Source organism: Roseibium sp. MMSF_3247 (genome assembly GCF_030733765.1).
In the GTDB taxonomy this organism is placed as follows: domain Bacteria; phylum Pseudomonadota; class Alphaproteobacteria; order Rhizobiales; family Stappiaceae; genus Roseibium.
Genome location: NZ_JASHII010000005.1, coordinates 169,788 through 225,497 on the forward strand (window position 1 = coordinate 169,788; position 55,710 = coordinate 225,497).

At 57.1% G+C, this 55,710-nt stretch carries 60 protein-coding genes (2 of these 60 running past the window's edge); 25 read left to right on the forward strand and 35 right to left on the reverse strand.

What is annotated here, in order from left to right; all coding sequences use genetic code 11:
* The 6 genes in view from RBB44_RS17480 to RBB44_RS17505 are tightly spaced (at most 52 nt apart) and all read right to left on the reverse strand, a layout consistent with a single transcriptional unit that may run on beyond the window.
* Positions 1-377: the 5' portion of a phage virion morphogenesis protein gene (locus tag RBB44_RS17480; protein WP_306148908.1), read on the reverse strand. Its footprint begins 223 nt before the window's first position; 377 of the gene's 600 nt are visible here — the first part of the coding sequence; the start codon lies at positions 375-377; its stop codon lies beyond the left edge, outside the window.
* A gap of 3 nt (positions 378-380) precedes the next feature.
* The gene (locus RBB44_RS17485) at positions 381-812 is read right to left on the reverse strand and encodes a gp436 family protein (RefSeq protein WP_306148909.1); all 432 of its coding nucleotides are present in this window, start codon (positions 810-812) and stop codon (positions 381-383) included.
* A gap of 21 nt (positions 813-833) precedes the next feature.
* Complete coding sequence (locus tag RBB44_RS17490) at positions 834-1,181, reverse strand: hypothetical protein (protein WP_306148910.1); 348 nt, start codon at positions 1,179-1,181, stop codon at positions 834-836.
* A gap of 4 nt (positions 1,182-1,185) precedes the next feature.
* Entirely contained in the window at positions 1,186-2,166 is a 981-nt protein-coding gene (locus tag RBB44_RS17495) for a capsid protein (RefSeq protein ID WP_306148911.1), read from the reverse strand.
* Positions 2,167-2,218: 52 nt separating this feature from the next.
* The gene (locus RBB44_RS17500; RefSeq protein WP_306148912.1) at positions 2,219-2,602 is read right to left on the reverse strand and encodes a hypothetical protein; all 384 of its coding nucleotides are present in this window, start codon (positions 2,600-2,602) and stop codon (positions 2,219-2,221) included.
* Entirely contained in the window at positions 2,599-3,696 is a 1,098-nt protein-coding gene (locus RBB44_RS17505) for a phage protease (protein ID WP_306148913.1), read from the reverse strand. Before RBB44_RS17505 ends, RBB44_RS17500 begins: the two co-directional genes overlap by 4 nt.
* Before the next feature lie 120 nt (positions 3,697-3,816).
* On the opposite strand from RBB44_RS17505, the gene RBB44_RS17510 reads away from it, so the two are divergent.
* Positions 3,817-4,413 (forward strand): hypothetical protein, encoded by a 597-nt coding sequence (locus RBB44_RS17510; protein ID WP_306148914.1) that lies wholly within the window; start codon positions 3,817-3,819, stop codon positions 4,411-4,413.
* Positions 4,403-5,437 carry a DUF262 domain-containing protein gene (locus RBB44_RS17515; RefSeq protein WP_306148915.1) on the forward strand — a complete coding sequence of 345 codons (1,035 nt, stop codon included), beginning with the start codon at positions 4,403-4,405 and terminating at the stop codon, positions 5,435-5,437. Before RBB44_RS17510 ends, RBB44_RS17515 begins: the two co-directional genes overlap by 11 nt.
* Positions 5,438-5,496: 59 nt before the next feature.
* On the opposite strand, the gene RBB44_RS17520 is transcribed toward RBB44_RS17515, so the two are convergent.
* The 23 genes from RBB44_RS17520 to RBB44_RS17630 all read right to left on the reverse strand — a co-directional run bounded on the left by RBB44_RS17520 (position 5,497) and on the right by RBB44_RS17630 (position 22,317).
* The gene (locus RBB44_RS17520; protein WP_371932279.1) at positions 5,497-5,910 is read right to left on the reverse strand and encodes a very short patch repair endonuclease; all 414 of its coding nucleotides are present in this window, start codon (positions 5,908-5,910) and stop codon (positions 5,497-5,499) included.
* Positions 5,895-6,797 (reverse strand): NaeI family type II restriction endonuclease, encoded by a 903-nt coding sequence (locus RBB44_RS17525; protein ID WP_306148916.1) that lies wholly within the window; start codon positions 6,795-6,797, stop codon positions 5,895-5,897. Before RBB44_RS17525 ends, RBB44_RS17520 begins: the two co-directional genes overlap by 16 nt.
* A 67-nt stretch (positions 6,798-6,864) precedes the next feature.
* Positions 6,865-7,824, reverse strand: coding sequence for a DNA cytosine methyltransferase (locus RBB44_RS17530; RefSeq protein WP_306148917.1), 960 nt, complete (start codon positions 7,822-7,824; stop codon positions 6,865-6,867).
* A 276-nt stretch (positions 7,825-8,100) separates the two neighbouring features.
* Complete coding sequence (locus RBB44_RS17535) at positions 8,101-8,886, reverse strand: phage minor head protein (RefSeq protein ID WP_306148918.1); 786 nt, start codon at positions 8,884-8,886, stop codon at positions 8,101-8,103.
* A 2-nt stretch (positions 8,887-8,888) separates the two neighbouring features.
* Positions 8,889-10,457, reverse strand: a complete 1,569-nt coding sequence (locus RBB44_RS17540; protein ID WP_306148919.1) for a DUF935 domain-containing protein — start codon at positions 10,455-10,457, stop codon at positions 8,889-8,891.
* Positions 10,457-11,827: a terminase large subunit domain-containing protein gene (locus RBB44_RS17545; protein ID WP_306148920.1), complete on the reverse strand. Its 1,371-nt coding sequence runs from the start codon at positions 11,825-11,827 to the stop codon at positions 10,457-10,459. The genes RBB44_RS17540 and RBB44_RS17545 overlap by 1 nt, the downstream gene beginning before the upstream one ends.
* The gene (locus RBB44_RS17550; RefSeq protein WP_306148921.1) at positions 11,824-12,441 is read right to left on the reverse strand and encodes a DUF3486 family protein; all 618 of its coding nucleotides are present in this window, start codon (positions 12,439-12,441) and stop codon (positions 11,824-11,826) included. Before RBB44_RS17550 ends, RBB44_RS17545 begins: the two co-directional genes overlap by 4 nt.
* Before the next feature lie 11 nt (positions 12,442-12,452).
* Positions 12,453-12,752, reverse strand: coding sequence for a hypothetical protein (locus RBB44_RS17555; RefSeq protein WP_306148922.1), 300 nt, complete (start codon positions 12,750-12,752; stop codon positions 12,453-12,455).
* On the reverse strand, positions 12,749-13,078 hold the full coding sequence (locus RBB44_RS17560; protein ID WP_306148923.1) for a DUF2730 family protein: 330 nt from the start codon (positions 13,076-13,078) through the stop codon (positions 12,749-12,751). The genes RBB44_RS17555 and RBB44_RS17560 overlap by 4 nt, the downstream gene beginning before the upstream one ends.
* Complete coding sequence (locus RBB44_RS17565; protein WP_306148924.1) at positions 13,078-13,287, reverse strand: hypothetical protein; 210 nt, start codon at positions 13,285-13,287, stop codon at positions 13,078-13,080. Before RBB44_RS17565 ends, RBB44_RS17560 begins: the two co-directional genes overlap by 1 nt.
* A gap of 8 nt (positions 13,288-13,295) precedes the next feature.
* Complete coding sequence (locus RBB44_RS17570) at positions 13,296-14,033, reverse strand: TIGR02594 family protein (protein WP_306148925.1); 738 nt, start codon at positions 14,031-14,033, stop codon at positions 13,296-13,298.
* An 84-nt stretch (positions 14,034-14,117) separates the two neighbouring features.
* On the reverse strand, positions 14,118-14,480 hold the full coding sequence (locus RBB44_RS17575; protein WP_306148926.1) for a hypothetical protein: 363 nt from the start codon (positions 14,478-14,480) through the stop codon (positions 14,118-14,120).
* Positions 14,477-15,091 carry a regulatory protein GemA gene (locus tag RBB44_RS17580; RefSeq protein WP_306148927.1) on the reverse strand — a complete coding sequence of 205 codons (615 nt, stop codon included), beginning with the start codon at positions 15,089-15,091 and terminating at the stop codon, positions 14,477-14,479. Before RBB44_RS17580 ends, RBB44_RS17575 begins: the two co-directional genes overlap by 4 nt.
* Before the next feature lie 5 nt (positions 15,092-15,096).
* Positions 15,097-15,453, reverse strand: coding sequence for a hypothetical protein (locus RBB44_RS17585; RefSeq protein WP_306148928.1), 357 nt, complete (start codon positions 15,451-15,453; stop codon positions 15,097-15,099).
* A gap of 11 nt (positions 15,454-15,464) precedes the next feature.
* Positions 15,465-16,127, reverse strand: coding sequence for a DUF3164 family protein (locus tag RBB44_RS17590; RefSeq protein ID WP_306148929.1), 663 nt, complete (start codon positions 16,125-16,127; stop codon positions 15,465-15,467).
* On the reverse strand, positions 16,102-16,494 hold the full coding sequence (locus RBB44_RS17595) for a hypothetical protein (RefSeq protein ID WP_306148930.1): 393 nt from the start codon (positions 16,492-16,494) through the stop codon (positions 16,102-16,104). The genes RBB44_RS17590 and RBB44_RS17595 overlap by 26 nt, the downstream gene beginning before the upstream one ends.
* The gene (locus RBB44_RS17600) at positions 16,491-16,823 is read right to left on the reverse strand and encodes a hypothetical protein (protein ID WP_306148931.1); all 333 of its coding nucleotides are present in this window, start codon (positions 16,821-16,823) and stop codon (positions 16,491-16,493) included. The genes RBB44_RS17595 and RBB44_RS17600 overlap by 4 nt, the downstream gene beginning before the upstream one ends.
* The gene (locus RBB44_RS17605) at positions 16,820-17,878 is read right to left on the reverse strand and encodes an AAA family ATPase (protein WP_306148932.1); all 1,059 of its coding nucleotides are present in this window, start codon (positions 17,876-17,878) and stop codon (positions 16,820-16,822) included. The genes RBB44_RS17600 and RBB44_RS17605 overlap by 4 nt, the downstream gene beginning before the upstream one ends.
* A gap of 36 nt (positions 17,879-17,914) precedes the next feature.
* The gene (locus RBB44_RS17610; RefSeq protein WP_306148933.1) at positions 17,915-19,948 is read right to left on the reverse strand and encodes a transposase domain-containing protein; all 2,034 of its coding nucleotides are present in this window, start codon (positions 19,946-19,948) and stop codon (positions 17,915-17,917) included.
* Positions 19,945-20,412 (reverse strand): hypothetical protein, encoded by a 468-nt coding sequence (locus RBB44_RS17615; RefSeq protein ID WP_306148934.1) that lies wholly within the window; start codon positions 20,410-20,412, stop codon positions 19,945-19,947. Before RBB44_RS17615 ends, RBB44_RS17610 begins: the two co-directional genes overlap by 4 nt.
* Positions 20,412-21,227, reverse strand: coding sequence for a ParB N-terminal domain-containing protein (locus RBB44_RS17620; RefSeq protein WP_306148935.1), 816 nt, complete (start codon positions 21,225-21,227; stop codon positions 20,412-20,414). The genes RBB44_RS17615 and RBB44_RS17620 overlap by 1 nt, the downstream gene beginning before the upstream one ends.
* Positions 21,227-21,601, reverse strand: coding sequence for a hypothetical protein (locus RBB44_RS17625; RefSeq protein ID WP_306148936.1), 375 nt, complete (start codon positions 21,599-21,601; stop codon positions 21,227-21,229). Before RBB44_RS17625 ends, RBB44_RS17620 begins: the two co-directional genes overlap by 1 nt.
* Before the next feature lie 419 nt (positions 21,602-22,020).
* Positions 22,021-22,317, reverse strand: coding sequence for a helix-turn-helix domain-containing protein (locus RBB44_RS17630; RefSeq protein ID WP_306148937.1), 297 nt, complete (start codon positions 22,315-22,317; stop codon positions 22,021-22,023).
* A gap of 151 nt (positions 22,318-22,468) precedes the next feature.
* Here RBB44_RS17630 and RBB44_RS17635 point away from each other — a divergent pair, with 151 nt between their 5' ends.
* The 10 genes from RBB44_RS17635 (at position 22,469) to RBB44_RS17680 (ending at position 32,950) form a co-directional block, all read left to right on the forward strand.
* Complete coding sequence (locus RBB44_RS17635) at positions 22,469-23,008, forward strand: helix-turn-helix domain-containing protein (protein ID WP_306149103.1); 540 nt, start codon at positions 22,469-22,471, stop codon at positions 23,006-23,008.
* 538 nt (positions 23,009-23,546) lie between these two features.
* The gene (locus RBB44_RS17640; RefSeq protein WP_306148938.1) at positions 23,547-23,909 is read left to right on the forward strand and encodes a hypothetical protein; all 363 of its coding nucleotides are present in this window, start codon (positions 23,547-23,549) and stop codon (positions 23,907-23,909) included.
* A gap of 83 nt (positions 23,910-23,992) precedes the next feature.
* Positions 23,993-26,188 (forward strand): efflux RND transporter periplasmic adaptor subunit, encoded by a 2,196-nt coding sequence (locus RBB44_RS17645; protein WP_306148939.1) that lies wholly within the window; start codon positions 23,993-23,995, stop codon positions 26,186-26,188.
* Positions 26,188-29,367: an efflux RND transporter permease subunit gene (locus tag RBB44_RS17650; protein WP_306148940.1), complete on the forward strand. Its 3,180-nt coding sequence runs from the start codon at positions 26,188-26,190 to the stop codon at positions 29,365-29,367. Before RBB44_RS17645 ends, RBB44_RS17650 begins: the two co-directional genes overlap by 1 nt.
* Positions 29,368-29,405: 38 nt before the next feature.
* Positions 29,406-29,771: a copper-binding protein gene (locus RBB44_RS17655; protein WP_306148941.1), complete on the forward strand. Its 366-nt coding sequence runs from the start codon at positions 29,406-29,408 to the stop codon at positions 29,769-29,771.
* A 96-nt stretch (positions 29,772-29,867) separates the two neighbouring features.
* The gene (locus tag RBB44_RS17660) at positions 29,868-30,299 is read left to right on the forward strand and encodes a copper-binding protein (protein ID WP_306148942.1); all 432 of its coding nucleotides are present in this window, start codon (positions 29,868-29,870) and stop codon (positions 30,297-30,299) included.
* Positions 30,300-30,334: 35 nt separating this feature from the next.
* Positions 30,335-30,694 (forward strand): copper resistance CopC family protein, encoded by a 360-nt coding sequence (locus RBB44_RS17665; protein WP_306156135.1) that lies wholly within the window; start codon positions 30,335-30,337, stop codon positions 30,692-30,694.
* A gap of 6 nt (positions 30,695-30,700) precedes the next feature.
* Positions 30,701-31,582: a CopD family protein gene (locus tag RBB44_RS17670; RefSeq protein ID WP_306148944.1), complete on the forward strand. Its 882-nt coding sequence runs from the start codon at positions 30,701-30,703 to the stop codon at positions 31,580-31,582.
* Between the two features lie 29 nt (positions 31,583-31,611).
* The gene (locus tag RBB44_RS17675; RefSeq protein WP_306148945.1) at positions 31,612-32,397 is read left to right on the forward strand and encodes a hypothetical protein; all 786 of its coding nucleotides are present in this window, start codon (positions 31,612-31,614) and stop codon (positions 32,395-32,397) included.
* A 79-nt stretch (positions 32,398-32,476) separates the two neighbouring features.
* Complete coding sequence (locus RBB44_RS17680) at positions 32,477-32,950, forward strand: DUF411 domain-containing protein (protein WP_306148946.1); 474 nt, start codon at positions 32,477-32,479, stop codon at positions 32,948-32,950.
* An 864-nt stretch (positions 32,951-33,814) separates the two neighbouring features.
* Here the strand turns inward: RBB44_RS17680 and RBB44_RS17685 are convergent.
* On the reverse strand, positions 33,815-34,723 hold the full coding sequence (locus tag RBB44_RS17685; protein WP_306148947.1) for a LysR family transcriptional regulator: 909 nt from the start codon (positions 34,721-34,723) through the stop codon (positions 33,815-33,817).
* Positions 34,724-34,845: 122 nt separating this feature from the next.
* Here RBB44_RS17685 and RBB44_RS17690 point away from each other — a divergent pair, with 122 nt between their 5' ends.
* The gene (locus RBB44_RS17690) at positions 34,846-35,739 is read left to right on the forward strand and encodes a DUF4437 domain-containing protein (RefSeq protein ID WP_306148948.1); all 894 of its coding nucleotides are present in this window, start codon (positions 34,846-34,848) and stop codon (positions 35,737-35,739) included.
* A gap of 86 nt (positions 35,740-35,825) precedes the next feature.
* Entirely contained in the window at positions 35,826-37,190 is a 1,365-nt protein-coding gene (locus RBB44_RS17695; protein WP_306148949.1) for an adenylate/guanylate cyclase domain-containing protein, read from the forward strand.
* Here the strand turns inward: RBB44_RS17695 and RBB44_RS17700 are convergent.
* The 5 genes from RBB44_RS17700 to RBB44_RS17720 form a co-directional block, all read right to left on the reverse strand.
* Positions 37,173-38,348, reverse strand: coding sequence for a M20 aminoacylase family protein (locus tag RBB44_RS17700; RefSeq protein WP_306148950.1), 1,176 nt, complete (start codon positions 38,346-38,348; stop codon positions 37,173-37,175). The two genes, RBB44_RS17695 and RBB44_RS17700, sit on opposite strands and share 18 nt — an antisense overlap.
* A gap of 33 nt (positions 38,349-38,381) precedes the next feature.
* Complete coding sequence (locus RBB44_RS17705; RefSeq protein WP_306148951.1) at positions 38,382-39,197, reverse strand: ABC transporter permease; 816 nt, start codon at positions 39,195-39,197, stop codon at positions 38,382-38,384.
* Between the two features lies 1 nt (position 39,198).
* Positions 39,199-39,927 carry an ABC transporter permease gene (locus RBB44_RS17710; protein WP_209174298.1) on the reverse strand — a complete coding sequence of 243 codons (729 nt, stop codon included), beginning with the start codon at positions 39,925-39,927 and terminating at the stop codon, positions 39,199-39,201.
* Between the two features lie 77 nt (positions 39,928-40,004).
* On the reverse strand, positions 40,005-40,775 hold the full coding sequence (locus RBB44_RS17715; protein ID WP_371932280.1) for a transporter substrate-binding domain-containing protein: 771 nt from the start codon (positions 40,773-40,775) through the stop codon (positions 40,005-40,007).
* A 173-nt stretch (positions 40,776-40,948) separates the two neighbouring features.
* Positions 40,949-41,722, reverse strand: a complete 774-nt coding sequence (locus RBB44_RS17720; protein WP_306148953.1) for an ABC transporter ATP-binding protein — start codon at positions 41,720-41,722, stop codon at positions 40,949-40,951.
* 340 nt (positions 41,723-42,062) lie between these two features.
* On the opposite strand from RBB44_RS17720, the gene RBB44_RS17725 reads away from it, so the two are divergent.
* From RBB44_RS17725 to RBB44_RS17775, 11 genes are all read left to right on the forward strand, one after another.
* The gene (locus RBB44_RS17725) at positions 42,063-42,707 is read left to right on the forward strand and encodes a TetR family transcriptional regulator C-terminal domain-containing protein (RefSeq protein ID WP_306148954.1); all 645 of its coding nucleotides are present in this window, start codon (positions 42,063-42,065) and stop codon (positions 42,705-42,707) included.
* Between the two features lie 10 nt (positions 42,708-42,717).
* Entirely contained in the window at positions 42,718-43,914 is a 1,197-nt protein-coding gene (locus RBB44_RS17730; RefSeq protein WP_306148955.1) for a pyridoxal phosphate-dependent aminotransferase, read from the forward strand.
* Positions 43,905-45,518 carry a 5-guanidino-2-oxopentanoate decarboxylase gene (locus RBB44_RS17735; RefSeq protein ID WP_306148956.1) on the forward strand — a complete coding sequence of 538 codons (1,614 nt, stop codon included), beginning with the start codon at positions 43,905-43,907 and terminating at the stop codon, positions 45,516-45,518. Before RBB44_RS17730 ends, RBB44_RS17735 begins: the two co-directional genes overlap by 10 nt.
* Before the next feature lie 519 nt (positions 45,519-46,037).
* On the forward strand, positions 46,038-46,298 hold the full coding sequence (locus RBB44_RS17740) for a DUF4212 domain-containing protein (protein ID WP_040450876.1): 261 nt from the start codon (positions 46,038-46,040) through the stop codon (positions 46,296-46,298).
* Positions 46,299-46,312: 14 nt separating this feature from the next.
* On the forward strand, positions 46,313-48,097 hold the full coding sequence (locus RBB44_RS17745) for a sodium:solute symporter family protein (protein WP_133946189.1): 1,785 nt from the start codon (positions 46,313-46,315) through the stop codon (positions 48,095-48,097).
* A gap of 104 nt (positions 48,098-48,201) precedes the next feature.
* Positions 48,202-50,031 carry a DUF294 nucleotidyltransferase-like domain-containing protein gene (locus RBB44_RS17750; RefSeq protein ID WP_306148957.1) on the forward strand — a complete coding sequence of 610 codons (1,830 nt, stop codon included), beginning with the start codon at positions 48,202-48,204 and terminating at the stop codon, positions 50,029-50,031.
* Between the two features lie 52 nt (positions 50,032-50,083).
* Entirely contained in the window at positions 50,084-50,605 is a 522-nt protein-coding gene (locus RBB44_RS17755; RefSeq protein ID WP_306148958.1) for a hypothetical protein, read from the forward strand.
* Complete coding sequence (locus RBB44_RS17760) at positions 50,605-52,017, forward strand: 3'-5' exonuclease (protein WP_306148959.1); 1,413 nt, start codon at positions 50,605-50,607, stop codon at positions 52,015-52,017. Before RBB44_RS17755 ends, RBB44_RS17760 begins: the two co-directional genes overlap by 1 nt.
* 391 nt (positions 52,018-52,408) lie before the next feature.
* A complete protein-coding gene (locus RBB44_RS17765) occupies positions 52,409-54,145 on the forward strand; it encodes an ABC transporter substrate-binding protein (protein ID WP_306148960.1) in 1,737 nt (578 codons plus the stop codon).
* A 126-nt stretch (positions 54,146-54,271) separates the two neighbouring features.
* Positions 54,272-55,336 (forward strand): ABC transporter ATP-binding protein, encoded by a 1,065-nt coding sequence (locus tag RBB44_RS17770; protein ID WP_306148961.1) that lies wholly within the window; start codon positions 54,272-54,274, stop codon positions 55,334-55,336.
* Between the two features lie 12 nt (positions 55,337-55,348).
* Positions 55,349-55,710 carry the start of an ABC transporter ATP-binding protein gene (locus RBB44_RS17775; RefSeq protein ID WP_133946200.1) on the forward strand. Its footprint extends 727 nt past the window's final position, so the window shows 362 of its 1,089 coding nt (coding positions 1-362); its start codon is at positions 55,349-55,351; the stop codon falls past the right edge of the window.

Here is a 55,710-nt window from a genome sequence, read left to right on the forward strand (position 1 = left end):
TACTGCGTGATGCTGCCGCCATGCTGGTGGATACCGGCATAGATGAGATTGGTTCCGGTAGCCGCTTCCATCTCTGAAGCCTCGGCCACGATCGACTGGTACAGCCGGTTGCTGTCGCGCAGAAGCTTCGGCGTCACTTCCTGGTTGCCGCGCCGTTTACGATTGATCCGGGCGCGGGCCGTTCTTGGCGCATGCGGTTTCCAGGGCCGCCCGGTCGGATCGGTTTGTGTTTCAAAGCGCCGCTGGACCGAAAACAGCATGGCGCCGGAAATCTCCTGCATCAGGGCAAGAGTATCGCCGCCGGCAGCCTCAACCCGGGCAAGGGCTGCATTGACTTGCGTGTCTTCGATCGTGATGGCAGAGGAAACGCCAAACATAGCCTAGAACCCCGCCAGCGCGCCACGGGAAAACACCCGGTCTGGTGCTTCGAACTGCACCTGGCCATTCCCGCTCTGATCTGGGGTAGTGCCTGCTACGTCCAGTTCCACCAGGCCTTTGGCGGCATCCTTGAGCCATGCAAGTGCCTTTAGGTAATCGCGGGTGACCGGATCATCTTTGTCTGTGCGCCTTCCGTGCAGGAAATAGCGGGTGATCTCCGAGATGGTCCGGGTCAGGACCTCCGGGACAGGCTCGAGTGGCAGCTGAAACCGTTTGGCGAGATAACTGTTGGCGAGGTTTTCCGCATCGGAAAGTGCTGCTGCCACCACATTTGCATCGATGGTGCTGGCCGGCAGATTGGTCCGGTCGGTCAGCTGGATCAGCTCCTCTTCGCCAAACCGTTCAATCAGATCCTGCTGGGTCGCATAGGCCATTTGTAACTCCGAGGGGGCCGATCAATCGGGTTTGACAACACCGGCCTTTTCCAGGCCAGCAAAAACCGATGCTTCCAACGCAATCGGGTCGCCAATCGCAAAGGCCATGCCGTCGTGCCGGATCGGCGACATCACAACGCCGATGACTTGGTCCGAGGCCACGGCCGGATCTGCCTTTGCCCCCGGTTTCGCTGGGACTAGTGCCGGTGGTGTCGCCGGTGCAGCAGCAGGTACGGTGTCCGGGGCAGCTCCCGGCTGCGCCTGGAGCTGTTGCGCCACCGGATCTTGTTTTTGGGCAGATACGGCAGGCGCGGTTTTCTGTTGGGCCGTTTGTTGTGCTGCAGTCTGTTTGCCTTTGCGTGGAGCCATCGGATCAAGACCCCGCAACTGCGTTCTGAATGAAGTAGCCAACATCCTTGGCAACGATCAGCTCCTTGACCCGCTCGCCGGTCCGGATGCGCACACCGCCCTGAAGGCCGACATCGCGGTCCTCGATCCGGCCGGAGAACTTGGTCCCATATTGTGCGGTAAACCCAAACGTGATGCCGCCGCCCTGCGGATTGGCGATCGGGTTCAGATGGATCATGGCAATATGATTGCCCCAGGCGCGCGCCAGATTGGCGCTCTGGCCCGGCTTGGCCGTGTTGTACCAGGCATCGCCGACCAGAATTTTGGAAATGCCTTCCCCGGAAAAGAGATCCAAGAACTGCTGGCGTGAGACAATGCCTTCTTCGGTGAGGTTGCCTTTCACCGCATTGACGATCTTCGGGTGCGAGGAGAGTTTCGACCAGACAGCGCGGCCCATCACCATGGTGTTGGGCTGGAAGATCAGCGTGGACTCAATGCCGGTCTTCAGGATCCCGATTGGATCGGAGTTGGCATAATCGTTGAACTGATCGGTACCGGACAATGTGATGCGTTTGTCGGCGGAATAATTTGCCAGATTGTGCACCATGGAGGCGACCCGGACTTCCCGGACGTTCAGGAGCGTGTCGGTCAGCATCATCGCCGCATGACCTTCCGGATCGAAGGTGGAGACTTTGCGGCTGCGCGCTTCAGAAGCTGCATCGATGTCGGAATAAGGAATGGGTGACTCGAAGCCGTAGTCTTCGACCTCGTCGGTTTTTTCCGTGCCGCCGAATTCCAACTGCTGAACCCGGCCGCGCCGGCCAACCTTGCCGTCTGGAATGTTGAAGGCTTCATCCAATGGATATTCGGTCCAGGCGAATTTTTCCGCGCCGACCGGTGTGCGCGGCAGGACTTCGTCGGCAATCAGCGACGCGCGGTCGTTGCGGTAGCCGATCGCGATCGCGGTCAGGATCGGATCGACGGTAAACGGACGATTGGGAGCCATGGTGTCCTCAAAAAGTCAGTAGGAAAGAAACGCGGGAACGGGTTCGGCCCCGTCAGACCGGTTCGTGGAAGAGGCCCGGCATGATCCAGGCATCGATGATGTCACCGTCCACACCCGGTTCCTCGGCAAAGCCGATGATGCGCCGGGTTTGCCCGGCTGCCGCTATGCAGACAATCGCCTTGCCATTGGCGTCGGACGTCAGCGGATCACCGGCGGACACCGTGCCGCCGAGTTCAACACCGCCAAGGCCGGCGCGGATGATATCGGCCATGCCGCCACTGGACGCGCCCATCTTGTCCGAAACACCGATCAGGGGGGCGGTGCTGCTGGCGGCCATGGCCGCCTTGCGGGACGAGGTAACATCGGAAAACGCCACAATGCGATAGGGATCAACGTCGGCGGTTGCCTCATGGGAGCGGATGAAACTCGGGATCATGATGATTGCTCCTGGATGGCGGAAACGGCGGCGGCAATGTCGATGACCTGGCCATTTTCGGCGAGCTTGGCCTGATGGGCGCTTGCTGCGGCAGCGAGCTCAACCGGATCGCGTGCCTCTGAGGCTTCCTCGCGTTTCTTGTCACCCAGCTGGGCGCTGGTCAGTTGCGGCGCGGAAGCGGCAAAAGCCTCAAACCGGGCCGGATCTGTCTTGCAAAGTTCCAGGCCCCAATCTTTCAGGGCGGGGGACAGCTTGCCGTCTGCAATAGCCGCCGTGACCAGGTCTTCGGCCTTGTCTTCGGCAAGGCTAGATTTGAGGGTTGCAAGATCGGCCTGCATCGCCGCGACCTGGTCAATGGGAACGTATTTGGCAGGATCGGGCGCGGAGCTTTCCTGTGCTGTCTTGATTGCAGCAGCGATAGCCTCAAAAGAACTGTCCTTGGAAAATCCGGCTGCCAGCGCCAGGGCCTCGAGATTGGAGGTTTGCTTGGCAATTGCGGCGAGGATATCGGCTTCACTCGCTTGGGCTTCAAGGCCGAGCGCAAGGGCAATCTGGTCCATGGGAAAGTCCTTGGAATGGGGGAGGTGTGATGGCGTGAAACGGGCGGCGATCGCTTCAAGATCCAGCGCGGGCATGTTTACGAGGGCCGCATTGCGCAGGGCCATCACCCGGCCGGACGACTTTTCGACGGTGAACAGCGGCGAGATATAGCGGTATTCGCGGGCCTTGATCGCGGCGCTGGCGGCGTCGGTCCAATCGACCTGGCCGTAAATGCCATCGTCACGGATCTCGAAGGCTTTGATCCAGCCGGCGGCCTTTGCCGTGCCGCCGACACCTTCAACAGCGCTTAAAATGCTTTGATGATCGTAGTCGACCATCATGTCGGTAGCAGCGAGATGCTGCTTAGTTTGGGCGAGGACGGCTTCGAGTGCGGCTACGTCACCGGCATGGAACGGCCCGCGGCCATCCCGGCAGGTGAAGGAGCCGGCGGGAAGGAGCTTGATCCAGGCAGATGGTTCAGCTGGGACCGCGATGCTATCAGCGGCGGCGAACAGGGAAGTCTCAGGATCGGGACTGTTGACGGTGGTTGCCATGGGTGTAACCATCGCAACTAAGGCGAGATAGAACGATTCCCCCGGGGAGGGGGCCACATCATAAGCCGACAATTTCTATTGTTGTACGTTTTCGAAAATATTTAAAAAGAACGACTTTATATGGAATTATGTGAACTAAAAGACCTAATAAAAGAGTCGGATCCAAAAGACTTTTGCACGGATTTCCTCTTTGATGACAGTATGTGGCTGTTTGAAAGTGAAATTGGTGCTCCGTTTAATGGCAATTATCAAAGTTTTAGGGAAATAATATCGAGTGAACTTGGAATTCACTCAGAAAACGTTTCATTGGTTGGTAGCTCAAAATATGGCTACAGTTTAAGCCCAAAGCCAGAAAAGTATTTTAGGCCATTTAACGAGGATTCCGATCTAGATGTAGTCATTGTTGATGATGAACTTTTCGTAACTACATGGGAAGCCTTCAGAGAAGCTTACTACAACGGCTATACATGGATTAAAGGTCGCCATCAAAGCGATGTTTTTCGGCGATTTGTAGTATTGTTGGCGGAAGAGAGATACAACACATCCTATTTGCGAAATATCGCCCGGATGTTGGATCAAATGGCGGTCCAAGTAGGTTTAAGAACCGGCATCAGCCGGTCTTTAAAGTATCGTATTTATGCGGATTGGGATGCGGCACTCAGCTATCACGCGTTTGGCATTGAGACGCTCCAAAGGAAATTGGAAAATGACACTTAACAGCCTTATTCAAACGACACGCCCTACAGTCAGTTCTTTAGTGGACGGTTTTCGGTCAGGCGATTACTTTGTTGATAACAATTTTCAGCGAAAACTAGTATGGACAGAGAAGCAAAAAGTTAGACTAATCGAGACAATACTCATTGGATTTCCGATGCCAGAAGTTTATGTCTGGCAGCAACCTGCCGACCCTGAAACTGGAAAACAGCGCCATAGCATTGTGGATGGGCAGCAGCGAATTTCCACAATGATGCAATTTGTCTCTAATGAATGGAGCTTGGCGAATCGGTATCTAGACCACGAAGACTCAGAATACTGCAATTGTTTTTGGAAAGATCTCAAATCAGAAACAAAACGTCTGTTTTGGGACTATGTGCTGAACATGCGGACCATTCCGAGCAATATTACTATCGATGAAATTCGTTCGGTGTTCACCCGTCTCAATGAAACCGACAAGTCTCTGAACCCGCAAGAAATCCGCAATGCAGAGTTCAACGGTGAATTCATCAACACCGCAGAGCGCATAGCCGACATGGCGGAATTTAAGAGTATGCAGGTATTTTCCGAACATCAAATACGGAGGATGGCGGATATTGAGTTTACGAGTAGTCTTTTGATTTTCTTGCGGCGGGGGCTGGTCGAAGAGAATACCAAAACGGTAAACGAAATTTATGACTTATATAACGACGTCTATGAAGAGAGTGATCAGGATGTCAGTCTAGTAAGAGGCTATTTTAAGAAGTTTATCGATGTATACTTTGTGGATCATTCAGTGAGAAGGCTTTTTACAAAGCCTGTGCATTTGTTTAGTCTCTTCTGCGTAGAGGCCATGTGCCGCGCTCAAGAAGTAGATATGGGGCGCATTCCCGGAAAGCTAAGTTCATTTGCTGAGGCATATGACAACGGCGTCAATCCTAATTCGGACATTGAGCAATATAGAGAGGGAGCGAGTTCGCGCACTCGCAGCCGTAGCAGCCGGGAGAAGAGGATCACAGGCCTCCTGTCGTGGATTAAAGGCGCTTAATTCCGGATCGGTGCTTGGCGCTAAATTTCTATATCTATTGATTATTTTGAACGGGCATATCAGATCAAGAAGTTTTTTAGTCTGGTTGAGAGGTGTTTTGTGTCGTTGGTCTCGCATTCCCAGATGACAAGAACTTGCCACCCATCAGATACGAGGCGTTGCTGCGCCTCATGATCACGGCCCAGATTTCGGCGAAGTTTTGGCTCCCAGTATGCAGTATTGGATTTCGGCGTCTTGCTATCTAAACAATCGGCATTGTCATGTTGGTGCCAGAAGCATCCGTGTACAAATATCACCTTGCGGCGTGGTCCAAAGACAAGATCGGGTTTCCCGGGCAAATCTTTCCGATGGAGCCGGTAACGAAACCCGAGCCCATGGACGAGCCGACGGACAATCATCTCTGGTTTTGTGTCTTTCGACTTAATGCGCCGCATGTTTTCGCTGCGGCGGTCTTTGGTTAGATTGTCGGCCATATTAAATTGATTCCGGCCTGTCTGCACAGATCGGCTTCAGCTGCATTCGTTGGTTTGTATGAAATCCATTCGCTGCCTGAACATTTTGGCAAACCAAGTTTAACGATCAGCGGCGTGTGGCGGTCACCGGAGAGCAGCGCGATGCCTTCTTTTGCAAGATCGTCTCTTGTGCCTTTACCATCGTCAGCTCTGAGGCGTCTAGTATTATCCAGCTGCATACCAACCGCATCTACAACATCTCTCGTGATAACAACTCCCAACACCTCTCTAAACAGCGTAGTCACCCGCTGATTACCTGTGGAACCAGCAAAAATCCGCTCGATCTTATCACTAGGCACGGTGCGCCAAAAATTCGGAGGATAGGGATGGTTTTTAAGTAACCAGAATATGTTCTCCCACTCTGAGGCTTTGAATTTCCTTTTTTTATCATGATTTCGACCTGGGTTCAGATACTCCGGTCTGGCAATGATTAGACCAAGATAGCACTGTGCTTTTTGTTCGTCCGCAGCAACCAAAATCAAAGGATGACCAATTGCTTCTCTTGGTATTTCCCAATCCGTTTTCATTGTGTTCTTGATATCTACGTCATAGCCACAAATAACTGTATCTAATTTGCCTTTTGGTAACTTCAAAATAGAGCGCAGCATAATTTCTACACGCGTACCAATATAGATTTTCTCGGTCTTTTCGAGTTCGTCATATGAGCGACGACCCGTGCGCGGTGTTTCGATTACAGCATCTATGCATTCTCTGAGCATCAATGGAATTTTTTGGGCTAAGGCTTTCGAACCGCCTGCCCGCAAGGTAATGTCATTTGCAATCTCAGATAAAACTTCAAAATCTCGGTGCCCCGGGAGAACTATACTTTCCGGAATATTCTTTTTCAAAATTCAGGTGCCTCTGAGACTACAACGTATCAGAGCAGCATTTCATAGAGTCTGCTGATTCGATAGGCTAAGCGCTCATTGCATGCAAAACGCGCTTCCGAAGGGTCTTTGCAATCTGTGTGGATACTGCCTGAGCTACGGGTGGAGGAAATGCATTCCCTACTTGCCGGTAGGCATTAGTCTTTGCTCCAGTAAAGTGCCAGTCATCCGGGAAACCCTGTATTCGAGCGACCATAGGGACGGTGAGGCGGGGCATTCCATTGTGCGTTGCGTCAGGAGCCTCGGGAGCTATCGTACGGCCTTCGACACCAAGAGATGCCCAAGCTGCTCGCGCACGAGTGGGCCCCAGGTCAGGTCCTCCGTGTTTCTTAGATCCGCCAACGATAGTCGGTGCAATTTCGTCGGCTTGTTCGCGCCATTCTTCAGCACCGCGCCATCCTCGAGCGGACATCAAATCGTAAAGCGTTTCACCCACTGTTGGCGGGTTGTGTGGGTTTGGTTCCGGCCAATCAAAGAAGTCTGCTCTCTCCCTTTGTATGGCCACGATCACGACGCGCGGACGAAGTTGCGGTACGCCAAAATCTGATGCGTTTAGCAGTCGCCAATCTGTTTCATAGCCGAGTTTTTTCAGTTGCTTTTTTAGTCGTTCCCTATAGTCGTGAAACACGGCATCAAGAAAGCCGCGGACATTTTCGATCATTACTGCCCGGGGTTTTGCTGCATCAATGATATCGATTGCATCGTTGAACAGGTTCCGCTCGTCTTGCTCTCCGAGCTGTTTGCCTGCAACAGAAAACGGCGGACATGGCAATCCCCCAGCAAGTAAGTCGATTCCTGAGAAGTCGACCGCTTGTTCCTTGAAAACCCTCACATCTTCTTCGAGTACATTCCACTCAGGGCGGTTGTGACGAAGGGTATTGCAGCAGTGCTTATCGATTTCGACAAGAGCAGTGTGCTCAAATCCTGCATTTTCTAGCCCAAGGGCTTGTCCACCTGCACCTGCACAGAGCTCAACTGATGTCAGCATTTGAATCCTCGCTTTATGCTATACAGCCTACGACAGGCAAACAACTCAAGGTGTGAATAGCACTATCCAAAGAGTTCTTGTTATGTTCTTATTTTGAGACAATCTAACACGCAATGGTAAAACTGCATCGCGACCAATTGTGCTGTTTCTTTTGATCATCATATTCGCAGTTAAGCCATCATCAAATTTGACTTGTCTTAAAACACCCGAGAATCTCCGCCAGCGGTTTTTGGCGGCAGTGATACCCAAATCCGCTTCGACGCCCTCCACGCCCGTTTATTCCACGCCGCCGAAACCCGCCCCAGTCTCCGCCCCAAGCCGTTTCACCGTCTCCCGATGCCCGGCCTTGCCCGGATTGTAATCCCACCCAAGATCCACCCCGTCCGGCACTTGTCGCACTGCCCCGGTCCGCTTATTCGTCCAGGCCCGCATTGTAATCGCAGGCGCCTCAAACCGCAGCTCTTCACCCGCCGCCTGGAGCCGCGCGATATCTCGCTCCGACAGGCTCTGCAGGCTACACCGGCAATTCCAGCCATTAGGCGGGGCGTGGATCTCCCAGAACGGATCATCTATCCGAAGGACCAGATTGTGCAGCTTCTGGTGCTCGGGCCGCGTCAACCCATCCTGGACTGCCAGGTAGCGCAGATAGGGCCGGGCGGATTTCAAGCGCTGGAAATGGCTCCAGTGCCCGGCCGCATAAGACACCCGCATGTTGGCATCGAAGATCGTCCGGAGCCGCCGCATTGATCCAAGCCGGACAAGCACTTCCTCTCCGGTGAGTGGATCCACCTCGATCGCGTCTCCCCACCAGCCCTTGCGCACGAGCAGCGGTTTCAGGCGGCGGGAGAAGCTTGCCAGGGTTTCTCCCTCTTCAAAAGCGGTTAGAAGCGCGGTCCATATGTCTTGCAAAATGTCATGACCTGCGGATTTGGCAACGGTGAACATCGCCGCATGCTCCTCGGCATAGACCTCTTGCCAGGCAAAGCTCGGCTCGAGCCGTTTGCCCCGGGCCTGAAGCACCCGGATCGCATCGCGCGGCGGCAGAGGGACCAGCTCAACCATGGTCAGCTGAGATCCTCATCAACTTCACCAGCCAGCCGGGCAGCAAAACTGAGCCGGGCGAGCGTATCGGCAAATCCCGTCACACCCAGGGTTTCGATCCGCCGTTCCAGAACAGCCCGTGCCTCCTCCAGGGTTTCCGCAGCCGCCAGCTCGTCATCCAGGCCTTCAATCACAGGGCCGACCAAAGGTTCCCAGCCCTGATCGTCCAGCACATCGGTGACCGCCCGATCAATCGCATCCTCCGGGGATTTCTGAAGACTGGCCGGAACCGTCCGGAGCGCTTTTGCCTTTTGCGCATTTTCTTCGCTCTTGATGTCCGGCCCGGACCTGACCGGCTGCAGCAGCTCTTCCTCCGGGTCCGGATCCGGCAGCCCCAGATGATCCCGCATGGTCGACATGCCGACCTTGAGCCCCAGCGGCACCAGCGCCACGACATTCTTGACCAGTGCATCGGTATCGATCTCATCCGGACGGCCGATCCGGATTTTCGGATAGGCTTTTTGCGGTCCGAGGTTGAGGTCGATGAGCGGGCGCACCAGATCCCGGTTGAGGCTCGCTGCCACCTGGCGAGCATCGGCTTCTTCGATATCGGCTCGAACCTCGTCATGCACCTTGCCAACCGCATGGCCGCCGGCGATCGCATCGGTCGTGGCGGTTTGGCCCAGCACCAGCTTGGAGACCTGCCGGTCCAGCCAGTCGGCGCGTTTTTCATAAAGCTCATGGGAGCCGGTGAGGCTGGCCTCGACAAACTCGATCGCCATCGCCTCCGGCACGATCGCGGCAAAGTCCGCACCGATGTTGGCAACCGCCTGCTGCAGCTTCGCCTTGTCGTCCTCGCTCGCTTCGGGCCCGAACTTGCCGAGCCGTAAGGGCTGGCCATAGGCCTCACAGAAGATCGCCCAATCCTTCAGGGTGAAAGACTTGAACAGGAACGACCAGGCCGCACCCCGCGCCAAGCCGCCTCGGATGGGAAGGCCGGATTTGGCCTTGGCGGAATGGGTGATCCAGCCATAGGGTTTTAAGGGTTCGTCGCCTGCGTTGTTGCGCAGGAGCAGGGTTTCACCGTCGTCGTCATCAAACCGGAACCAGCGCGGATCGCGCCATTTGAACGCCTTTGGCAGCCATTGGCCTTCAGAGGTGTCCCAGAGGATTTCGGTGGCGGAAAAGCCTTTGCCGAGTGCATCCAGAATATCCACCAGCTCATCGCGGAACTGATCGCGTTCAATGACGCCACGCACAAGGTCGGCAGCGGCTGTGTCTGTCGCTGCATCACTTGACGCATCTACGGTGATTTCAAGGCCCGCAACTTGGCGCTTTCGAATGCCGAGCACCCCGGCATAGTGCTCATTGCGCTCCTCCATGTCTTCGGCGAGCGCCAAATACCGTTCCGGATCGCCGTCGATGCTGGAGCGCAACAGGCCTGCCAGTCCCGCCGGTGTCAGACCGGCGGCCGGATGCAGGGAATAACTGCGCCGGATAGCACCGATCTCCGGACCGGCCTGTTCTTTTTTCAGGTCACTGGTTGAGATCGGACGGCCATATTGATCGACCAGCTGAGGTTTTTGGGCCATCAGACAATCCCCCGTGTGCGGCGCTGACTTGCCATGCGGAATGTCTCTTCAGGCGCGCCGGCCGCACTCGTATCCGCTGGTTCTTCAAAGCGGCTGGGATGCGGCGATACCGGAACATAGTCATACTCAGTGCCAGCATTTTCGGCGGCATGAATGCCTAAAAACGCCGCCCAGGTCCGGTCGGCATGATCATCATCGCGCTCCGCGACAAAGCGCGGCGCGCCGGTGGGCGAGGTCACTTTCCTGAGTTTGTGCAGATCGGCGCGCAGTTTCGTGTCGCCCATGGTGATGCGCACGGACCGGTCCTCAAACCGGTCCTTTGCTGAAGTCGCCATGATCAGCTTGTTGCCGGGCGTAAACAAAACGCCTTCGACCCGGCTGCCGTGTTTCAGGATCGCGTCTTCGACCACCTTTTCGCCCATGCCGGTCTGGTCAATGCAGGCGCGGGCGACCCTGTAACTTTGCATGATCCGGTCGAACTCGGCATCCATGGCGCGGAAGGTGGCGCGTTTCTGTTCAACCCGTTCCCGTTCCCAAAATACATCTCCGACCTGTTCCCAGACCCAGATCACATGAAGATCGTTGCGCCGGCCGATATCCCGGCCGATGTAACAGACACCGCCCTCATAACGCTCCGGATCGCCCGCGCGATCATCCTCGACGGAGGAAATCAGATCATAGGAAAGCCAGGCACTGGCTTCATCGAGCCATTTCAGCTCATATTCCTGTGCCCAGGCATCTTCATCGGCAAGGCCTTCGCGGAGTTCATCGATGTTACGCGGCAGGCCTCCCGCGACAGCCTGGTAGATATCAACGTGATGTTTCGACCAGGCGCTGCCATCTGCCGTCATCAGTTCATAGAACTTGTTGCCCTTGCCATTGGGTGTTGAGGTCACCCGCAGTTTCCAGCCGTTGGAGATCACTGGAAAGAGCGCTTTCCAGATCGCGGCACTGTCCTTGTGGAAGGCAAACTCATCCAGGAACACATTGGCGGAAAAGCCGCGGGCCGTATCCGGATTGGCCGGAAGAGCGGTGATCTTCGACCCATGGGGCAGGGTGATTTCCAAGGCCCGGTAGGTTCCCTCTTGTCCCTGGAAATCACATTCACTGGCTTCAAAGCTCATGTCATAGGCGGCCGCATGAAGCTTGACCCCTTCATCCATGGCTTCACGGGCCTGGCGTTCCCCACGCGACAGGATCACCCAGCGCTGGCGCTTCTGGTTGACGGCGGCTTCAAAACAATCATCGACCACTTCCAGCGTGGTCGTGAAGGTCTTGCCGGTCTGGCGGGCGAACATCCCAATCTTGAAACGGCTTTTGTCGAGCAGCCAATCCTGCTGATAGCCATAGAGGGGAACAGCTGGCCTCATGTTTTGTCGGCCTTCTGTGCGGGGTCGAAAATCCCGTAGACCTCTTCCCGGATCTTTTTCAGGACGTCTTCGCCATTGACCTCGAAGGAAATCGCGGAAATGCCCTCTGCCGCTACCTTCGTGGCCTTGTCGAGCTGGGCCTTGGTGTCGGCAGTGAGCGCACGGGTATTATCGCTGGAAAGTTTCTGGGCTGACACAGCGGACTGCAGGGCACGGCCGAGCTCCATCACGCCCTTGGTGCTGATGTTGCCGCCTTCCAGAACCGCATGGATGGTTTCTTTTAAAAGCTGGACGATCATCACGGTGACATCATCACCGCGCTCGGGCCCAAGCGTCTCTGTGACGGCTGCTGCGATCTCGCGGGTTTCTGCCAGCTTGCGCAAGGTGGCGGCGCGCCGGGTCGAATAGCGGTTGAAGGCGGACGATGAAATTGGCTCGCAGCCGATCACCGCCAGCCGGTCATTGAACTCAAACAGGATGTCGGCTTGTGTGCGCTGGCGCGCGGCCAGCTGCTCGACCGCCCATTGAATGTCGGGATCAGCCTCGGCCGGCAGAAGATCTATAGAGGAGAGACGGCCGCGGCCTTTGCGTGTCTTTGGGTCTGGAGGCGGCATCGATAATCCCCTCAAGAACTTCTGGAGGGGACGGCAATGCCTTCGATCCGGCAGCGCTGTTCCAGATGATCAACACCGGCCTGGCGGATCTCGGCAACGATGACCGTTCCAGCTTCCCGGATATGAAGAGCATCGAGATCGGCGAGTTTCCGGAGCTGGGTGCGGACCCAATCGCGGGACCGGCGATGACCGAAGATGTCGAGGGCTGCAAGAATGGCGTTGTCATGCAGACGGCCATCGGCTTCGCCATGGAGCGCCTTAAGGATCACCAGCCGGGCATCTTCGGTCAAATAGGCATCAAAATCACTCATGAGTTTGCGTGCTCCCGAAGATAGTCATCGATCCGGTGAACGGTGCGTCCGACGGAAGAAACGGTTTCATCGAGACGGCCGACGGTGCCTCGGAGCTCGGCCAGGGAGAGTTTGAGCTCGGTTACATCATCTTTTGCCGGCAGATGTGTCATCTCGGTTTCGATGTGGCTGAGCCGCTTGTCGTGTGCCGTCAGGGTCTTGTCGACGCCTTTGAGATGCTCTGCATTGACCTTGGCCTTGGACGTCAGCCAGGCATAAAGCGTTGCCAGCAGGGAAATCAGGATGGCGGCAAGCCCCGCCCATTCCTTGAAAAACCCGGCATCCATCAGACAAGACGGCTGTTTGCAACCAGGCGTCCGATAATGGCGAGTATGGATCCACCAGCGGCCACGATCTGAAGGATGGATTCCAATAGGACGGTTTGCTCTCCTCCGGTAACTTCGATCCCGAAGAAGAAACTGAAAGCGGTGGCGACCAGGGCGATCACACCGCCCCAAACACCTTTGGAGAGAAAGGGGGATTTCGAATGTTCCATCATGCGCCTCATGCTTCGTTTGTGGAAACGGGGATAGGGCTGCCTGGCTGTACCGTGAGCTGCACCATCTTGCGGCTTGGTGGAATGCTGTCCGGGATCCGGGCGCTCAACAGACGGTGTTTGGAAATGCGGGCGATGGTAACGGCATCGGACTGGTTGCCGCCGAGCACAAAATAGCAGTTGGCATCTTCGCCGAGATAAAAGCCGACATGGCCTTTCCAGTCGGATTTGGAACCGCGCCAGAACACAAGAATGGCACCGAGCTCCGGTTCAACCCGCCGGCCGAACTCTTGCCAGTTGCGCGCGCCGAGCACATTGGCCGGCTGGGGCGCATCCGGTGCGCCGATCCGCATGCAATGAGCGACAAACAGACCGCACCACGGAATGTCATCGCCTGAATAGTCGAGATCGAGACCGTCCGCCCAGTTGAGAATAACCGGATTACTTTCCCGGCCCGCCACCTCTGCAACACCTTGCAAGCGCTTGGCTTCAATCAACCAGGGTGGAATGTTGTCCAAGGATGGTTTTGGGTTCGGGCGCATCGTGGCGCCCTCTGAAAACAGTTTCCCGAGTGTCAGTGGTCCTGGATAGGGCCGGGCTCTCAAGCCGCTGTTCAGCTTGAAGCCGGTCATGGCGCTGCGCGTGGACGGACCACCCTCTCCGTCGACGGGGCCTGAATACCAGCCAAGGGTTTTAAGCCGGGTTTGAACAGTCTTTAAAAGGTCTTTTTGAAAAGAATTTGCCACTGGCTGACCGCTCCACTTATGGGAGTGTCAGAATGGCAAGTATGGGTGGAATTAGCCGTTCCCCTCATGAGGGGACGGTAAGGATCAGCTACTCTTGATGTCGGGAAACAAGAAGCCCTGCCGGTTGTCTTTTCGTCCATTGAGCCAGCGGCGGACGGTATCGTCTTTCATTTTGAGCTGCCTGGCAATGCCAAGGACGCTTGTGCCGCGAGCGCGCAGCCGTTCGGCGATCCAGGGTTTTCCTTGCGGCACGCGAATGGATCCTGGTCCAAGTTCCTTGGCAAGGGAAACCGCCTTTTCGCGTCCGATGATGGCTGCAATTGATGAGGCCGCGGTCGGATTGGCCGAGAGGTAAACTGGCCCGCCGCCAAATTCGAGCAGGAACCGGATGGCATCGTCTTCGCCAAGCAAATCCACAAAGGGCTGGAGATGGGCGGGGCAGCTCATTTGGATTTTGCCCGGCGTAGGGTTTTTCCGAGATCGTTCATCACAGCAAACCAGTCCCGCTTGCTGAAGGCCGCAAAATCCTCATGATCCGTCACTTTTAAGATGTAACAGCTGAGAGATGCAGCTGGCTGGGCATTTAGACTCGCCAGCAGAGCCCATTGCGCCTGAACGACCTGAAAACGGGGATTGTTCAAAAGGGCAGGCCGTCCCTTTTGTCTTACGAACAGGTGGTCTTGGCCGCTTTGGCGCCGGATCCAGGCTTTTAGACCTTCAATGGCAGCAGTCGCGTCTTTGCCGTGATGCAGAAACCTGGTGTGATCGAGGCCGGTCTGGCGGCGGACAAAGCTTATCAGGGCTGCGTCCGTACGGGTGCCGATCACCCCGAGATTATAGCCCGCGAGCCAGAGGGCCCGTAGTACCGGGGCAAAACGCCCGCTTGCGGTTGTTGCGCCGCTCAAGCGGTTCAGTTCCTGAAGGACCTGCCGGCGTTCGCCATCGCTCATATCCTTTGACGATGTCTTGCCTGTAATCCGCTCAAGCAGGGCCCGATAGGTGACATCATCGAAACCGAGTTGTTTCTTGGCGATATGGATCCGGGCAAGGGCGCTCATGAGTTTCAGTCCTTGTCAGCCAGATCTGCCCGAGCCGCTGGGCCAGATGGAATGCCGTCGCCTTGAGATCCGGCCGGGCTATCGATCCGGATGTCGGAATAGGTTTTTCCCTGCCGCCCAGTGGAATGTTCGCAAAGATCTTTACCAAGCGTGGCAAGCACCTCTTCAATGGAAAACCGGCAAGTGTATCCACTCGGGTGATCGATTTCGAAGGTCAGAGGTCCGGTTTGCACGACGGGCATAACGTCATCGCCGATCTTGAGTTGGCAGACCGGCGTGCTCTCACTGAAGTGTTCAAAGTCAGCGCGTTTTGCATACTGGGCACTGACCATGCAGCCGAGTTCCACTTTCATAATTCCCATGAGTGTTCCTTTCACGATTTGACCTTGGCAAGATCAATGGTGATCGCTTGCCAGGCATCGGTGCAGCAGCTGCGTTGATAAAACCGTAAGTATGTCTTGGAGCCAATGATCCGCATAGCCTCGCGGATGGCATCCATCGCCTTGAGCCAGCGCGGATCATCGATATCGAGGCGCAACAACTTTAGGATGGCTGTGCGATTGATCTTGCCTTCCTTGTCCGTATCAAAGGCCCCAGTCACAACAGCCCGGATTTCCGGCCTGCCATCTGAGGACCATTCGATCAGGCATTCATCGACGAGACCCTTTGCGGTCTGCAGCTGGGGGCCATAGTCGACGAAGTCGGACACCTGCACGGTCACCTTCAGGCAGCCGTCAAAGCTTGTGTAGGTCCGGTTGCCCTTCTTGCCGCCACGGCTAAGACCGTACTCTTGTTCAAGCAGGGCATCGAACTCTCCAAGATCGGTAAAGCTGTGACCGCGAAAGCGGGCGATCTGATCAGAAAGGGCTGCTGCATGGCCCGCAATCTTGCGCACGACCTCGTCTTCCAGCTTGTCGGCCGGTTTGACGAGGTCAAGCGGGACCAGGCTGCCCTTGGCATCGCTCATGTAGTCTTTACCGGAGACGGTGATGACACTGGGATGTGTGGGGTCAGATGGATGGTCTACGGGTTCCATGGGACTTTTCCTTTGACTGGGCTTTATCAAGAGCGGAGCGGCCCGGCAGTGGGTCACCCATCAGGCTTGCAGTGAGCTCTGAGGACGTTGGTTGTCTTTCGCGCACAGCAACTGGACTGACAGTGAATTTGCGCGGCAGCCAAGTCTTGGTCTGGGGCAGGTCAACCGGAAGGTTCTGGCGATCATCCTGGCGGTCGAGCAACTTGCACAGCCAGCTTTCGGTGAGGTACAGGCACCGAGCCTTGAAAACAACGCTGCGCACATCTTCTTCTTCTCGGTTCAGCTGGCAGGCGATCTTGTCATAATCATCACCAAGGGCCCTAAAACCGAGAACAAGCGCCAGGTCTCGTTTGCTCCAGCCGCTCATGACGGCTCTCCGTCCTGGCGGCGCGGCCCCTTTTGCGATGATTTGAAATCCGGCCGGATGACTTTGCCATCGCTTTCGAGGATCAACTGACCCAAGACATCCTGGCTTGCCCCTTCCAGAACGGATCTGTGCCGATCGACGGATGCGTTCAGCCTGTGAATGGCAAGTTCGGCTTCCAGGTTCTTGGCGAGCCGGAACAGGATCGCAAACGACCTGGCCAAAACCAGCATTTGACGGGCGGGCAGCGGAGTGCCGGACTTGCCAGCCTCCAGAAAATCCTCATGGAAAGCGTTGAGGCTGTCGCTGAGCTCGGTAGAGACGGCCCTCATGTGACATCCTCCACGTCGCGATTTTTCCAGGCAGCCTGAATATGATCGACTTTCAGATCCTCGCCGCTCCCAAGGGCAATCATGGTGGCAAGTTTCATTGTCTTGTCGATCTGGCGCATGGCGCCACCCTTCATGCCAATGCCGATCAACAGCTTGACGCAATCCGGATCGGTAACATTCCAGCCCTTGATGAAGGTGCGCAGGTCAGAAACCCGAGGTTTTTCCCGCTTGAGCCGTTTGCCAAGACGGCTTTTCAGCTGGGCATAGGACGGCCCATCATTCTTCTTGGTAAAACGGCCGTAGACCTCGTTGTTGCCGACCAGAGCAACGCCGCATTTATGGACATCGACAAAGTGCCGAAGCTGATTGATGGCATCGTCCACCAGGTTCTGGGCTTCATCGACAATCAACAGTGAACCATTGCCGATGCGTTGCAGTTTACGGCCGATCGCGCGGGTCAGCTTGGCCGGATTGTGTTCCATCACGTCCAGTTCGGCCGCAAGTTCCACCAGCATGCCGTGAACGGTCTTGGTCTGCGGTGAAACCGTTGCGAGATAGGCGTGCGGCCGTGTGGCGCAATAGTGGCGGCAGGCTTCGGTTTTGCCGGTTCCTGCCCCTTGTGTGATCATCACCAAGTCTGAGGTCATTTGCGCCCAGGAAAGCGTTTCGATGATTTCCTGCGACATTTGCATTTTTATGAAGCCTGGCGAGGCCGGTATCAGCGAACAGATGTCGGCCTGTTCTTCGATGGCATCCAGCCATTTGGAGACCAGTGAATTCTGGTTTTCCAGCCGGCCGGAATATTTTCCTGAATACCAGACGGAGAATGTGCCGCCTGGCATGCCGACACGGCGGGCAACTTCGCCCATCGACCAGCCATTTGCCCGGGCGACCTCAATGATCCGGTCGACAAGGCCCCACCAGATATCAATGTCATGCTGAGTTCTGTTCGGCCCGGTTTGCGGACCGGTAACCGGACGCTCCCAGGAGGTTTTTCGGAAAGGTGTTGCTCCAGCGTGCGGGTGTTCACCGGAGACTGCAGTTTGAGCGGTCATATATTGGTCCCTTAACGTGTCTGGCAGCATGGCCAGCTATGGTGTGCGGGAACCGTACTGAGGACGTTTCGGTTCGATCTCTTCGTCTAGGCCTGTGTCTGTGTCCGGGTCGATGGAGCTGGTTTGGCGCACCAGCTGAAGGGCTTTGGAAAAACTGTACTCCAAAGCCTCAGAATTCAGATCTTCAGCGGGTGGTTTTGCGTGCGCAGCGGGCCGGATCTTTGTGTCCGGTACCAATCTTGGAATTTTGGGATGTTTGGGCGCCTGTTGGTCTGTTGAGGCCTCTGGCTGTTGCCCCTTGGCATAGATATCAGCAAGCTGGTTTGCACTGAGTGCGGCATGCGCCCGCCGCTCCTGATTGACCGCCTTGGTCCAGGCATTACGTGACCGCTCATGGGCGCGGGCGGCCTCAACATCATGAAAGCCGGTATCGGCCACGCAGTCCGCCTCGCAGATCAGGGAGTTATCCAAATCATAGATCTTGAGCGGCTTGGTAAGATGGTCTGGATCAAAGCGGATGATGACCTTTTTCCCTGCGTAGGCCGTGAGCGCCGGGTGCCAGAAGCGGTTGCCATAAAGGTGGATTTCTCCATTGCCCTTGCGCGCCTTGAAGGCTTCGGACGCAAGCAGCCACAAGGATCGCTGTGCACTGGTTGGCCAGCGCACAATGGTTGCCGGATCGGCCAGGCTGGTTTCAAAGGTTTCCTCAAACGACCGGCCGGCGCAGGTGGCGGCCTTGCGGCCCGTCCTGAGATTGTGCTCCTGGATCTGCCGGTCCACGTGTATTCTCAGATCTTCGAAGGGCACGGCACGGCTGGCGTAATTGTCTGGTTTTGCATCCGGGCTGTTGCCCGTATAGGCGCCGGCGCAGAAAGGATGGCGGGCGATATCGTCGGTGAGATCACGGAACGCCCGCTCGATCGGCTTGGACTGGCCGGAAAACGGCTTTGTCCAGGAAAGGTCTATGCCGAGGGCGACCAGAAGCCCGCGCGGATCTTCATCGCGCACCTTGAAGCGGTAGCGGGTCGGGGCGCCGCCGGTAATCCATTTGGAGGCAAAGGCACGGCCATTATCGAGGGTAATCTTGTCCGGAATGCCATAGCGTTCGACCATGTCGCCGATGGTGAGGCGCACGACCTCCCGGTTTTCGCTTTCAGAAAGACGCCAGGCAACGAACTTGCTGGAATAAAGATCCTGAAGGGCGATAAGACAGGGCCGGATGATGTCGCCATTCGGCATGCGGGCAAAGACGTCCAGCGTGTGGCCATCCATGTTGACCGCTTCCATGGCGTGGAGGTGATGACGGGTGCGCCGCTGCGCTGGATAAAGCGCCTTGGCCTTGTCCCGGCCTTCCCGGGCGAGGACCTGAACGGCGCGGGGGACTTCTGCATCCAGGCGGCGGCGGAAGGCGCGCTCAGAAGGGATCTTGCCCCAGCCGTGCTCCTTGGCGGCAGACACAACACGGCGATAGCAGGCAGACAAAGACGGTTGTTCGGGTCTCAGATAATCTGACTTGAAGGTTTCCCAGGCCTCTTCATGGTACTCGGCGCGCTCAGCAATGCGATTGATGCTGCATGAAGTTTTGGGCGCGAGGGCCGCCAGCCAGTCTTCGCGGGGATGTCCCTGGATCTGTCCATACCAGGTATAAAGGGTAGCAATTGCAATTCCGGCCCGTTTGGCCGCCATTCGCATGGCGGCTGTCTGCGTCAGCCCAGCGTATTTGAGGTCTTCAACCTCTTGAAGCGCGTTTAAACGCGCTTTACAGCGGTTTTTATTCTGCGCAGGTAAGGCTTCATATCGTTTCCAGAGATCTTTCCGCCGCCGCTTTACGTTTTTGTCGGTGTCTTCGGAAATCTCTTGAGAGAGGATGCTCAAGCGAAGCTGGGCAGCTCTTGGCAAAAGGGCGAGGTGATATTCCCGACCGCCGCCGCGGCCCTGCCGTTTGCGGGAATAAAGCGGATTTTCCTGCCAGCCGTCCATTCTTGCCAGTGCCTCCAGACCTTGACGGGTCTGCGGCAGGTCCGGAAGACGGGCTGCAGCAAGCTCTGACAGGGAAAACCAGCTGGTCACTTGTCATGCCCCGCTGTTCTTTTGATGACGACCGGAACGGAGCGCAGTGTTTTGAGCTGTTTGGCGAGATCCCGTTGCTCCTGTTGGAGACGGGCAATCTCGGCAAGACGGGCTTCGTCGCCCTCAAGGATCAAAAGCCCTTCTTCGGAAACCACGAGATCCCAAAGCCAGGTGGCGCCGGTGGCCCGGACAAAGGCCTTGAAACGAACCAAAGAGATGTCGTGGGTTGTTTTGCTCTCGGCCGTATAGGCATCAAGGGAGGCCTTCGAGAGATTGGGCATACCCAGATACTGTGCCATGCGTGCGGCTATGACGGGCCGGTCATGAGGGCATTCGCGGATCGCCTGCGCCATAGCGCGTTTGATCTTTGAACGAAAGCGGTCCGGATCCATGCTGGATGAGGGGGCGCGCACCGGAAACAGCGCTTCATGAAAGAGATCAAACTGGTCCGGGTGCGGCTTCATTATTCGGCGGCCTCCATCTGAGATGGCTGGTCCGCGCGCACGATGTAGTCACAAAAGCGCTGCCGGGTTTCTGTCCCCGCCCGCTCCCAGGCAGTGACAAGATCGGAAAAAGCCTTGGCCTCAGGATCCGGCCGTTTGGGTTTGGGGCGGTCATCAATGGCGGCCAGCACCATTTTGAGATCCGGCTCCTGGGAAAATGCGGCGGCGGCCTGTTTTTGTTTGACCGGTTCCAGCCTGGAGAGTTTCAAAAGGGCCGACTGGTTGTCGGCAATCTCAGTGTCTTTGACCACGGATCGCAGATCCGCATGGAGATTGAGTGCAATCTGGCTGAGCCGTTTGATGGTCTTGGGATGAAGGCCAAGCCGTTTGGCCGTGTGGTCCGAGAACCCATGGCTTTCCGAAGGGACAACTTGTCCCTTCGGGTTACGAGCTGAAATCTTCTGGATTTTGCCGTGCCGCTCTTCCCAGAGTTCGCGGTATTTGAGCACGGCAACAGCCCGGTCAATGACCGAGAGCTCGTTGCGGTGAAGGTTTTCAGCGATCTCAAGGAGCTGGGCATCGGCCAGATCGGCCTTGAGGATAAAACAGTCGATGGTTTCAAGGGCCAGAAGTTCGGTGGCGCGCAGCCGGTGCAATCCGGCAATCAGCGTATAGCTGCCAGCTTTGGCACGCGGTGTAGCGCGGACTGTGATTGGGCTCATCAGGCCGTATTCGGCGATCGACCCGGATATCACCCGGGCAAGATCCTCATTCAGATCCCGGAGACGGTTGGAGACCGAAATTTTGGAAAGGGGCAGGGACTTGAACTCGGCCATCACGCCACCCCGCGAATATCTGGGGAGGGCAGGGCACGTTCAATCTGGAAATGATAGCGGGCGTAAGCAGCCTCGGCGATCTGGCCGTAGTGGGCTGCAAAGACCGGACATTCGAGACGCTCGTTGACTGTTTGGATCGCCCGATTGACCGCCTCGCGGGACCGCTCTTGCGAGGATACGACCCGTCGTTTGGGAAAATTGAACTCGGTGATCATCAGATGCAGGACGACTTGACGGGCAAGGGCTGCATCAAACCAGTCGTGTGGCGGATCAATCACCGCATCGACGCTCAAATGGGGAAAGCCGTCACGGGTCGCAGACACGCATGCGAAATAGACCGAGTTCAGAAAGTCCTGGCTGTTGTGGAGGTTCATTGCGAAACACTCCTGGCAGGCAAGTGGGCGCGCCCGCTTGTGGCGGGGGGGCAGCAGGCGCGCCGATCCTCAAGCCTCGTCTGAGACGAAGTACAAGACCGAGCCTTGAGAAGATGGGTCTCTTTCCGGTGCGCATTCATGACGGGACACCAGAAAACTGGCTGCAACTGGCCATGACCGCGAAAAGAAGACTGAAAGCCAACACAACAAAAAGAAGCGCCGTCTCATGACGTGCCGCCGGTATCTTTACGTGTTGCCGGAACGGGTTTTCCGGTCTGCCGGCATTGTCACAGTTATTGTCTAATTCGACAGGCGGTTTTGCCGTTGCGTGCAAGTCGCTGCCGGGCCAGACTTTCTGGAGAAGTTTACAGATCGCATGGGACGCAGCGGCAACAAGGGTTTGGTGTAGCCGGGCCATCTCACGCAGCCTTTGTGGAAGCTGTGCTTGAACCGGCTTTCTGGCTGGCAGACTCGGCTTCGTATTTGGTAGACAGAATACGGGATGTTCGAATGGGGTAGCGTTCCGGGAAGAGATCTTCGACCGGAATGCCAAGAAACTTTGCGAGTGCAGCTTCTGCCTTGCGATGTGTCCTGGCCCAGACACCCCGGAACGACTTGGGATTTATGCCCTCCCGTGTTGCAAGAGCCGTCAGGGTCATGCCCTGGCGATGCAATTCGGCTTTGATGGCGTGTTTATCCCATAGTTTTCCGGTCATCGGATGTCTCCGGCGGTACCGGCTTGTTGCAGCAAGCCGGTTTATGTCGAGGGTGAAAACGCAATCGCGGGGTGCATATGCGGCCCGCATAAACCAGAGATAGTGCAAGATCGGGACTTTGTAAATCCCTTTTTTGGACAATGGAGTGTTTGTGGCGCGTCCGGAGCATACCAAAACCGAATTAGGCCAGCGTTTGCGGGCCTTTAGAAAGGCTTTGGGAAATCCATCACGTGAAGAGTTTTCAAGAAAATTGAAACTGAGCTTCAAATCCTTGGGCAATTATGAGCGCGGTGACAGCGTGCCAGATGCCAATGTTCTTCTTGCCTATCGGCAGACTTTTAACATGAACGTTGATTGGCTGATTACCGGGGCTGGCAACATGTTTCTGGATGGAGGCCCGCCTTCAACCGACAATTTCTCAATAGAGAAACAAGACCCGGCCGTTCAGTCCGACATCTTCAAGGAAACCAGCAAACTGGTGCAGGATACCCATAGGGAAAAGGGCGTCACACTTCCACCTGATGCTCAGCTGTCAGAGACCGTATCCCGCTACAATGAACTGATCGCGGCTGCCAAAAATCAATCGGACGAAAAAGAACTCAGAGCGCTCTTTCCCTGGCTACAGTTGCGAATTTCGCAGGATCTGGATGAAGCGAAGGAAATCCCGGGCTCTGGCAAACGTCCGGCTTGATGGTTGTAAAGCTTCGTAACTTTTAGCATTTTTGTTATTGATAGTAAATTTACTGGTTGTGGGGAAGGGCGCTATGGTGGAGTTGCCCTTTCGTCCGTACACGGCCCCGAGCAGACATTCGCCCGAGCCGATACAAATGTCCGTTCTCCGGCAAAACGTGCTTACTGAATGCTGGCCCTGAACTGCTGTAGGGCTCCGTCTCATTGAAAGCCCCTGGTCGATTGTTCACTGCATTGAAGTCTAATCCCGAATGCAAACGTTGATTGACCGACGCAGCGAACTCATCGGATGGGCGGCAAAGGACATTTTTTCGCCCCGATCAGATGAAGTCTTTTCAGCTTGAACGGCTGAATATGTGCCATGGGTTTTGGGACGGCTCCAAGCGCGGTGCGGAGACAAATGCTTGGCGGGCTTTGTTGGCGTGCAAGGGTGCCTCGCTGGAAACTCCTCGCGTCGCGGCCGAGATGCGGCAGTTTTAAAGACCTGATCTCTTGTTTTTTTCGAACGCCCGTTTATATCGCAGATGATGACCGGACGAGTGCACCAGCTCAGCAGACTTGTAGCAACGCTGTTTTTGGCGTTGGCTATTGCTGTGGTCGCTGGTATCCCGATGCAGCACCAAATCGCAGATGCCTCTGAACCCTCCGTGTCAAGCGCGGGGATGCCGTGTGAAGCGATGGGGCATCACGGTGCGACCTCCGGCGCAAACGATCACGCCCAGCATGAGCCTTCTGACATTGACCGGTGCTGCGGCGGAGCACTGTGCGGCGGGTACACGCTTGCCGGCGGCGTTGCCGGGCTGACTACGGCAGTGTCTTCGACAGATTTTGCCCAGTCTCCGCCCGACTCGCTTCGAGTTGCAGACACGTCTCTCCCAAAACGACCCCCACGCTTCCTCTGAAGACACCATCTTGCGGAATTTCCGCAAGCGCTTGTTGTTGATCAGGCCTTCGGCACCCTGCCGGCGGCAACTCAGAGGTTATCATGCGTGGACGCTATGCCGCGCTCAGCATCCTGGCCCTTGCTGCAGGCACGGCCGGTGGGGTGTTTCTTGAGCGACTTTATCTAAATCCCGCCGGCGATCTTGCGTCCGGCGAAGACGACATCCTCTATTGGGTTGCCCCAATGGATCCGAACTTCCGCCAGCCGGGCCCTGGCAAATCCCCCATGGGCATGGACCTCATCCCCGTTTATGCGGGTCAGGAACCGTCCGGCGACCCTGCCGAAGTCCAGCTGTCAGCCACCGAAATCAATGCGATCGGTGTGCGAACAGCTCTAGCGCGGGTTGGCGAGATCTCGCAGAAAATCGAAACGGTGGGGTTTGTCGGATATGACGAACACCTCACCAGCCATGTCCACACGCGGGTTGATGGCTGGATCGAAACCCTGAACGTGCGTGCCGTCGGCGACCAGGTGAAAAAGGGCGAGATTCTCTTCGAACTGTTCTCTCCGGAGTTCGGCGTTGCGAGTTTTGACTTTCTTCGATCTTTGGAAAACGGCAACGGCCTATCCTTGGAGGCCGCCCGCAACAAGTTGCGCAGTCACGGAGCTTCGGAGCTCCAAATTGCCGAAATCGAACGAACCGGTGAGGTTGCGCGCAGTATTCAAGTTGTTGCGCCACGAGATGGCGTGGTGATTGCGCTGAACGCCGCAGACGGCATGTTCCTGCAACCTGGAACCCAGGCGATGTCGATCACCGATCTGACCGAGGTTTGGCTAATTGTCGATGTCTTTGAACGTGACATTGCCCGGCTTTCAAAAGACATGCGGGCCATTGCCCGCTTCGAGCATCTGCCCGGCCAAACCTTCGAAGGTGCTATCGACTACATCTACCCGGAACTGGATGCGAAAACGCGGACACTGCCCGTTCGCCTTCGGTTCGACAATTCCGACGGCCAGCTGCGCCCCAACATGTTCGGCAATGTCACGCTGATCCCGCAGGAAACACGGACAGCGGTAACCGTTCCGACAGAAGCCGTGATCCGGACCGGGGCTGCTGAACGCGTCATCATAAAGGTGGCGGAAGGGACCTTCAAACCACGTTTAATCACGACGGGCTTGCGCGACGATTTTGGAGACGGAGGACGCACAGAAATCGTTCAGGGGCTGGCACCCGGAGAGGAAGTGGTGGCCTCCGCTCAGTTCCTGATCGACAGCGAAAGCGCGCTCAGCGCCGGTTTGATGCGCATGGCCCCAACAGATGAGGCCCCGGCCCGCGGAACGGGTGAGCTGATCGCGCTCAATCGTGCGACCCGCATGGCCACCATTCGCCACGACGCATTGGAAAGCCTCGATTGGCCGGCGATGACCTCCACCTTTCCCGTTCAAGCCGGCATGTCTCTTGATCGGTTAACCGACGGGCAGACGGTCGCGTTCCGGGCGGTCCGGGGCGCGGACGGCCTTCTCGGGCTCACGCAGTTGGGCAGCGATGACGGGATCGCGGCAACCGGCACAGGGACGGTTCTAGCGGTAACACCGGACGGCAAACTGACCCTCGATCACGGACCGATCCCGGAGCTTGGATGGCCTGCGATGAAAATGGATCTCGAGGTTGCTGATCTGGATCCCTCGACGGTTCCCCTGGATGTGCCGGTCGAATTTGACCTCTCCAAGGATGACGGCGGGATGTTTTCTGTGGTCGCTGTTCGTGAAGCCGGGGGTGCCAAGATATCCGGGACGGACGATGAGGCGGAAACGGAGACCTCCGACGCCGCCCCCCCGATTGTCGTTTCTGGCAAGATCGACGCCATCGATCCGGACGCGGGAAAGGCCACCATCACCCATGGCCCCATTGCGGAAATAGGAATGCCGGGCATGACCATGGCCTTCGATATGGATCCGGCGCTTGATCTGGAAACGTTGCCGCTTGGGACCGAGACAACCCTGACCTTTGACCGGCCGGACGGCATGACCATGGTCCTTGCAAAAGCGGATCCGGTCTCCCCGCCCATGGAAGTGCGCGGCACCATCAACGCGGTCGACACGGACGCCGGGACAGCCAACATCACGCACGGCCCGATGACGGACATAGGCATGCCGGGCATGACGATGGATTTCACGCTCGATCCGGCGCTTTCGCCAACCGATCTGCCGTTGAGCCGCGAGGTCACTCTGCTGTTGCGGCGCAATCCGGACTTCTCCATGACGTTGATTGGAACGCGTTTTGAGGAGGCCATGTAATGATTGCCGCCATCATTCGCGCCTCCATCGCGAACCGGATTATCATGCTGGCGGTTGCCGCCATGATTGCCGTCGCGGGGGTCTGGGCCGTTCGCGAAACGCCCGTTGATGCCATCCCGGACTTGTCTGATGTCCAGGTGATCGTCCGCACACCTTATCCGGGCCAGGCTCCGCAGGTGGTCGAGGACCAGATAACCTTTCCGCTGGCAACCGCGATGCTTGCAGTCCCCGGAGCCAGCGATGTGCGCGGGTTTTCCTTTTTCGGCGACAGTTATGTCTACATCGTGTTTGAAGATGGGACTGATCTGTACTGGGCCAGAACCCGGGTCCTGGAATATCTCGGCCAAATCACCGCGAGCTTGCCGGAAGGCGTCTCACCGCAGCTCGGACCCGATGCGACCGGTGTCGGATGGATCTACCAGTATGCGTTGATTGATCGAACTGGAAATCATGACCTGTCGCAGCTCAGGGCGCTTCAGGACTGGTTCCTGAAATACGAGTTACAAACCGTCGACGGTGTGTCGGAGGTCGCCACCATTGGGGGCATGGTCAAGCAGTACCAGGTCGTGGTCGATCCGAACAAGCTCAGGGCCTATGACATCACCCTTGCCCAGATCCGCGGCGCGATCCAGGCGGCCAACCGGGAGACCGGTGGCAGCGTCATCGAGATGGGTGAAGCGGAGTTCATGGTCCGCTCCACAGGCTATGTCGATGAATTGCAGGATCTCGCGAAAGCGCCCTTGATGGTCAACGACCGGGGCGCCGCCCTGACGCTCGGCGATGTTGCCGAAATTCGTCTCGGTCCGGAAATGCGCCGGGGTGTCGGCGAACTGGACGGTGAAGGCGATGCGGTCGGCGGGGTCGTCATTCTGCGCTGGGGCGGCAATGCACTGGCGACGATCAAGGCGGTCGAGGCGCGGATCGGCGAGCTGCGCGGCAGCCTGCCGGAGGGCGTTGAGATCGTGACAACCTATGACCGGTCCGGCGTGATCGAACGGGCGATCGACAACCTTCAGAAAAAACTGACGGAGGAGTTCATCGTCGTCGTTCTGGTCTGTGCCGCCTTTTTGCTGCATCTGAGGTCGTCACTGGTCATTCTTGTCTCCCTCCCGCTCGGCATCGCCGCGGCCTTCATCATCATGAAACTGCAAGGTGTGAATGCGAACATCATGTCGCTTGGTGGCATCGCGATTGCTATCGGGGCGATGGTGGATGCGGCCATCGTCATGATCGAGGCGATGCACCGGCGACTTGAAAACGAGAAACTGACCAATGAAAACCGCTGGCGGATCGTTGGCGAATGCGCTTCGGAAGTTGGGCCAGCCCTTTTCTTTTCCCTCGCCATCATCACGGTTAGTTTTCTGCCGGTTTTCGTTCTGGAAAGCCAGGAAGGACGGCTGTTCAAGCCGCTGGCGTTTACAAAAACCTACGCCATGGCGGCCGCGGCGATCTTGTCGATCACCCTCGTTCCCGTTTTGATGGGGTATTTTGTACGCGGCCGGATTCTTCCCGAAAGCAGGAACCCTTTGAACCGGATCGTGATCTGGTTGTACCGGCCGTTTCTGGATGCGGCCGTCGCCTGGCCCTGGGCGACAACCTTTCTTGCAGCGGCTCTTGTGGCTTCGATGTGGTGGCCCTTGCAGCGGATCGGCACCGAGTTCATGCCGGAACTCAACGAAGGCGATTTCCTCTACATGCCGACGCTCTATCCCGGCGTGTCCATCGGCAAAGCCCGGGAAGTCCTTCAGCAGTCGGATCGTTTGATCGCGACGGTGCCGGAGGTTCTGACCGTCCACGGCAAACTGGGCCGCGCGGAGACCGCGACAGATCCAGCCCCACTGACCATGATCGAGACGACCATCCAGTTGAAACCGCAATCCGAGTGGCGGCCCGGCATGACGATGGACGGGATTCGCACCGAGCTGGACAAGGCGGTTCAGATCCCCGGTGTGACCAATGTCTGGATCCAGCCGATCAAGAACCGGATCGACATGCTGGCCACCGGTATCAAGACCCCTGTTGGGGTCAAAATCACGGGCGCGGACCTCAAGGTCATCGAGCAGATCGGCATTGAAATCGAAACGGCCGTTGCAGGCATCCAAGGAACCGCCTCCGCTTATGCGGAACGCCCGGTTGGGGGGCGGTTTATCGAGATTGATGTCAACCGCGATGCGGCTGCCCGCTTCATGATGAGCGTGCGCGACATTCAGGACGTGGTGCAGACCGCGATTGGCGGCATGCAGGTGTCCGAATCCGTTGAAGGGATGGAACGGTTTCCGATCAACCTGCGCTACCCCCAGGACTGGCGCAACAGTCCGGAACGTTTGAGAGACCTGCCCGTGGTCACGCCGTCGGGCGCGCATATCCCGCTGGGTGCGCTTGCCGAAATCCGCGTGGTGGACGGCCCCGGCATGATCCGCTCGGAAAACGCCCGCAGGACCGGCTTCGTGTTCATCGATATCGCTGGACGGGACCTCGGCGGCTATGTCGCCGAGGCCCGACAGGTGGTGGCCAACAATGTGCAACTGCCGCCCGGCTATTCCATCGCCTGGTCCGGCCAGTATGAATACATCCAGCGCATGCAGGAGCGTCTCAAACTGGTGGCTCCGGCCACTCTCCTTATCATCACCTTGATGTTGTTCATGGCGTTCAACCGGGTGATCGAGGTCGGGATCATTCTCGCGGCTCTCCCCGTCGCACTGGCAGGCGGCGTCTGGTTCCTCTGGCACCTCGACTTCGACATGTCGGTCGCAGTCATCGTTGGTTTCATCGCTCTTGCCGGTGTCGCCGTGGAAACGGCAATCGTCATGCTGCTCTATCTCAACCTTGCCTGGGACAAGCGCAAGACGGTGGTAAAAGCGGAAGGCCGGACGATGACGACGCAGGATGTCGAGGATGTCGTCTTTGAGGGCGCGCTTTTGCGGGTCCGGCCAAAGGTCATGACTGTGGCAACGATCTTCGCCGGCCTCATCCCGATCATGTATGGCGATGGGACGGGCTCGGAGATCATGCAGCGGATCGCGGCCCCCATGGTGGGGGGGATGGCAACCGCCACGCTCCTCACACTCTTCGTCATTCCCGCAATTTTCGTGATCTGGAAGCGTCTCGCTCTCGGCCGCGTCAATCGTGAGCTTGCGGCAAGCGCACCGGAAACCGGCACACCCGTGCCGGCAGAATAACTCTTCGATCACATGTCAAAGCAGAGAAAGGAAACTCCATGAACCTGATCAAAACTCTCACACTCGCCGGCTTTTTGGCGGTCAGCACCGCACCGGTGGCCTTTGCCGATTCCAAACATGGTGCAAATCACTCGGGTATGGATCACTCCAATATGCCCATGAACGCCGAGCAGATGGAAGGCGCCGTACACACCCAGGCGGTCGTCAACTCAATTGGGGACGGGACCGCGAACGTGACGCACGACCCGATCCCGGAAATTGGTTGGCCGGCCATGACCATGGATCTGCCGCTTATGGAAAGCGCCCAGATGATGGGCGATGTCGCCGCCGGAGACAGCGTCACCTTGATGCTGGTGAAAGGCGATGACGGTCTTTATGCGATCGGCGCAATGATGCCGAACTGATCATCTTGCAAAAAACACTGCAGCCCGGATTGTACCGCCGGGCTGCGGCGTATTGCTTGCCGAATTGGACCGCACAAAAGAAAAAGTCTCATCCAAATGACATCGTTCCCCATCACCGCCTCCACGGCGTTAGCCGGTCTGCTGTTGACGCTTACACCCGCGCAAGCCGTGGCCGATACCCCGCAAGCCACTTTCGAAATGGATCATGCAAGTCTGGAATCTGCGGGCGCGCAGATTGTTGGCGCTTTCCATCTTGAGGGCGTGATCAATGCCCTGTCCGAAGGTGTCGTAAATGTCAGCCATGAAGCCAATGACCGGATTGGTTGGCCGGCCATGACCATGGACCTTCCTCTCGCGCCCTATGCCGAGGGTGTGACCGGGCTCCGGGTCGGGGCATCCGTCACCCTCATGCTGACATTGGGCGAGACCGGAAGGTACCGGATTGCGGCCATCGTGCCCGGAAGCTCTGAACAACCGTCCGTTGCCAAAAGGGTCGGACCATTGGGGATCGGAAAATCCCCCTGTTAACCGCACAAAATCGATGAATGAGACGAGGAAACGACATGATGACCAAGTTTAAACGTCTGGCGCTGGCAGCAGCCTTTGCGACCGCAGTTGCCACATCGGCCCTTGCGCACTCCTCCAAGGAGACGACAAGCCCCGCCGATGGATCTACCGTTGCGCAGTCGCCGAATGCCATCGTGATGACCTTTGATGCGCCGATGCGCATCACGCTGATCCAGGTGACCGGCAAGGACGGCACTGACTATCCAGTCACCCGCACTGACAACATGGCACCATCGAAAACCGTTCAGGCCTTTCCAGCCGCTCTCCCCAATGGGTCCTACACCGTAAATTGGCGGGGTCTGGCCGAAGACGGGCATGCAATGGATGGATCCTTCACGTTTTCGGTCGGGAACTGACGGATCATGCTTGCAGCATTGGCGGCGATAGACGCCCAGATCCTGACCTCAATCGCCATCAAGAGCCTGGCATCGGCGGCAACGCTGCTGGCGGCCGGAAGCGTCCTCGTATCTGCCGTGCTGAGGTCTTTGACCGAAGATGACCGGAGATACCTTGCGCGCGTCGCAGCCTTGATGGCTCTGATTGCCGCGGTGGCGACAGTGTTGCGGATCCCGCTCCGCGCCAGTTTCCTTATGGGCGGCACGCTGGACGGTGCGTTTGATCCCATGATGCTTGGGCTGATCGCAGACAGTCCCCTCGGTGGCAGCGTGCTCGTGCGGCTCTTTGGTCTTGCTTTGATCCTTGGCATCTTCTTCAAGTCCCGATTCGGTCTTGCAGTCGCTCTTTGTGGAGCCCTGGTTGCTTGCCTGTCTTTTGCCTTTCGGGGCCATACGCTGGAGGAACCGCGTCTTCTGCTCGGCGGACTGATCACCCTTCACATGATTTGCCTGGCATTTTGGCTTGGCGTGTTTGGGCCATTGCTCCGCTCGGCGAACAGAAACGCCTCGGAGACGACCGGCGCGCTTGCGGAAGAGTTTGGCAAGAAGGCTCTGTGGAGTGTGGGGCTGCTCGTAATCGCGGGCGGAACACTGCTGGGGCTGTTTGGGGTCACGACACCGCAGGCTTTTGCAGCCCCTTATGGCCAGTTGTTTTTGCTAAAGCTCGCCTTGTTCGCCGCGGTGATTGCGTTTGCAGCATTGAACAAGTTGCGCCTCACGCCCGCGCTGCTGGCCGGTGATCCGCAGGCTCAGCCTCGATTGAAAACATCCATCCGCCTGGAGGTAGTGTTCGTGATCTCAATCTTCTTGGTGACAGCGACCGTCACCACGATCACCTCCCCGACCTAGACCGCACGCCGAATTGAGAAGTATTGCCTATGGCAGACGAGATGGGAACAGCACAGGTGAGCCGCATCTGTAACGATATGCGAAGGCATGAGACCGCCAATGACCCAGGATGGAAAATTGCAATCCTCACTGGGGCCGTTCTGCTCGGCCTGGGCGACCTGGTGGGGTCGATGCTCGTCGATGCACTCGGACCGGCTTTGCTCCACTGGGCAGAACTCGTTGTCCTGACACCCATTGCCGTTTGGATCATTTGGCGGGCTTTCTTCGGCCACTGGCCCAAAGGGATTTGGCCCGCCCGGATCTTTAGGTATGGGATCGGACTGGCCGCTTTGGGCACCTATGTCTTTACTCTGATGACAGCGATCGGGCCGGGTCTTTTTCCGGAGGCCCTGAGCGGACCGCACGGCCCGCCCCTATATTTCGAGGCAACCGGTGTGCTGATCATCCTGGCACTGACGCTGAGTGTCTGGTCCAGGTGGACCCAGTCGCTGCCGGCATTCGGTGGCTCTTCAACAACCTTGTCTTGCATACCACCGGAGTGCAGATCCGTTTCAGAACAGCCGGCTCTCCAGAAAACTGCGGCCAATGCTCCAAACATGTCGCCCAACAGCCCGGCAACAGCTCGCACCGCGGGGGATGTTCACGAGGCGAACTGGCCCACCGCAAAAAACCGATCCATTCGGACATCTGCTTTTTCTGAGATGGCCCTGGAAACCATCGCGATCCTGTCCGGCCTCGCCATCTTGGCGGCCGTGTTTCTTGCGGGACTCATCTTTTTGATTGATTTGCCCTGGTGGGTGCGGCTGGCCTTTTGACCCGAAATCTCTAACCCGCCGCGTTTGCAAAACCGGATGAAAAACCGTCAGATTACGCGATCAACTGGCAGGGAGAAATATGATGACAATCGACAGACGGGCTCTGCTAAAAGGCGCGGTCTCTCTTTGCGTTGCCACACCAAGCTTGGCAAACGCGACCGGCGCCCCCGCAATCCATGTGCTCAAGGCGCGCGGCTGCGGCTGCTGCAACGCCTGGATTGATATCATGCGATCGGAGGGGTTTTCCGTCACGGCCGAGGACATTCCGCCGGGCCTTCTGGCAAGGGAAAAGGTCACGCGCGGAATTCCAACCCAACTTGCGAGCTGTCACACCGCGCTCATCGATGGGTATGTTGTTGAAGGCCACGTACCGGCCCGCGACGTACGGCGCCTGATAGCGGACCGCCCGGATGCTGTCGGCCTGTCTGTCCCTGGAATGCCCTACGGTTCGCCGGGAATGGGACCGGAGACAGAACGGGAAGCCTACGACGTCCTTTTGGTTTTGCGGAATGGATCGTTTGAGGTCTTCTCGTCCTATCCGGCCGCTGAGTGAGACAGGTTTGAGACGATGAGCCGAAACACTATCGTTTGAGGATGCCAGGCCCCAACACCGTCATTTTGTCCTAAGTAAATCGTTGAAAGACGGGTCGAGCTGTCATCAGTGGAGAGCCCTGTTTTCCACACGGTATTCGAATGGCGTGAGCTAGGTATTGAACACGACAGCGATAAGCTGAATGCCACGCCAGAGGCAACTGCCTTACACGAAGCTAAAAAGCCTGGGCGGGCAGGGGGGCTAACGGTACTCGGGGACGGTTGAAGATCAAGAGCGGTTTACAAGGGTGGCCAGAGTTCCAGAACGGGGTTAGTTAGGTGCCAAGGAAGGCAATCGGGCTCTCGCTTTTGGATTTGGAAAACCGGCAGTCTCGCAGAGATTGGCAGAGAGCGCTTTGAGCCCTTTGCTGCCATTAGTTCAACCTGCAACGAATTTCCGCTTTCCGCCCAAAGTTTCGTAGATGCCATTACTCGTTTCAGATAACGGGCTTGCATGTTTGGGCCGTTAGAGGCGAAGGGGTATGACGTAGCCAAACTCCCGGAATTCTATACTTTCGGCGTTCGGTGGTAGGCGGCATTTGCGCAATGCCAACTTCGTTTTGTCTGGTCCGGCTTTGGACTGGATCAATAGTTCCTGTAGGCCGCCAATAATTGCCGTTTTAATCCAATTTGAAGTTCGGGGCGTTTCATCCCACAAGTTGGCGATTGGAACGTTGAAACACAGATACCGGTGTCAAATGAACGCGGTTATTGCTGTTGATAGAAATCTCATATGAGATTGAAACTGAACATCTTTTCACCAAATTCCGCCTTGCCCCGGTATTTTCCGTCAATTCCAGTTCATGGTGTCAAACCACACAGACTGTCAGGCCTGATCGCAAAGCGCTGGAACCGTCTTGAATTTCGCTTCCAAGAAATCGGTAAATGCCCGAACCCGCGCAGACGGCAGGCGGGAAGGTGGGCGCACGGCAAATACTTTCCAGTACGGAGAGACAGTGTGGTGTTCCAAAACCGGTATCAATGACCCATCGGTGAGTTGGCCGGCGATTTCCCAAGCGCATTTTCTAGCTACTCCGAGACCTGAACAGGCGGCCTCGGTGATGGCTTCGGCGCTGGTACTCGAAAAGTTACCGTTGATCTTCACATCATGAAGCGCGCCGTCGGTGCTTGCGAGCGACCAAGTTCTCATGTCTTCCCGCGCCAGGCAGTTGTGGTGCTTCAGATCTGCAAGGGTCATCGGAACGCCGTGTCGTTGAAGATACTTTGGCGAAGCAACAAGGAGCCTGGGGCTCTCGGCCAACTTGCGTGCCTTCAGTGTTGATGGAGCCAGCTCGCCGATACGTATTGCCATATCGAACCCTTGTTCGACGATATCTATCACCGAGTCACTCATCGCAAGTTGGAGAGTAACGCCGGGATGGTGTTCAAGAAATTCTGTTACATGAGGCGCTATATGCAAGCGTCCGAAAGATGCAGAACACGCAACTCGAAGGTCTCCCTTGATGTCCTGCGCATCCGGCTGGATGTCGGCGAGGGCTTCCTCAACGTTGCCGAGAATACGCTTTGCGTGTGCGAGAAATATCTCACCGTCCGTAGAAAGAGAAACCGCGCGGGTGGTTCGGTGAAGAAGCTGCGTTCCAACTGTTGTCTCAAGAGCCTGCAAACGCTGTGTAGCAGCCGTCGCTGACAAACCGAATTCTGCACCCGCCTTCCCGATTGCACCCAGCGCGGCGACCCGAACGAACAATTCGAGCGACTTGAGGTCGATGGACATTATTCTGTTTATCCAAATAGTAATTTTGATTTCCAGCTGATTATTAATTGAAAGTGGAGCTTAACTAAAGAGGCAGACGAAGAAATGCGGCCCGCGCCGCTTCAAATCTCAGGGTTCAAAAGATGCGTTACTCCTCCCAGGCAATTGCCACTGTCTTCGCTGCTACACTAACCGCCACTTCAGTTTCTGCTCAGGATCAGACGTCTGCTGGAGGGGTGCAGGTGGTTCCAAGTTCGACTGTTGAGTTCCAGCCCCTCAACCCGGCGCGTGGAGACGCCAGTCCGCAAGCAGGTGTCTTGTGGGGTGACATTCGCGAAGACGTACCGACCGGCACCATCATCCGGTTCAAACCCGGCTTCAGTTCGCCGCCGCACATCCACAACATCACATACCGGGCTGTTGTGATCAGCGGAGCAGTACACAATGACGATCCGTCCGCAGAACTCATGTGGATGGGGCCAGGCTCGTTCTGGACGCAACCCGCTGGCGCGTCTCATATCACGGCAGCGCGCGAAGATGCGGGGTTGTCCAGCGCTTTCCTGGAAATCCAGGAAGGTCCGTATCTGGTTCAACCCAAGGACAGAGCGTTTGCCAATGGAGAGTTCCCGGTGAACGTGGAGGCCGACAATATCGTTTGGATCGATGCCGGGGACGTGTCGTGGGTCGATGCGCCTGGGGCGTCGGCAGGAGAAAACGGACCGCAAATGGCCTTTCTCTGGGGGAACCCAAGTGAGGGTCAGAAAAATGGGACGTTTCTCAGACTGCCATCAGGTTTTAAGGGAGCGATTGCCGGCGGAGACAGCCGGTTGAGGGCTGTTGTCATTCAGGGCACTGTTACCCATCAAACAACTGCGGCAGAAGATGCCACGCCTCTCGATCCAGGGAGCTTTTTCGGTTCGCAGTCGGCGACGGCGCATATGGTGACATGTGCTGGATCGGAGGCGTGCATTTTTTACATGAGCGTTGATGGCAAATACGAGGTCTCCAGCTCTGGATCTGAAGAGCCGTTTCAATAATCAACTCATGCAAGACATAGCAGCAAACGGCTGTGTCTTGCCCACTTTCCTTTACTAGAGCAGCGGGGCGCCGAAGGGATGGATTGATGCGTTTTTTCCAACCAGCTGCCAAGCCGCAGGTTTCGAAATCTGTTGCTGACGCCATCGCACGGGAAGAGGCGTCCGGCCTGTCTTATGTCTTCTGGGGACGGAACCTGGTTCTGGTTCTTTTGGCCATTTGGGTGTCGCTCACGCTCCCTTTCGAGCGATCATCACTTTATCTCAGCGCTATCCTTGCCTTCGCTGCCTTGGGGATCGTTCCATACGCCCTGCGGCATCGCACCGGTGCCAATACCGGACCCGTTTTGGCTTTCATTGTTCTTGATGCGGCAGCACTGAGTTTTGTTCTGATTGTGCCAACGCCTTTCGATTTTGAAGGCTGGACGCAGCAAATGAACTTGAGAACACCTGCCTTTCTCTATCTTGGCGTGTTCGTTGTCAGCATGGCTTTGAGCTACAAGCCAACGCTCGTCATTTGGACAGGACTCGCTGCTGCCGCGTTTTGGTCTCTCGGATATCTGTGGGTCGCAACACAGCCAAACGCCATACCGTTTACATCCGGTGATGTTCTTGACGAAGGTATGGGACCTGAGATTGCGCTGGCCAAGATCCTTGATCCCAATGCGGTTGGCCTTGCGCGCTTATCCAATCAGGTTGTGTTTCTTGTGCTGATTTCCGTGATTCTGACGATCGTGGTGGTCCGCTCGCGTGCCCTCGTTCGTCGGCAGGTCGCCGCAGAAGCTCAGCGTGCGATGTTGTCACGCTACTTTTCTCCGAACATCGTTCGTGAATTCTCCGAGGGCCGCTGGGAACCGGACGAGCCGGGCAACCGACCGGTTGCCGTGCTCTTTGCGGATATGGTCGACTTTACGTCGATCTCAGAAAAGCTGCCGCCACAAGAATTGATCGCTTTGTTGCGCGCCTTTCATGGGCGTCTGGCGAAGGTTGCCTTCGAACAAGACGGAACAATAGACAAGTTCATCGGCGATGCGGTGATGGTTCACTTTGGAACTCCACGTACCCGCCCGAACGATGCTGAAAGGGCGCTCAGATGTGCTGCGCGAATGGCTGAAGTGATCGGCGAATGGAACGCTGAAAGGGAACGAGAGGGCGCGCCACCAATAGGTGTTGGGATTGGTGTCCACTACGGCAAAGCAGTTGTCGGCAACATTGGCGATGAACACAAGCTGGAGTACACGGTTCTCGGCGACACGGTGAATGTCGCCAGCCGCTTGGAAAAGCTGACCCGGGACATCGGAGCCCAGGTTGCCGTCAGCAACGAGTTGATAGAAGCAGTGAAGCGAGGAGGTGCCGACCCCAGTGTTGTTGCGCCTGACCTTTTGCAAGCCGGAGTGCATGACGTTCGGGGTCGTCGTGAGCCAATTGAAATCTGGTCACTCAGCTGTGTCTAGGCCCGAAAGAAAATCCTCTGCCAGGTCAACCCAGAACGCTGCGCCGAGGGGGAGGGCGTCGTCGTTGAAGTCGTACTTCGGATGATGGAGCGGCGGGTCGTTATCTGTTTTGGCCGTCCCAAGCAGAAAGAAACATCCGGGTTTCTCTTCAAGAAAATAGGCGAAATCCTCGCTGCCCATGATGGGGTCCGGCATGGTTTTCACCTTGTCGCTGCCGGCAAAGCGCCGGGCAATCGACCGCACATAGTCGGTCTCTTTCCTCGGGTTCACCATAGGCGGATAACCGCGCTCATAGTCAACGGCCACTTTGAGGCCGTAGCTTGCCGCCTGGCCTTCCGCGACTTGTCTTATGCGGGTCTCCAGGTCATCCCGGACATCCGGATCAAAAGCGCGGACGGTCAGGCTCATCTCGGCGCGCTCTGGGATCACGTTGCTGGCAATGCCGCTGTTGAAGGCTCCAACCGTGATCACGGCCTGCCGCATGGGATGGATGTTGCGCGCCACAATGCTTTGCAGGGCCATGATGATCGACGCGCCGCAGACAATCGGATCCGGGGTTGATTGCGGTTCCGCGCCATGGCCGCCTTTGCCGATCACCGTGATCCTGCATTCATCTGCTGCCGCCATCATCGGGCCGTCGATGAAATGAAACTCCCCAAACGGCAGGTCGGGGTCATTGTGGAGGCCAAATACGGCGTCGCAGGGAAACCGCTCAAACAGGCCATCCTCGATCATCAGTTTTGCGCCGCCAAAATTCTCCTCGGCTGGCTGGAAAATGAGATGCACCGTGCCGTCGAACTGTTTGCGCTCTGCCAGCCGTTTGGCCGCGCCCAGCAGCATCGCCGTGTGACCGTCATGGCCGCAAGCGTGCATCACACCCGAGTGGGTGCTGGCATAGTCTGCGCCGGTCTCTTCCTTGATCGGCAGGGCGTCAAAGTCGGCCCGGATGCCGATGCTGCGGCTGGAGGTGCCATTTCGAAGGGTTGCGACGACACCGGTTTTGCCCAGACCCCGTGTCACCTCATAGCCCATCGCGGTGAGTTCGCCGGCGACGTAGTCCGAGGTCTTGAATTCCGACAGACCAATTTCCGGGATGGAATGCAGATGACGCCGTGTTGCGACCAGGTCCGCATCGAAATTGGTGGTCTGTTTGGTCATTTTCAAAAGTGCTTTCAAAAATTGGCCAGATGCTTAGGCGCCCCGGCTTGGAATGCGGCTTTCAAGATAGCGGAACAGCAATACCAGAATTCCGGTCAGGCACATATAGATGAGGGCCAGCAGCAGCAAAGGCTCGTAGACCAGGAAGGTGTCCTGGCGCACCCGTGTGATCACCGCGTAAGCATCGACTACGGTGATTGTCGCGACAAGAGGGGTCGATTTGAGCTGCAGTACGGTTTCGCCGCTCAAGGTCGGCAAGGCGCGATAGAAGGCGCGCGGCAGCCAGATCCGGCGGAACATCGTAAAGCGGCCCATGCCGAAGGCGCGGGCGGCTTCCAGCTCGCCGCGCGGCACGCCGGCAAAGGCCCCGCGCATGACTTCGCCTTCATAGGCCGCGAACGATAGCATCAAGGCTGTGAAGCCATAGGGCCAGGCGTCCCGCAAATACGGCCAGAACATGGACTGGCGGATTTCCGGATATTGCGCAAAGACGGACCCAAGGCCGTAGTAGAGCAACCAGAGTTGCAGGAGCAGTGGCGTGCCGCGGATTAATGTGCAGAACCCGCGGGCAAGCGCTGCAAGTGGCCACGGGCCGGTGACCTGAACAAGGCCGATCGGCAAGGCCAGCAGAAACCCGACGGCAGCGGTTGAGAACAGGAGGAACAGTGTCTCGCCAATGCCGTAGAGCAGCCGTGTCTGGTATTTTGGCAGCCAGTCCCAGCGCATGAAGTAAATGGCGCAAAAGACGATCACTCCAAAGACGGCGATCAGGAAGATCCGGTGCGGCTCCAACAAACGGCGTGGGGGCGGCGGCACATAAGCGGGCATGGTGACTTTGGTATCGCTCATCTCACACCGGCCCCGCTATGCCGCGGCGGGCACGTTTTTCGATAATGGCGATGACGCGGTTCGAAACCAGCGTCAGTGTCAGGTACATGAGACCGGCTGCGCAGAAAAACAGCATATAGGCCTTGGTGCTGCCCGCGGCCTGGCGGGTGACCAGCGTCAGTTCGCTGAACCCAACGACGGCCAGCAAGGCGGTGTCCTTGGTGGCGATCAGCCAGAGATTGGAAAGCCCCGGAATTGCGTAGGGCAGCATGGCGGGGAGGGTGATGCGCCGCAGCGTTTTCAACGGTGACATGCCATAGGCGCGCGCGGCTTCGATTTGCCCCGGCGGCACAGCCTTGATGGCACCCCGCAAGACTTCCGTTTGGTAGGCGCCTTGAACAACACCAATCACGAAAATCCCGGCGGCAAGACCGCTGATGTCGACACGTGGCAGGCCGACAAGGCCGAGGAGTGCGTTCACCGCATCTGTGCCGGCGTAGTAGAGCAGCAGGATGAGAACCAGTTCCGGCACCGCCCGGATCACTGTGGTGTAGACTTCAAGAAGATCCCGGAGGATCGGGCCGCCATAGAGTTTGCCAAAGGCGCCTGCAATCCCGATCATGAGACCGAGCGTGAACCCGCCGACAGCGAGTTGCAAAGAGGCGGCAAAGCCTTCCAGAAGCACGCCGCCCCAGCCGGGCGGAGAAAGAGCGAGAAGGTTCAGATTGAGAAATCCGGCATCAACGGCCATAGGCGGCAGGCAACCTTTTCAAAAGGAGAGGGCCGCCGGCGCAAGTGCGCGCCGGCGGAAGAGCGGAAGGCTGGCCATTAACCGCCGTAGATGTCGAAGTCGAAGTACTCCTTGGAGAACTCTTCGTATGTGCCGTTGGCGCGGATCGCGGCAATTGCTGCGTTGATCTTTTCTTTCAGCTCATCTTCGCCCTTGCGCAGGCCAACGCCCACACCGGCGCCGAGAATGGCCGGATCATCGGCCACATTGCCCTTGTATTCGCAGCATGCGCCTGCGTCAGACTTCAAGAATGCGTCAAGAGCGATGGCGTCTGCCTGAACCGCATCGACCCGGCCGGCTGCCAGATCCTGATTGGCTTCGTCCTGTGTCTGGTACTGCTTGATGTCGTCAGCGGTCGGAGCGAAATACTTGTCCGCGTAGGCCGCATGGATTGTGGAGACCTGAACGCCAAGGATCTTGCCGGACAGACCTTCCGGCGTTGCTTCGAAATCGTCAGCCTTGGCGCCGATGATGCTGGTCGGCGTGTTGTAATACTTGTCGGAAAAGTCGATGGTTTTCAGACGTTCTTCGGTGATCGACATGGAGCCGACGATCATGTCGATCTTGCCGGAAGTGAGCGCTGGGATGATGCCGTCCCAGGCAACCGGGGTGATGACACAATTGAGCTTTGCTTCCGCGCAGATTGCTTCCATGAATTCGACTTCCCAACCGACCCAATTGCCGCTGGCATCCGGGGAGGTGAACGGCGGGTACGGTTCTGCAGCAACGCCGACTTTGACATCTTGCGCCTGGGCGCCGGAAATTGCTGCAACGCTCACCGCGGTTGCCACAAAAGCTGCTTTGATCATGTGTTTCATGCTGTTCCCCTGTTTTCACTGTGTTTGCCCGATTGGTCGGGATGGTCCGCCCGCGACGAGGTGCGGGACGACCGGTCTTTGAACTTGCCGAAGACTGCCTTTTCCTCCCGGCAGGGCTTCGGCACTCTGGTTGCCGGCTCACGGCATGGCCGTGAGTATCCGGCCTAGTGGACCGAACTGATGAACTGTTTCAGTCTCTCCGATTTCGGGTCACCAAAGACCTGGCCTGGCGGTCCCTGTTCCTCGATGATGCCGTTGTGCAAAAAGATCACGTGGCTTGCGACGTCGCGCGCGAACTTCATCTCGTGTGTCACGAGGACCATGGTTCTGTTTTCTTTCGCCAGGTCTCCGATCACGCTCAGCACTTCCCCAACCAGTTCGGGATCGAGCGCTGACGTGGGTTCGTCAAAGAGAAGCGCCAGCGGCTGGACAGCCAGGGCGCGGGCAATTGCTGCGCGTTGCTGCTGGCCGCCCGACAAGAAGGCCGGATAGACGTCCTGTTTCTCGTGCAACCCGACCCGGCGAAGCAACGTTTCGGCGATTTCGACTGCCTCATCCCGTTTCATGCCGAGCACGTGGACCGGCACTTCAATCACGTTTTGCAGCACCGTCATGTGTTGCCACAGATTGAAGCTTTGAAAGACCATGGCCAGCTGGCTGCGGATGCGCTCGATTTGTTTCCGGTCCGCCGGGCGCAAGCCATGATGACCGTCGTCTTTCAGTGCAATGGCTTCGCCATGTATTGTCACGGATCCGGCGCTTGGAAGTTCGAGCATGTTGATGCATCGAAGGAAGGTGGATTTGCCGGAGCCCGACCCGCCTATGATTGCGATGACGTCTCCTTTGTTGGCCGTCATCGAGACCCCTTTTAGCACCTCGAGAGGTCCAAAACGCTTAAAGAGGTCTCGCACCTCTATGGCTGGCGCCACATCTTCCATTCTTCCGCCATTGCCCAGCTAAGTTGCCAGAGCTGTTGGTGTTTTTGTCCCCGCTGGCTTGTCGTTGTTGCCGGGAGAGCGCCAGCTGACTGCCCGGTCATTCCGAGAAGCTTTGCATCGGCTCAGAAATTATTCAAGTGTATAATTTGGGCTTGTGTGCTTATTATTCAGTCGTATAGTAAGCCGGAATCTGAGCGCATGAATGGCGCGCTTACGCTCCCATGAATGGGCGGCGGCATAAGAAACGGGAGGCGTGAGGTGCAATGAGTGCGACGTTTACAGCCGCTTGTCTCCTGCAAGATGAAGACCCGGTTTTGACCATTGCTGAACGGATGGTGAGATGACCCGTCGGTCGTTCCATAGAGCGCCGGAAGCCGAGCGCCGCCAAGATCTGATCACCGCAACACTGGACTGTATTTCCGAGCTTGGATTGCAAGGGGCAACCGTGCGCGAAGTGGCAACTCGGGCTGGTGTGACGCCTGGTCTCATCCGCCACTACTTCTCCAGCAAAGATCAGATGTTGCAGGCAGCCTATCGCGAAGTCATGACCGGCATGACATCGAAGGTCGCCGACGCTGCCGACAAGGGGCAATCGAGCGCCCGGGCCCGGTTGCACGACTTCATTGTCGCGAACCTAACGCCGCCGGTCGCCGATGGCCGGGCTCTGTCACTCTGGGCAGCCTTCATCAGTCATGTCCGGGTCGACCCGGATTTTGCAGAGATCCACCGGGAAAGCTATCTGGCGTTCCGGTCTGTGCTCGAGGCGCTTGTGGCTGATGTTCTCACGGAAGCTGGGCATGCGTCGGACACCAAGCGTTGTCAGGAGCTTGCCATTGCGATCAACGGCGTAATCGACGGCTTGTGGCTGGAAGGCACGCTGGTGGGCGATCTCTTCTCCGAAACACCTTTGCCGGGCATTGCTGTCCGGTCTGTGGAAGTCCTTTTGGGCGGCATTTCTCTTGCTGCCGACACTCAACAAACCTGAGAGACCGACTATGCGTTATGCGTCGATCACCGACCGGTTGACCCATTTGGGGTCCGGGAAATGGACAGTTCATCTGAAGGCCCGCGAGATGATGGATGCGGGCACACCGGTGATCGAGCTGACGATTGGCGAACCGGACATCATGCCTGACAAAGCCCTCCTGGATGAAGCTGAACGGTCGATGCGGGCTGGCCGAATCCGGTATTCCAACGGGCGCGGCGAACCGAAGATCGTCGCCGCTTTGGTAGAAAAATACCGGCAGCGGCGGCCAAGCGTTACAGAGCGCAACATCCTCTGTTTTCCAGGAACGCAGACAGCGCTTTTTGCGGTGATGCTGGGTCTTGTCGAGGGCGGGGATACGGTGCTTGTGCCGGATCCATACTACGCAACCTATGAAGGCGTCATTGCTGCGACGGGCGCGGCTATGGTGCCGGTCCCCTTGCGTCCGGAAAACGGATTTCACCTCAAGCCGGAAGACCTTGAAGCAGCCGTAACACCCAATGCCCGGGTGCTGCTTCTCAATACGCCCCACAATCCGACAGGTGCAGCGCTGACTGCAGAAGAAATTGCAGCTATTGGCGAGGTTTGCCAACGTCATGATCTTTGGATCGTTTGTGACGAGGTCTATGAGAAGCTGATCTTTGAGCGCACCTTCGCCTCACCTTTCGACATCGAGGCTCTGCAGGAACGAACGATCGCCGTCTCGTCGATTTCCAAGTCCCACGCAGCGCCCGGTTTCCGGTCTGGATGGGCTGTCGGACCAGAGGAATTCTGTGACCGGTTGCTTGCTGTTTCCGAAACCATGCTCTTTGGCGGGCAACCGTTCATTGCGGATATGACGGCGATGGCCGTTTCCGGCGAGTTTGATACCGCTGAACGCATGCGAGAGAGCTACAAGCGGCGTGCCGAAATCCTTATGGAACATCTTGGCGGTCATGGTGCCTTGCGGCCCATGATGCCGGAAGCGGGCATGTTTCTGCTGGTTGATGTCAGCGGCACCGGGCTGGATGGTGAAACGTTTGCAACGCGCCTTCTGGAAGAAAAACACGTTGCCGTCATGCCAGGCGTCTCGTTTGGCGAACAGGCGGCCGGGTTCATTCGCCTCTCATTGACGGTCGCAGATGACACCTTGCGGGAAGCTGCCACGAGGATCGCGGCCTTCGCAGACGAGCTGGCGGCGAATACGGGATCGAAGAAATGGGCGTAGTTGAGAAAACTGTTGGCGAAGCCCTGATTGACCTTCTCGAGATCAACGGCGTTGACACTGTCTTTGGCATTCCAGGCGTTCATACAGTTGAGCTCTATCGCGGATTGGCCTCTTCTCCCATCCGTCACATCACCCCTCGGCATGAGCAAGGCGCTGGCTTTATGGCCGATGGGTATGCGCGTGTGACCGGCAAGCCCGGCGTTGCCTTGGTGATCACCGGGCCGGGACTGACGAACACCATCACCGCGATGGCGCAGGCCTATCAGGATTCGATCCCCATGCTGGTGATCTCCGGTGTGAACGCGCGGGACAGTCTCGGCCATGGCCGCGGCATGTTGCATGAATTGCCCGATCAGCGGGCCATGATGGCAACACTGGCCGTCATGTCGCATACGCTGCTTGATCCAAACGATCTTCCATCTGTTATGGAACGGGCCTTCTCTGTTCTGAAATCCCGCCGGCCAGGTCCGGTTCACATCGAGATCCCGACCGATGTGATGCCGCAAAAGATCGCAATGGATACCTGGAAGCCAGTCATAGCCAGCGGCCCACGAGGAGCTGCAACAGAAGTCACTGACCTCACGGACAAGTGCCGGGCGGCGAAGCGACCCGTTATCCTGTGTGGTGGTGGATCGATCTCGGCAGCTCAAGAGATTCAACAACTTGCCGAGACCCTGGATGCGCCATTGGTCACGACGGTGAACGCGAGAGGCATGTTTGCGGGCCATCCGCTTTCGGTTCCGGCAAGCCCGAGTTTGAAGGCCGTCCGCGCGCTTGTGTCGGACGCCGATCTGGTAGTCGCGCTTGGCACGCAGATGGGTCAGACCGATTACGACATGTATGCGGATAATGGCTTCCCGGTACTTGAAAACCTGGTACGGGTCGACATTGATCCCGATCAGCTGGCCCGAGGACCATCAGCTGCGCTTTCGATCCTCTCCACCGTTGATCAGCTGGTGGCAGATCTGCTGGCTGCTCTTTCAGATCACAGCGCGCAATGTGCAGGTGCAGCACGGGCAGCAGCCTGCCGTGAAGAGGCGTTCGCCGCCCTCACTCCAAAGATGAGGGCAGAGATCGCGGTTCTTGAGACCATTCGCGATACGCTGTCGGGCTGCATCATGGTCGGCGATTCCACACAGGCCATCTATTCCGGCAATCTCTATTTTGAAGCTGGACAGCCGAAGGGCTGGTTCAATGCCGCGACCGGCTTTGGAGCCCTTGGCTATGGTCCACCTGCCGCGGTGGGAGCCAGCCTCGGCGCACAAGGTGTGCCGGTGGTTTGCATTGTTGGCGACGGTGGATTTCAGTTTTCGCTTGCCGAGATCGGGTCGGCAAAAGACTGTGAGGCGAATGTCATCTTTCTTGTCTGGAACAATGACGGTTACGGTGAGATCCGCACCTTCATGGAAGACAGCGGGATTGAACCTGAGGGTGTGACGCCATCCGCCCCGGATTTTCTGAAAATCGCGGAAGGCTATGGCTTGCCGTCAATCCGATTGGCCGATGTTTCGCAGCTCAATGACGCGCTGATCGATATGGCCAAGATATCCGGTCCGGCATTGATTGAAATCCATGAAATTGAGACCCGGGGCGCCACCGCATAGGCGCCCCTTTTGCTTAACTGAGACAGGTCATACTTTACCGACCCAGAGATGTTCTTCGGAAGTGTTCCGCACGCGTCAAGTTCTTATTTCTAAAGTGTAATTCGTTAGTCTAATAGACTTACGAAGCCCCTACTGAAGTATGGGCCTACGTAAGTAGTCTTGAGTATATTTTGCGCATCGATAGAAAACTAAACTCGCATTCCAGTGAAGTTCGGTGACGATCGTCACGATAGGTCAACAAGCAGTATGAACCCCGTTTTGCACGGGGTCACAGATTGAGGTCTAGGGAAGGGGGTTCCTCGGCCAAGTGCTGAGTGCGTGCCAAATGGAGAAAATCGGTTGTAAATAGTCATGGTACAGCTTTCCCGGACATCTCCGGAAATCGCTGTGTTCAAGGCCCAGCCGCTCCACCGCCAGCATCCAGCATCCAGGCTCAAGGTTCCAATTCAAAACACGCGATTGAGGCGCCGCGTTCGCCGGGGCGTTTGAACCTTAACAGGATCAAGTGGAGGAGACTGTATGTCCGAAAACTCATCCAACAACGAATATTGGTCCGCCAATATGCGCATCATCAAGATCAGCCTCGTCATCTGGGCGCTGGTCTCTTTCGGGTTTGGCATTTTGCTGCGCCCGCTGCTGAGCGGCATTCCCGTCGGCGGCACCGATCTGGGCTTCTGGTTTGCCCAGCAGGGTTCCATCCTCGTGTTCCTCGGGCTGATCTTCTTTTACGCCTGGCGCATGAACCAGCTCGATCGCGAGCATGGTGTGGACGAAGAATAAGGGCGGCCTGAGATATGGATCAGTTTACGATAAATCTGCTGTTTGTGGGTGGCTCTTTCGCCCTCTACATCGGCATCGCGATCTGGGCCCGCGCAGGGTCTACATCTGAATTTTACGCCGCTGGCCGCGGTGTTCACCCGGTCACCAACGGAATGGCGACCGCAGCGGACTGGATGTCAGCTGCCTCGTTCATTTCCATGGCAGGCCTCATCGCCTTTACCGGCTACGACAACTCTTCGTTCCTGATGGGCTGGACCGGCGGCTACGTGCTGCTGGCGTTGCTGCTTGCGCCTTACCTTCGCAAGTTCGGCAAGTTCACGGTGTCCGAATTCATCGGGGATCGGTTCTACAGCCAGACGGCCCGTATCGTTGCCGTTGTCTGCCTGATCGTTGCCTCGACAACCTACGTTATTGGTCAGATGACCGGCGTTGGGGTTGCCTTTGGCCGCTTCCTGGAAGTTGACAACACAACCGGTCTTCTGATCGGCGCGTGTGTGGTTTTCGCTTACGCGGTTTTCGGGGGCATGAAGGGCGTGACCTACACGCAGGTGGCTCAGTACTGCGTTTTGATCACGGCTTACACCATCCCGGCGATCTTCATTTCGCTGCAGTTGACCGGCAACCCGATCCCGGGTCTAGGTCTCTTCGGCAATGATGTTGCCAGCGGTGTGCCGCTGCTTGCCAAGCTGGACCAGGTGGTTACGGAACTTGGTTTTGCGTCCTACACGGCGCACCATGCCAACACGCTGAACATGGTTCTCTTCACCCTGTCCCTGATGATCGGTACCGCGGGCCTGCCGCATGTGATCATGCGCTTCTTCACGGTCCCGAAGGTTTCCGATGCGCGCTGGTCTGCCGGTTGGACGCTTGTCTTCATTGCGCTTCTTTATCTGACAGCTCCGGCTGTGGGTGCGATGGCGCGTCTCAACATCACCGAAATGATGTGGCCGAATGGCGGTATCAATGGCGGCGCTGTTGCTGTGGAGCAGATCGAAAACGACTCGAAGTACGACTGGATGTCGACGTGGCAGAAAACCGGTCTTCTGGACTGGGAAGACAAGAACGGCGACGGCAAGATCCAGTACTACAACGACAAGAATGCTGATCTGCAAGCAGTTGCTGCGGAAAAGGGCTGGGAAGGCAACGAGCTGACCAAGTTCAACCGCGACATCCTTGTTCTTGCAAATCCGGAGATCGCCAACCTTCCAAGTTGGGTGATTGGTCTGGTGGCCGCAGGTGGTCTGGCAGCAGCGCTCTCGACGGCGGCCGGATTGTTGCTCGCGATCTCGTCAGCGGTGTCGCATGACTTGATCAAGGGGGCCTACAATCCAAATATCTCGGAGAAGGGCGAACTGTTATCGGCACGAATAGCCATGGCGGTCGCGATTGTTGTGGCAACCTATTTGGGCTTGAATCCACCCGGATTCGCGGCGCAGACGGTGGCTTTGGCCTTCGGACTAGCGGCGGCCTCGATCTTCCCCGCCCTGATGATGGGCATCTTCACCAAGGTGAACAGCCGCGGTGCGGTTGCCGGGATGATCGCAGGTATCTCCGTCACGCTGATCTACATCTTCCTGCACAAGGGCTGGCTGTTCATTCCGGGCACCAACTCCTTCACAGATGCTGATCCGCTGCTCGGCCCGATCAAGTCCACGTCTTTCGGTGCAATTGGTGCCATGGTGAACTTCACCGTCGCCTACTTTGTCTCCAAGGCCTCGGACCCGATCCCGACGGAAATCGAAGAGCTCGTTCAGAGCGTTCGGATCCCGCGCGGAGCCGCTGCAGCTCAGGATCACTAACACTTGTCCGGGCCGCTGCTTGCGGTGGCCCGTTCAGTTCCGATCTTGTCCTGCCCGGCTCTTACTGGGCAGGACTTTTTATTACCGGTTCAAAAGGCTGTGCCATGTCGCTGACATCCGATCAGATCCTGCAGTTCCTAAGATCGGTGCATCCTTATGATGCCCTGCCTGCCGATGTGCAAAGTGCCATCGTGGGGCAAATCGATGTCCGGGATCTGGAGCCGGGCACTTTGGTCTATGAATTCGGCAGCAGCATTCCGGGCCTTTTTATAATCTACGATGGCGCGATCGAAGTGCGGGACGAGCAGGGTGCTGTTCTGAGTTACCTCGGATCCAGAAACTCTTTCGGTGAGCGCGGGCTGTTGAAAAATGGACTTGCGGTGACAACTGCGACCGCAGACACCGCCGCGACCTTGTTGGTTGTTCCTTCCGGGCTGTTCAAAGATCTCATCCGCGATCACCAACCCTTCGCCCGCTTTTTCGACCGGAGCCGGAAACCGCAAGCGCGGGAAAGAGACCTGGCAACCACGCAGGTTTCGACCTTTATGGCGGGACAGCCAATCACATGCGCGGCGGATGACACCGTTCAATTGGCCGCAACACGAATGCGGGAGAACCATGTCTCCTCGCTTTGTGTGGTGAATTCCGATGATGCCTTGATCGGGATCGTCACCATTCGGGACCTTTCCGGGAAGATCCTTGCAGAGGGGCGGCCAATAGAGACACCCGTGGACGCCGTGATGACTGCGAACCCGGTTACGCTGGCTCCGTCGTCGATTGGTTCCGATGTCCTGCACCTGATGATGGAACGCCGGATCGGCCATGTCCCGATTGTTGAGGGTGGAAAGCTGGCCGGGATCGTGACGCAAACGGACCTGACCCGGTTTCAAGCGGTCAGTTCGGCTGAACTGGTTGGCGAGATCACCAATGCAGCAACGGCCGAAGAAATTGCAAAGGTGACAGCCAGGATCCCCAACCTCTTGGTCCAGCTGGTCGGCAGCGGCAACCGTCATGAAGTGGTGACCCGGTTGATCACCGACATTGCAGACACAACAACCCGGCGGCTGCTCGCTCTTGCCGAGGAGAAACTTGGTCCGGCTCCGGTTCCGTATCTGTGGCTTGCGTGCGGATCACAGGGGCGGCAGGAGCAGACAGGCGTCAGCGATCAGGACAATTGCCTGTTCCTGGATGACAGCGTTACGGAAGCGGATCAGACCGGGTATTTTGCGGAACTTGCGAAGTTCGTCTGCGATGGTCTGAACACCTGCGGATATGTCTATTGTCCGGGTGACATGATGGCGACCAATCCGCGTTGGCGTCAGCCGGTCAAGGTCTGGAAAAGCTACTTTGAAGGCTGGATCGAAAAGCCGGACCCGATGGCGCAAATGCTGAGTTCGGTGATGTTCGACCTGCGGCCGATCGGTGGGCATGTGCCGCTGTTCGCAAACCTCCAGGAGGAAACCCTGGAAGTCGCCGCCCGCAATTCGATTTTCGTGGCGCATATGATCAGCAATTCGCTAAAGCATACGCCGCCCCTCAATCTCCTGCGCGGCCTTGCAACGATCCGGTCCGGTGAAAACAAGAACACCCTGGATATGAAACACAATGGCGTTGTGCCGGTGGTGGATCTCGGGCGGATCTATGCTCTGCGGGGTGAAATCAAGGCGGTCAACACACGAGCCCGGCTTGTCGAGGCCAAGGAAAAGGGTCAGTTGAGCCAATCCGGCGGCGGCGATCTGATCGACGCTTATGACCTGATCGCTGAAACGCGGCTCTTGCACCAGGTGGATTTGATCAAGCAGGGCTTGCCGCCGAACAACTTCATGCAACCCTCGATCTTGTCAGACTTTGAGCGCAGCCATTTGCGTGATGCCTTTGTTGTGGTCAAAACTATGCAGTCGTCGGCGGGGCAGGGCCGTGGCATGCTGAATTAAAAACACCGGACGAGGGGCTTGGCGTCTCATCGTTATCCGGATGGGGGAGTGAATGTTTGTTGAACTGATTGCAACGATTGTTGCCGGTATTGCTGCCGCAGGGCTTGTGATGCTGATCAACCGGGCGCTGGGCGGCCGGATGCCGAAGTGGCTTGCCCCCGTCATGGCGGGTGTTGCGATGCTCGCAACCACCATCTCTAACGAATACGGCTGGTACGATCGAACCCGGGAAACGCTGCCAGAGGGTCTCGTCGTTGCGCAGACCGTTGAAAACCGGTCCTTCTACCGACCCTGGACTTACGCCCTGCCTTATGTCGAGCGGTTTGTCGCGATCGACACTTTGTCGATCAAGACCCATGACGCTCAGCCGGGGATGAAACTCGCCGACGCCTATTACTTCGGCCGCTGGTCGACGGTGAACAAGTTGCCGGTGCTGACCGATTGTACAGAAACGCGCCGGGCGGCTCTCATTGATGCCGTCACCTTTGAAGACAGTGGCACAATTGACGGCATCCAGTGGGTTCAGGTGCCGGAGAGCGATCCGATGGTGTCAACGATCTGCGGAGTGGGATGATGCTGACGTCACTCAGTTTGCGATTGCGGGTATTTCTCATGTTCTTGGGAATGACTGCGGCTGTCTGGGTGGCAATTGGTCTTGCTCTTTACATGGGATTGGCGCGCGCTGCAGAGACTGGTGTGGTCGGTGCTTTCACCTTCTCCGGGATCCTTCTGTTCTTTCTCTCACTGGCGATCTTCACCGGATGCTGGTTTTTGTTCGACACCAATGTCGCCAAGCCGGTCGAACGCATTGCCGCGGCCATGCGCACAAGGGCGCATGCTGGTGTAGAGGTCTCTGTCGATCAAAATGAAGCACGCTATCTCGGGGATCTGGGGCCGGCCGTTGCAGCCGTAACCGGCGAATTGTCGAAAGCCTCAGAGGACGCTGAGGGGATTGTCGCCGAAGAAACCGCGCGGCTCGCTGCGGAGCGGGCACATCTTGCTCTGCTGCTCACGGAAATCCCGGTTGCAATTGTTCTGGTCAGTCCGACCCATCAGATCATGCTCTATGACGGACAGGCTGCTGATGTTTTGAAACAGGTGCATGTTCCGCGCCTCAGCTCGTCCATCTACGACTATTTCACCGAAAGCGAACTGCGGCCGGGGTTTGAACAACTGACCGAGGCCCGGCGGGAGGTGGATGTTGAGGTGCATGGAACAAAAGGCAATCTCTCGTTCCGGCTGCGCTTGAAGAAGCTGAGCGAAGCCTCCGGTTTTATGATTCTGATCGACAGTACAAATGCGCGCATAGCGCCAGAAGCTGCGCGCCCTTTGATCTATGATTTTGATCTGACCGAGCGCGATACTGAAAAGGCCATTGAAAACTGTTCCCTCAGCGAGCTCTCCTTCACGGTCTTCGATACCGAGACAACCGGTTTGATGCCGAACAAGGACGATATTGTGCAGATCGGAGCCGTTAGGATCGTCAATGGACGCATGATTCCCGGCGAACGAATTGATCAATTGGTCAATCCCGGCCGGCCTATTCCTGCTGCTTCCAGCAAGGTTCACGGGATCTCGGACACCATGGTCACCGATGCGCCTAAGCCTCTGGAGGCGGTGGCGGACTTCCATGAATTCGCGCGCGAGTCGGTCATCGTTGCCCATAATGCGCCGTTTGATCTGGCGTTCTTGCACAAATACGGAAAAGTTGCCGGTCTTGAGTGGCCCCATCCGATTCTGGACACGGTGCTTTTGTCAGCGGTGGTATTTGGCTCGAACGAGGTGCACACGCTCGATGCATTGTGTGATCGTCTTTGCATAGAAATCCGGCCTGAAGTCCGCCACACCGCGCTTGGCGATGCGGAAGCCACCGCAGAGGCTCTTTGCAAGTTGCTGCCCATCCTCACGTCGAAGGGTTTTGAGACCTTCGGCGATGTCATCCAGGAAACCCGGAAGCACGGGCGCCTCCTGAAGGACATGAACTGATCCAGAAAATGCGCTGAAGAGGCTTTCAAAGATCTGTCGGATGACTGTCAGATTATGCTGCGCCGCGTCATTCTAGTTTCGTTTGCAGTGCGAATAGCGTCGATTAAATTTCAAGTTTGTTTTCAACTTGGACAATTCGAAAGCAAATTTCGCTGGTTTTTTGTCAGATATGTGTCACAATTGCGCTGTTTCGGGTTTCGTTTCGTCTTGAAAGTCGGAAAAGTCTAGCGAGCCGAAATTGATAAATGTAATATTTTTCAATATCTTATATCCCAATAATCCCACTCAAACTATCTACTAAATTTTTAGTTTGACAATGCGGCTTCCCTGAGTCCAATTTATCACAGCCGGATAAATGTCGGCATAGATACTCTCATGGGAGGAAATAAAGATGCGCAAGTATCTTCTCTGCGCAGTTGCGGCCAGCGCCGTGATTGCAGGAGCAGGATCTGCTTTTGCCGATGAGGCGGCAGCACAAAAGTGGATCGACCAGGAATTCCAGCCATCCGTTCTGACCAAGGATGAGCAGCTTGCAGAAATGCAGTGGTTCATTCAGGCCGCAGAACCGTTCAACGGCATGGAAATCAACGTTCTGTCCGAAGGCATTCCGACTCACTCTTACGAGTCCGAAGTTCTGACCAAAGCCTTTGAGGAAATCACCGGTATCAAGGTGAACCACCAGATCCTCGGCGAAGGTGAAGTGGTCCAGGCCGTTCAGACACAGATGCAGACCGGTCGGAACCTCTATGACGCTTATGTCAACGACTCCGACCTGATCGGCACGCACTCCCGTCTGCAGCTCGCCTACAACCTGACCGACTGGATGGCAGGCGACGCAAAAGACGTGACCAACCCGGGTCTCGATCTCGACGACTTCATGGGTATCCAGTTCACCACCGGTCCGGATGGCGATCTGTACCAGCTTCCCGACCAGCAGTTCGCGAACCTCTACTGGTTCCGTAAAGACTGGTTTGACCGTGAAGACCTGAAAAAGGCCTTCAAGGACAAGTACGGCTACGATCTCGGCGTTCCGGTCAACTGGTCCGCTTACGAGGACATCGCTGAGTTCTTCTCAAATGATGTCAAAGAAATCGACGGCGTCGCGATTTACGGTCACATGGACTATGGTAAGCGCGCACCCGATCTCGGCTGGCGCATGACCGATGCATGGCTCTCCATGGCTGGTGCAGGCGACAAGGGCGAGCCGAACGGCGTTCCGGTTGACGAGTGGGGCATCCGCATGGAAGCCGGCACATGTAACCCGGTTGGTGCATCCGTGTCCCGTGGTGGTGCTGCAAACGGCCCGGCGGCTGTTTACGCGATCCGCAAGTGGGATGAGTGGCTGCGCAACTATGCGCCTCCAGGCGCTGCAAGCTTCGACTTCTACCAGTCTCTGCCGGCTCTGAGCCAGGGCAACGTTGCTCAGCAGATCTTCTGGTACACCGCGTTCACTGCGGACATGGTAAAGCCGAAGTCTGAAGGCAACAACACTGTGGACGACGAGGGTACCCCGCTGTGGCGTATGGCTCCGAGCCCGCATGGTCCTTACTGGGAAAAAGGCCAGAAGGTTGGTTACCAGGACGTGGGGTCCTGGACGATCCTGAAGTCCACTCCGGTTGACCGCGCAAAAGCTGCATGGCTCTACGCTCAGTTCGTTGTTTCCAAAACAGTCGACACCAAGAAGAGCCACGTGGGTCTGACGTTCATCCGCGACAGCACTGTCAACCACGAGTCCTTCACCGAGCGTGCGCCGAAACTCGGCGGCTTGGTTGAGTTCTACCGCTCCCCGGATCGTGTTGCTTGGTCCCCGACTGGCGTCAACGTTCCGGATTATCCGAAGCTGGCCCAGATCTGGTGGCAGCAGATCGGTGACGTGAACTCCGGTGCCTTCACCCCGCAAGAGGCTATGGACCGCCTGGCGCAGGAAATGGACATCGTCATGTCCCGTATGCAGCAGGCTGATGAGCGTGCCAACGTCTACGGTGGTTGCGGACCGCGTCTGAATGAAGAGCGTGACGCAGAATACTGGCTGTCTCAGCCAGGTGCTCCGAAGGCCAAGCTCGCAAACGAGAAGCCGCAGGGCGAAACCGTCAACTACGACGAACTGGTTGCTCGCTGGCAGCAGTGATCACCTGATCTGACTTGACCAAAACATCGGACCGGGGCGTGTCCCCGGTCCTTCACCGATCCGAATGTGACAGGCGGCTGCGACACTGAATTCGCGCTTGGGCCTGGACGGACGCGGGCAGCAAAAATGTCTTTACAACTTAAAAACGTCAGTAAGCGCGTGGGATCCATCACCCATGTGAAGGAAACCACCTTGTCTCTCGAACCAGGGCACTTCAATGTTCTGCTCGGAGAAACCGGATCCGGCAAGACCTCGCTCATCAAGCTGATGGCGGGCCTCGACAGCCTCGCGACCGGTGAAATCATTATCAATGGCAAGGACGTGTCCGGCCTGAGTGCGCAAAAGCGCAACATCAGTCTGGTTCACCAGTTCTTCGTCAACTATCCGCACATGACGGTGTTCGACAACATCGCCTCGCCGCTCAAGATCGCGGGTGTCGCCAAGTCGGAGATCGCGGATCGCGTTGCAGAAGCTGCAAAGTTGATGAAGCTGGATCCTTACCTGCAACGCAATCCGCACGAGTTGTCCGGTGGGCAGCAGCAGCGGTGTGCTCTTGCACGTGCGATCGTCAAGGAAAGCGATGCGGTCTTCCTCGATGAACCGCTTGCCAACCTCGATTACAAACTTCGCGAAGAACTGCGCGACCAGCTTCCCGAGCTGTTTGCCGGACGCGGCGCCGTCGTTGTCTACGCGACTTCGGAACCTGAAGAGGCACTTCTTCTGGGCGGGCGCACGGCGCTGATGACCGATGGCAATGTCGTTCAGTTCGGCCCAACGGCGGAGATCTACCGGCAACCAAAAGATCTGGATGCCGCCAAGGTGTTCTCCAACCCGCCGATCAACACGGCCGAGGTCTCCAAGCAGGGGAACGAGGTCATCTTGAACGACCAGACCCGCTGGACACTGTCGGGTGCTGCTGCGGGTCTTTCCGACGGCATTTACACGCTGGCCATCCGCCCGCACCACGTCATGCCGGTCGAGACCGAACACAACACGGTGCGCCTTGAGGGCCACGTCCAGGTCACTGAGCTGAGCGGTTCTGAAAGCAGCGCGCACTTCGATATGGACGGGCAGTCCTGGGTGTCTTTGTCTCCGGGCGTACATCCGTACTTCGTCGGTGAGGTCCACACGTTCTATCTGGATCCGAACCACTGTTTCTTCTTTGCCCCGAGTGGCGAGCTGGTGGCGTAAGGAGAGGACTTCATGGCACAAATCACGCTTTCAAATCTGCGTCACAGCTATCACCCCAATCCAAAGAGTGATGCTGACTATGCGCTGAAGAAGATCGACCTGACGTGGGAAGACGGTGGCGCCTATGCGCTTCTTGGGCCGTCCGGCTGCGGCAAGTCCACGCTTCTCAACATCATCTCCGGCCTGCTCGTTCCCTCGGAAGGTAAGATCCTTTTCGGCGATCAGGACGTGACATCTCTGCCGCCGGCGAAGCGCAACATCGCTCAGGTGTTCCAGTTTCCGGTCATCTACGACACGATGACTGTTTACGACAATCTGGCGTTCCCGCTGCGCAACCGGGGCCGCGACGAGGACATCGTCAAGCAGCGGGTCAC

Excerpts from the sequence above, each read along its gene's own strand:
- RBB44_RS17655 (WP_306148941.1), top strand. The coding sequence starts at position 29,406 with ATGAACCTGATCAAAACTCTCACACTCGCCGGCTTTTTGGCGGTCAGC.
- RBB44_RS17715 (WP_371932280.1), bottom strand. The coding sequence starts at position 40,775 with ATGATCAAAGCAGCTTTTGTGGCAACCGCGGTGAGCGTTGCAGCAATT.
- RBB44_RS17600 (WP_306148931.1), bottom strand. The coding sequence starts at position 16,823 with ATGAGGGCCGTCTCTACCGAGCTCAGCGACAGCCTCAACGCTTTCCAT.
- RBB44_RS17615 (WP_306148934.1), bottom strand. The coding sequence starts at position 20,412 with ATGAAGCCGCACCCGGACCAGTTTGATCTCTTTCATGAAGCGCTGTTT.
- RBB44_RS17765 (WP_306148960.1), top strand. The coding sequence starts at position 52,409 with ATGCGCAAGTATCTTCTCTGCGCAGTTGCGGCCAGCGCCGTGATTGCA.
- RBB44_RS17530 (WP_306148917.1), bottom strand. The coding sequence starts at position 7,824 with ATGCTGACATCAGTTGAGCTCTGTGCAGGTGCAGGTGGACAAGCCCTT.
- RBB44_RS17625 (WP_306148936.1), bottom strand. The coding sequence starts at position 21,601 with ATGAACCTCCACAACAGCCAGGACTTTCTGAACTCGGTCTATTTCGCA.
- RBB44_RS17565 (WP_306148924.1), bottom strand. The coding sequence starts at position 13,287 with ATGGAACATTCGAAATCCCCCTTTCTCTCCAAAGGTGTTTGGGGCGGT.
- RBB44_RS17730 (WP_306148955.1), top strand. The coding sequence starts at position 42,718 with ATGCGTTATGCGTCGATCACCGACCGGTTGACCCATTTGGGGTCCGGG.
- RBB44_RS17510 (WP_306148914.1), top strand. The coding sequence starts at position 3,817 with ATGGAATTATGTGAACTAAAAGACCTAATAAAAGAGTCGGATCCAAAA.
- RBB44_RS17590 (WP_306148929.1), bottom strand. The coding sequence starts at position 16,127 with ATGGAACCCGTAGACCATCCATCTGACCCCACACATCCCAGTGTCATC.
- RBB44_RS17490 (WP_306148910.1), bottom strand. The coding sequence starts at position 1,181 with ATGGCTCCACGCAAAGGCAAACAGACTGCAGCACAACAAACGGCCCAA.
- RBB44_RS17545 (WP_306148920.1), bottom strand. The coding sequence starts at position 11,827 with ATGAGGCCAGCTGTTCCCCTCTATGGCTATCAGCAGGATTGGCTGCTC.
- RBB44_RS17485 (WP_306148909.1), bottom strand. The coding sequence starts at position 812 with ATGGCCTATGCGACCCAGCAGGATCTGATTGAACGGTTTGGCGAAGAG.
- RBB44_RS17575 (WP_306148926.1), bottom strand. The coding sequence starts at position 14,480 with ATGAGCTGCCCCGCCCATCTCCAGCCCTTTGTGGATTTGCTTGGCGAA.
- RBB44_RS17660 (WP_306148942.1), top strand. The coding sequence starts at position 29,868 with ATGACATCGTTCCCCATCACCGCCTCCACGGCGTTAGCCGGTCTGCTG.
- RBB44_RS17500 (WP_306148912.1), bottom strand. The coding sequence starts at position 2,602 with ATGATCCCGAGTTTCATCCGCTCCCATGAGGCAACCGCCGACGTTGAT.
- RBB44_RS17690 (WP_306148948.1), top strand. The coding sequence starts at position 34,846 with ATGCGTTACTCCTCCCAGGCAATTGCCACTGTCTTCGCTGCTACACTA.
- RBB44_RS17740 (WP_040450876.1), top strand. The coding sequence starts at position 46,038 with ATGTCCGAAAACTCATCCAACAACGAATATTGGTCCGCCAATATGCGC.
- RBB44_RS17755 (WP_306148958.1), top strand. The coding sequence starts at position 50,084 with ATGTTTGTTGAACTGATTGCAACGATTGTTGCCGGTATTGCTGCCGCA.
- RBB44_RS17650 (WP_306148940.1), top strand. The coding sequence starts at position 26,188 with ATGATTGCCGCCATCATTCGCGCCTCCATCGCGAACCGGATTATCATG.
- RBB44_RS17720 (WP_306148953.1), bottom strand. The coding sequence starts at position 41,722 with ATGGAAGATGTGGCGCCAGCCATAGAGGTGCGAGACCTCTTTAAGCGT.
- RBB44_RS17725 (WP_306148954.1), top strand. The coding sequence starts at position 42,063 with ATGACCCGTCGGTCGTTCCATAGAGCGCCGGAAGCCGAGCGCCGCCAA.
- RBB44_RS17665 (WP_306156135.1), top strand. The coding sequence starts at position 30,335 with ATGATGACCAAGTTTAAACGTCTGGCGCTGGCAGCAGCCTTTGCGACC.
- RBB44_RS17745 (WP_133946189.1), top strand. The coding sequence starts at position 46,313 with ATGGATCAGTTTACGATAAATCTGCTGTTTGTGGGTGGCTCTTTCGCC.
- RBB44_RS17595 (WP_306148930.1), bottom strand. The coding sequence starts at position 16,494 with ATGAGCGGCTGGAGCAAACGAGACCTGGCGCTTGTTCTCGGTTTTAGG.
- RBB44_RS17700 (WP_306148950.1), bottom strand. The coding sequence starts at position 38,348 with ATGACCAAACAGACCACCAATTTCGATGCGGACCTGGTCGCAACACGG.
- RBB44_RS17580 (WP_306148927.1), bottom strand. The coding sequence starts at position 15,091 with ATGAGCGCCCTTGCCCGGATCCATATCGCCAAGAAACAACTCGGTTTC.
- RBB44_RS17645 (WP_306148939.1), top strand. The coding sequence starts at position 23,993 with ATGCGTGGACGCTATGCCGCGCTCAGCATCCTGGCCCTTGCTGCAGGC.
- RBB44_RS17735 (WP_306148956.1), top strand. The coding sequence starts at position 43,905 with ATGGGCGTAGTTGAGAAAACTGTTGGCGAAGCCCTGATTGACCTTCTC.
- RBB44_RS17515 (WP_306148915.1), top strand. The coding sequence starts at position 4,403 with ATGACACTTAACAGCCTTATTCAAACGACACGCCCTACAGTCAGTTCT.
- RBB44_RS17760 (WP_306148959.1), top strand. The coding sequence starts at position 50,605 with ATGCTGACGTCACTCAGTTTGCGATTGCGGGTATTTCTCATGTTCTTG.
- RBB44_RS17495 (WP_306148911.1), bottom strand. The coding sequence starts at position 2,166 with ATGGCTCCCAATCGTCCGTTTACCGTCGATCCGATCCTGACCGCGATC.
- RBB44_RS17605 (WP_306148932.1), bottom strand. The coding sequence starts at position 17,878 with ATGACCGCTCAAACTGCAGTCTCCGGTGAACACCCGCACGCTGGAGCA.
- RBB44_RS17505 (WP_306148913.1), bottom strand. The coding sequence starts at position 3,696 with ATGGCAACCACCGTCAACAGTCCCGATCCTGAGACTTCCCTGTTCGCC.
- RBB44_RS17675 (WP_306148945.1), top strand. The coding sequence starts at position 31,612 with ATGGCAGACGAGATGGGAACAGCACAGGTGAGCCGCATCTGTAACGAT.
- RBB44_RS17555 (WP_306148922.1), bottom strand. The coding sequence starts at position 12,752 with ATGAGTGATTTTGATGCCTATTTGACCGAAGATGCCCGGCTGGTGATC.
- RBB44_RS17705 (WP_306148951.1), bottom strand. The coding sequence starts at position 39,197 with ATGAGCGATACCAAAGTCACCATGCCCGCTTATGTGCCGCCGCCCCCA.
- RBB44_RS17685 (WP_306148947.1), bottom strand. The coding sequence starts at position 34,723 with ATGTCCATCGACCTCAAGTCGCTCGAATTGTTCGTTCGGGTCGCCGCG.
- RBB44_RS17560 (WP_306148923.1), bottom strand. The coding sequence starts at position 13,078 with ATGGATGCCGGGTTTTTCAAGGAATGGGCGGGGCTTGCCGCCATCCTG.
- RBB44_RS17695 (WP_306148949.1), top strand. The coding sequence starts at position 35,826 with ATGCGTTTTTTCCAACCAGCTGCCAAGCCGCAGGTTTCGAAATCTGTT.
- RBB44_RS17585 (WP_306148928.1), bottom strand. The coding sequence starts at position 15,453 with ATGGGAATTATGAAAGTGGAACTCGGCTGCATGGTCAGTGCCCAGTAT.
- RBB44_RS17680 (WP_306148946.1), top strand. The coding sequence starts at position 32,477 with ATGATGACAATCGACAGACGGGCTCTGCTAAAAGGCGCGGTCTCTCTT.
- RBB44_RS17630 (WP_306148937.1), bottom strand. The coding sequence starts at position 22,317 with ATGACCGGAAAACTATGGGATAAACACGCCATCAAAGCCGAATTGCAT.
- RBB44_RS17710 (WP_209174298.1), bottom strand. The coding sequence starts at position 39,927 with ATGGCCGTTGATGCCGGATTTCTCAATCTGAACCTTCTCGCTCTTTCT.
- RBB44_RS17670 (WP_306148944.1), top strand. The coding sequence starts at position 30,701 with ATGCTTGCAGCATTGGCGGCGATAGACGCCCAGATCCTGACCTCAATC.
- RBB44_RS17620 (WP_306148935.1), bottom strand. The coding sequence starts at position 21,227 with ATGGCCGAGTTCAAGTCCCTGCCCCTTTCCAAAATTTCGGTCTCCAAC.
- RBB44_RS17750 (WP_306148957.1), top strand. The coding sequence starts at position 48,202 with ATGTCGCTGACATCCGATCAGATCCTGCAGTTCCTAAGATCGGTGCAT.
- RBB44_RS17770 (WP_306148961.1), top strand. The coding sequence starts at position 54,272 with ATGTCTTTACAACTTAAAAACGTCAGTAAGCGCGTGGGATCCATCACC.
- RBB44_RS17540 (WP_306148919.1), bottom strand. The coding sequence starts at position 10,457 with ATGGCCCAAAAACCTCAGCTGGTCGATCAATATGGCCGTCCGATCTCA.
- RBB44_RS17520 (WP_371932279.1), bottom strand. The coding sequence starts at position 5,910 with ATGGCCGACAATCTAACCAAAGACCGCCGCAGCGAAAACATGCGGCGC.
- RBB44_RS17535 (WP_306148918.1), bottom strand. The coding sequence starts at position 8,886 with ATGGTTGAGCTGGTCCCTCTGCCGCCGCGCGATGCGATCCGGGTGCTT.
- RBB44_RS17550 (WP_306148921.1), bottom strand. The coding sequence starts at position 12,441 with ATGCCGCCTCCAGACCCAAAGACACGCAAAGGCCGCGGCCGTCTCTCC.